Raw genomic sequence first — 57,671 nt, forward strand, 5'->3', positions numbered from 1 at the left:
ATGTGGCTACTAGCTTGAACAATTTAGCAGCACTCTACAAAAGCCAAGGTAGGTACAGCGATGCCGAACCACTATACAGTGATGCTTTGGCAATGTGCGATCGCACTTTAGGCCTTAATCACCCCACTACGGTGATGGTTCGAGAAAATCTAGCAATCCTGCAACGCCAGTCTACTCCCCGTGCTATCTGGAAACGTCGGTTCGGTCAGTTTGTGCAAACGTTAAAGGCAATACTGATCTTACCGTTTTCTCTGTTGTGGCGATTGGCTAAAAAATTAATTCGTAATTAAAAGAGCAAGTTCAGGCGATAGAAATTGCAATCTAGTAGTTTAGAGCGATCGTCGTACCACTTTCGTGCAAGCAAGCTACGCGCAGCGTCTCGTAGAGAAGACGTTGCCAAAGGTATCGCTATTCTCTCATCAACCAAGGTGCGATCGCTAAACTTTTTCTCAAAGACAATGCCGGGATCATCCCACTTTTTTGTATGTCATTGCGAGCGAAGCAAAGCAATCGCAAAATCTCTACCGAAGAGTGAGTCCATGCGATTGCTTGTCTACGAAACGCACTTGCGTTCGTCGTTCCTCTACGAGACGCACTCGCGTTCGCAATGACAGTTATTTTGTCAGCAAAACGGTTTGCTTCACTTCAACTGGTTCACCCGTCAAACTAAAAGGGCGAACTTCGGTAATTTTTACCTTCACTAATTGCCCTTGGAGTTCTTTGATGTTGCCGCTAAAGAAGGTCAAACGATTACCACCAGTGCGTCCCATCACCTGGGTTTGATCTTTAGGATTTTGGTCTTCTACTAAAACTTCTTCAATCCGTCCAAAGTAACGTTGCGATCGCTCCGCTACTTTCAAATTTCCTAAATGATTGAGCCGTTGGAGGCGATCGCTTTTTATTTCTTCACTAAGTTGATTGTCCCACAAAGCGGCTGGTGTCCCTGGACGCGGCGAATATGCTGCTGTATTCAACATATCAAAGCCAATATCTTCCACCAGTTTGAGGGTATTTTCAAATTGTGCTTCTGTCTCCCCAGGAAAACCAACAATGGCATCGGCACTAATGGAAGCATCTGGCATATACCGCCGAATGGTATCGATAATCCGGCGATATTTCTCATGGGTATAACCCCGTGCCATCGCCTTTAAAAGTTCATTATCCCCAGATTGAAAGGGAATGTGGAAGTGTTTACACACCTTGGGCAACTCAGCACAAGCCTGAATTAATCTCTCGGTAAAATAACGGGGGTGACTAGTCGCAAATCTTAACCTTTCAATCCCCGGCACATCATGGACGTAATAAAGCAAATCTGTAAAGTTGTTCAGATGCCTACCTTCTGCTGTCACTCCAGGTAAATCTCTGCCGTAAGCATCAATATTTTGACCGAGTAGAGTAATTTCTTTGTAACCTTGCCGTCCTAATTCTTCCATTTCAGCCCGGATAGCTGACGGTGTGCGAGATTGTTCGATACCGCGCACATTGGGAACTACGCAATAGGTACAGCGTTCGTTACAACCGTAAATCACATTTACCCAAGCAGTTACTTTACTATCTCGTCGCGGCTGGGTAATATCTTCAATAATGTGAACTGGCTCAGTTGCGACAACTTGGTTGCCTTCAAATACCGACTCCAATAAATCTTTGAGGCGGTTGGCGTGTTGTGGCCCCATTACCAAGTCTAATTCTGGCACTCGCCGTAACAGCGCTTCTCCTTCTTGCTGGGCAACACACCCAGCAACGATGAGAGTTAAATCAGGCTGCTCATGTTTGCGCTTTGCTTGTCTGCCAAGGTAGGAATATACCTTTTGTTCCGCATTATCCCGGATTGTGCAGGTGTTGTAGAGAATCACATCTGCATGATTCGGGTCTTCAGACCATTCAAAGCCCATATCTTCCAAAACGCCAGCCATGCGCTCTGAGTCAGCTTTATTCATCTGACAACCGAAAGTAGTGATGTGATATTGGCGTTTAGAAGTGGTCACGTCGCTTTGCTCCGAATTAAAAATTCAAAATTCAAAATTAATGATCCCCATCAATAAATTTTAGGGGTTTGTATCATGAGTCGTTTTCGGTCATGGGCGACTCTGTTTAATCAGCGTAATGTATTATAAGCTTTATAAGAAGAATTCAGAACTCAGGAGTCAGAATTCAGTATGAATTCTGTCTGTATGAGTGGGTGATAGCGCAGCGTAAAGCCAACTCTTGGAGAGGCTCTGCGAACATCATGGCAACGTTATGAGCGAGTCCACGATAACGAGTATTTTCGAGTCGCGTCTAAATATTGGTTAAAAGCGAGTGGAATGGTGGGCAAAAAATTAAAATATTCTCACCTCAAAACTCTATCCCTTTATGGGTAAACTATTCTGAATTCAGAATTCTGACTCCTGTTTTATTTCCATTCTATAAGTTTGACCCCAATCCCAGGGTATTTTACATTTTTAACGCCAGGTTTGCACAACATGACCCTTTAACTGTTGTCCTAACCAAGGTGTATTTTGTGAAAGTGTATAAAGATTTTTCCGTTCGACTTTCCAGGTTTGCTGGGGATTAAATAAAGTAAGTTCTGCTGGTTGATGAGGTAGAATCGCACTTACTTTCTGCCCTAAACACTCTGCTGGACTGGCACTCAATGCCCGCCATAATTCTAAAGCTGTAAATTCTTCAGTTTCAACGAGATATTGCCACAGCAAAGGTAATGCTAACTCCAAACCAATTGCCCCGGCTGGTGCTTCGGCAAAGGCTTGGACTTTTTCTTCGTAACTGTAGGGTGTGTGGTCAATAGCGATCGCATCAATCACACCTGTACGTACTCCGGCACGCAACGCCACCACATCACGAAGATTACCTAAAGGCGGGTCTAAATGCAAGCTGGTGTGATAACTCTTAACTGCTTTTGTATCTAGTAAAAGGTGCATCCAGGTGGTGCTGGCGGTAATTGGTAAACCAGCCGCCTTAGCTGAGGCGATTAATTCCACGCTGCGAGCAGTAGAAACGCGCATAATATGGACTGGTGTACCAATTGCTGCAACCAATTCAAGCATAGCTGCGATCGCAGTTGTTTCAGCGCTAGCGGGTATTGGGGGTAAACCGAAACGGAGAGCATCTGGGCCTTCTCTCATTACACCATTTGCTGTTAACTGGCGATCGCTAGGCCAAAACGCTACTGGTTTCCCCAACGGCTGGAGATACTCTAACACTCCTCGCACCAACGCCAAATTTTCTAACGGCTTACCATCTGTAAAACCAACAACTCCGGCTGCCGCTAAATCTGCCAATTCCGTCATTTGCTTCCCAGCAACATCCAGGGTGATAGCACCCCAGATATGAAGCAGGGGAGCAGGGGAGCAAGGGAGCAGGGGAGATAAATTTTTCTCTGCGCCTTGGCCCCTCTGCTCCTCTGCTTTTTTCTGCTGCAACTGTGCCACAAGTGCAGGGTTATCAATAGCTGGAGATGTATCGGGTAAAATGCTAACTCTGGTAAAGCCGCCAGCAGCAGCAGCTTGTAAAAAGGACGAAATAGTTTCCCGTTCTTCAAAACCAGGTTCACCTGAGTGGCTGTACAAATCCACCAACCCAGGGCCAAGAACTAATCCCTGACAATCTCTGATTTGAGTATCAGAACTAATATCAGAAATGTGCGAAGCTACTGCTTTGATATAACCATCAGTAATCAGTACATCAAAGAGTTCATCGATTTCAGAAACCGGATCAATCACCCGTACTTTTTGCAGCAGTTCTATCATAATTTTTTTTAGTTAGGAGTTAAAAATAAAGTTAGAAGTTAGAAGTTACAAGTTATGAGTTAAGATTTACCAGTTATTTGTTCCTTGCTCATCATTTTTAACTTTATTCATAACTCATAATTTTTCACTTTTAACTTAACTCCTCACTCATTACTCATTACTCATTACTCACAACGCCCCCGCAGCTGTTTTATCTAGTACGCCTCCACCCAAGTGAGTGGTGATGTTCATCGCTTGCAAGACTGGTAAACCATCGATTCCAGAAGGATAGTCAATAACGCTGACTGCACCATTACCCTGACGAAAATTCCAGAAATTTTCCAGCGATAAGCCCAGAATGTGACAAAGCAAAGTTTTGTTAGTAGCATCATGAGCTACTACTAATACAGTTTTGAATTCATTATTTAATGCGGCTTGTACAATTGATTGCCAAGCAGCAACACTGCGTTCCCACACCTGTTGCAAATTTTCTCCTTCGGGCATTTGCACTTCGGCTGGTACTAGCCGCCAACGTTGCAACTCTCCCGGAAACTCTTGCTCTATCTCTGTTTCTAATTTTCCTTCCCAAAGTCCATGACTGATTTCTCTTAAACCATCTTGCAACTCTAACTTTACATTCGGATGTTGTTTTAAAATAATCTCTGCTGTTTCTTTAGGGCGTAACATTGTGCTACTTACCGCAAAATCAATCGCTACCTCTTGGAGAAATTCGCCTGCTTTTTGCGACTGTTGTCTACCGTTGTCGTTGAGAGGGACATCAATTTGTCCTTGAAACCTAGTTTGGCGATTCCAGTCGGTTTCGCCGTGACGCACCAGCAACAATCGTACTCCTTGATGATCCGGTCGCAATGAGGGTAAAGATTCTCCGGTGTGTTGCGTCTGATTTAAGGATTCTAGCTGAACTGGTTCGCCCAATCTTCCAGCAAAATTTAATACTGTGATGCCACAGTTAGATTGCTGTATTGAGTGATAGCGACTGGGAGAAATTCCTAGTGCTGTGCTAATTAGGGCGCGATTAATTCCGTTATGTCCCACAATCAAAATAGTTTCGCCTTGATGGTGAGACAAAGTTTCTTGCCAAAACTGTTTTGCTTGTTCGTATAAAGCAAGAACGGGAAAATGTTCTCTTGTCCCTTGTGCATCATTAAGCAGCATCCGCAGTTCGTCTGGGCGTTGATGCCAAGTGCGGTAGTCTTCGGCAAAATTATGCTTGACTTCAGAAGTCAGCAGTGCTTCCCATAAAGGCAGGTCGATTTCTAACAGTAAATTAGAAACTTGGATTACAGCAGATTGTTCAGCGTGATTAGCTAACTCACTATGGATAATATCTGCCGTGTGCTTTGCTCGTTGCAAAGGACTGCTATAAATCGCATTGAATAAGATATTGCTGAGGGCTTTGCCTACTTTACTGGCATCTTTACGACCTTTTTCGGTTAATGTTGACGCATCAGTGCGTCCTTGGATACGCCGCTCGGTATTATAACCACTTTGACCGTGGCGCACAATGATGACACGAGTCATCTCAAAGCCCTCCTCTATCTTGACGATTAATTTTACTGCAAAATGATTGCATAATTATCGACTCAAGAAGGCGGATTGAAGAAGAGGCAGGGGGCAGGGGGAAAGAAACTTGTTTTGATTTGGATAATTTAATTGTTGGAAATCCCTAAAGCTATAACCTCGAATTCTTAAAGAAGTCGAGGTTATGAGACACTAAATATTAAGAAGATTTGCTGACTGAAAAACTTTTACAATTTCTGGCCTGCGTAAATCGATCGTACTTCGCCGTTACGCCGGATGACTGCTTCGCCGTTACTGACATCTACTAGTGTCCAACCGCTTGAGCCGATACTTTCACCCATATTGATGCGGCGAGTCACGCCATCAATTTTAAACAAAGCGGCAGATTTATTGCCCAACTCTAGCAATCCCTCTAAGGTATTACTCGGAGCCTCTGCGATCGCAGTTGCAGGATATACTTGTTCCTGGGTAATAGTTGGTTCTGACTCTGGGGCGAGTGCATCACGTAATGGAACTACTGGTAATGCAGGCAAAGGCTTAGGTGTCTGCCGCACGGTAATGGGTGCAGTTTTCCCCGCTACTGGCTTGAGTTCAGCTCGTACAGCCGCAGCTAACATATTGACGGTTACAGGCTTGGCAGCTTGCCGCACTGTATTCAGGGCAGTTTTCACAACATTAGGTTGAGCTCCCTGCAATACACTGGCAACTTGTGGTAGAAGTGTAGAAGTCCCAGGAATAGCTGGAAGGGCGTAGCGCATTGGCGACGGCGCTTGATAAACAGGAACGTAGATGCGCTCAACAACACTCCCAGAACGGTTGGAGGCTGATGATGTATTGTTAGCTAGAAGTGGAAGTGCTGGCAGATTACCTGTTGTTTGCTCGTTACCAAGGGCTATTTGGTTACTATTTGCCTGACTAGAGAATCCCCGACTGAAAGATTTTTGATTGGGTGTTGTTCCTTGCTTATCTATGACTGCTAATGATTGGAGCATATAGTCAACTAACTCTGCCTCAATTTCTGTTTTGACAGGTAACTGTGACTGCGATTGCGACACTAGAAGCGCTGATTCGGGCAATTTGGCATTTAAAAGATATACAACTCCAGACTGCACCAGGTAAATCATACCTGCGATCGCCACGCCTAAAGTTGTTCCCACCATCAGCAGTTTGCCCAAAGCCGGCCTAGTTTTCTGACGCTTTCTACTAACTACTTTCACAGCGCCGTTTTCAAATACAAAGGTACTCAATTGCTTATGCTTATCTTGAGCATCTGACTGATTCAGGCTGTTTGGTACAATATGCGGTATTGTAACTGTTTGCAGAGGCACATATCCTGGAGGTGACTGGCGTTGAGCTTGGGCAGAAACCCCAGCAACAGAGTGGTGCCTAACAGCTTGAGAAGGCAGATTACCACTAACATCCAGAATGTAGTCGATATCGGCAAAGAGTTCATCCATGAGGCCATCAGCATAGTTTTCTATCGACCAAGGCTCGTTGGCGATTAAGTCTTCTGATGGTTCTGGTACTATGAGACGGGTGCTGGCTTCTTGTAACATAGACGTTCTGGGTTGTTGCTAGGACGGGGAAACGCCGTCTCTACTGCCTGGAAATTGGGATTATTCTTAAAGAGAGAATAGGGAACCGACAACAGGAAATAGGTGGTCTCTTACTCCCGAACAGGGAACATGAAATAGAAAAAACCGTTCTTGTTCCCTTCTTTGATAAAACATCCAATCCCAGTTCTCTTAAGACGAGTTGATTAAACGTTGGTATTAAACTCAACTTTCATCTGGGGATTGTTGATGATGGCAGTACTAGGAGTTATGTCATCTATCATACCAATCTCCCTCCTTACTACTATACTCAGTATTTATGAAGTTGGTGTTAAGCTAACGCTCGAAAGTCTTGCTGGTTCTTGGTTTTACGCAATTCTAGATATAATAATAAAGCGTTTATATCTGCTGGGTTTACACCACCTATACGTGATGCTTGACCAAGAGTGAGTGGTTTTACGTGAGTCAGCTTTTCCCGTGCTTCTTTAGAAAGAGTATCAATTGTTGTGTAGTCCAAATCCGCAGGTAACTGGCGGTGCGCTTGCCTAGCAATTTGGTCAATCTGATGTTGTTGCCTAGCGAGATAGCCAGAATACTTGATGTCAATTTCTGCGCCTTCTTTCTCAGCGCGATTGAGGTTGGGGTTTCCCAATCCGAACCTGTCGAGGTCAACATAATGGAATCCCGGACGCCGCAGCAAGTCGTTCAGGGTAATTGAACCTTTAATTGCTTGTTGGGTATTAGATGCGATCGCTATTCCCATTTCATCATGTTCTTTCACTCGTGTAGCTTGTAACCTTTGTTTTTCTGTGGTGATATTACCCTGTTTTTCAATAAACATATCCCAACGGCGATCGTCAATTAAACCAATTTCCCGTCCCAAAGGTGTCAGACGTTGGTCGGCATTGTCAGAACGTAATATTAATCGGTACTCTGACCTACTGGTAAGCATCCGGTAAGGTTCCCGCAGGTCTTTTGTACACAAGTCATCAACTAGCGTCCCAATGTAACTTTGCTCGCGCGCAAACACAATCATTTCTTGAGAGCGAACAAATCGAGCTGCGTTAATTCCCGCCACCAGCCCTTGAGCTGCGGCTTCTTCATAACCTGTAGTACCATTAATCTGTCCAGCACAAAACAGTCCCGCAATCTTCTTAGTCATCAGTGTGGGGTAACACTGAGTTGCTGGTAAATAGTCATATTCCACAGCATAAGCTGGACGTAGCATCACACATTTTTCCAAACCAGGGAGAGTCTGCAACATTTGCAGTTGTAGATTTTCTGGCAACCCTGTAGAAAACCCTTGAATATAAAGTTCGGGTATATCCCTTCCTTCCGGTTCAATAAAGATTTGATGGCTTTCTTTATCAGCAAAGCGGACAATCTTATCTTCAATACTGGGACAATAACGCGGCCCTTTGGCTTCCACCCAACCGCCATAAACAGGCGATAGATGCAAATTTTCCCGAATTAGGCGATGGGTTTCGGCGGTGGTGCGGGTGATATAGCAAGGCATTTGTTCCCGTTCAACCCACACATCGGGGTCAAAACTGAACCAGCGCACATCTTCATCCCCTGGCTGAATGAGCATTTTACTATAATCTACCGATCGCTTATCGACCCGTGCCGGAGTTCCAGTTTTAAGTCTGCCGATTTCAAATCCCAGACGATTTAAGGTTTGTGTCAATCCTTCAGCCGCAAATTCCCCAGCGCGTCCGGCTGCCATTGATTTATTGCCAACCCAAATTTTGCCTCCCAGGAAAGTGCCAGTTGTCAAGATGACTGCTTTACATTGGAACCCCACACCAAAATAAGTTTCAACGCCAATGACTTCACCGTTAGCACCCAGCACCAAATCTGTTGCCATACTTTCGCGGATTGTCAAGTTTTCTTGGTTCTCAACAATATTTTTCATCACTGCTGCATATTCACGCTTATCCGTCTGGGCGCGTAATGCCCACACAGCAGGCCCCCGTGAAGAGTTGAGGATACGTTTTTGCAGATAGGTACGGTCTGCTACTTTACCAATTTCTCCGCCGAGTGCGTCTACCTCATGAGTCAACTGAGATTTGGCTGGACCACCCACCGCGGGGTTACAAGGTTGCCAAGCGATTTTATCCAAGTTGAGCGTCAATAGCAGGGTACGACAACCGAGGCGTGCAGAGGCGAGAGCTGCTTCGCAACCGGAGTGACCTGCACCGACGACTATGACATCAAAAGCGTCTTGAAATTCAACGGAATTGTGCATGGTCATACTTACAGGATCGGCAAGCTGAGGGTTCTTTTCAATTTTAACTGTTCCAGTGATTTCATGGATGTAACTTTCTGCTAAAAAAGTTATCAAAATTACTAGTACTCAAATCAAGGCAGTTTTAATTTTTAAACTTAAGTATTGGGTAAAAAATATAATCGTTTTTTAATTTTTGTGACAACCTTCCGGTTTGTTTATCACAGTTATTGTTCATGTAGTTGGATATCACACAAATTAACTTATTTTTTAATATTTATTTTCCATAAAAACAATATCCAGCATCAGTTACGTTGCTTTTTGTTTAAGAAAAACTAAATAAAAACATTTTCAATAAATCTATTAACTTTACCTTTGAATCAGCCAAAAAACGATTATTTAATAATGAAACTCACCATCAGCAAGAAAATAAATATTAATAGAGCTATCAGAAAAGCATCTTTCATCATGATAATTATCTTGATGATTTTTGTCTTGGTAGCTAGTAATGAGATTACCCGTCACAAAGTTGCTATAACTACCCAACCATTAAACAGATGCTTGAATACTAATTCATTACCTTGTACAGATATCTCTAAAAAAACAACATCAGAACCATTTATTCCTGATGCCAAATTAAATGCTCAACAGCGTTTTTTATCTGCGATCGCTAGAAAATTACCTACAATTCCTCAGCCTGGTACTTATGAATATACTTTACTACGAACTTATGGTGCAGTCTTTGTAAATCAAGATGTTGGGATTAAACTGCCGCAACAAGATATCTTCGATAATGAAAAAGAAACTCAAGATTTTCAAGCTACTTTAACAATGGGTCATGTTGATGCCACTAACGACTGTTACTTACAAAAATCGGCGGCTGATGCTTTAAATAAAGCACGAGTCCAGCAACAGATTCCACTAAAATCTGGTTATGGCTCTGGTGATTGTACCCGCACTTTCAACACGAATTTAAGATTTTGGCACAAATATGCTAACGAGCAAGTTTTAGCAAAAGTTAAACAGGGTAAAGAAACCAAAATTCTTGGTTTAGTTGCACCTCCCGGAACTTCTCAACATCTCTTGGGATTAGCAATTGATTTACGCGTAGGCAGTAAAGAACAAAGAAAAGCTCTGAATCAAAATGGTTGGTTTCAAACAGTAGAAAATGATACTCCACATTGGACTTATGTGGGTTTATCTGAAGAGAATTTATCCTTGTTTGGTTTTAATAAACAAGTTATTCGGGGCATTACTTATTGGATAACGCCACTATGATTTTAGATAGCATAAAACTTCTACTGTTGACCCTAATGCCCGTAATCATCTAACAACATAGTAATCTGTTACTCGGTAATTTACTTTATATAGAAATCCAGTTTGATTTTTGAAAAAATTAAGTATTTGTAGTGTGTTATGGCGGTTCCCATTCAGATGAGGTACAACATTACATCGCAAGGTGTAGGGAACATGCCCATTGGTGTCAACTTAACGTGAAACCGCACGTCCGCCAGGGATTGTAAATCCCTGTCTCATAGCTAAAGTCATCTGAAGATGACTAAAATATCGCCAAAAATCCCTAGTCTACTTCAGTAGACTTGCGCTATTAGTCAGGGAATTATATTCCCTGGCGGGCTGGCGGGTGAACAACACCCAATGAGTACGCTATTTTTCCCTTAAGTTGACACCTATGGGCATGTTCCCTACGGCTGTACCTTTACTAGGTCGGGAAACGCTATAGTGTTTCGCATAGCGCACCCTACTAGTGTGGCAAGCTTAAAATTGACTAGACTACAGCGATGTCTACGATGGGCTACGCCTATGCACTTACATTTTTACATAAAAACCCATGAGCCAAATTAATCCTGAAACAACTCCCTTACATACCTTAAACCCACTCAACCGATTTTCTGATAGAGCAGAGGATTATGTAAAATATCGACCAAGTTACCCCGCAGATGCAATTGATATTATCTTGGAAGGATTAGGTGAAAATTCACAACTTGTAGCAGCAGATATTGGTGCAGGTACAGGAATTGCTTCAAGACTGTTAGCTGAACGCAAAGTTAATGTCATCGCCATAGAACCAAACGCGGCGATGCGAGAAGCTGCCCAAGCGCATCCTTTGATAGAGTTTCGTGATGGAACAGCAGAATTTACCCAACTCCCTGATAATTCAGTTGATTTAGTTACTTGTTTTCAAGCTTTCCACTGGTTCAATCCCGAACCAACTTTATTGGAATTTCGCCGTATTTTAAAGCCATCAGCACGCTTGGCTGTGGTGTGGAATAATCGAGATAAAGAAGATGCCTTAACTACAGAATATAGCCGACTAGTCCGCGAAGCATCTAATAATCACCCAGCAGAATCTCGAATGGAGTCGGTAGAGCCACTGTTCGTAACTCCCCATTTTATTAACATCCAGGAATATACTTTTACTTATAGGCAACAATTAGATTTAACTGGACTAATTGGACGAGCCAATAGTGTTTCTTACCTCCCACATGAAGGCTGGGTATACGAACAGCTTATTAACAATTTTCAAGAATTATATCAGCACTTTCGTGATGAGAATGGTTTTGTTTATATGGTCTATCGCACTAGTGTATACCTTGGTGAAGCTATTTAAAAAAAATGGGAATTATAAGAAGTAGAGTGCATTATTACTCTTAATAAAAAAGAGTCAGAATTCAGAATACTCTACCCATGTACCTTTATAGGGAAGCAAGCTACGCGGTAGCGTCTCTAAGAGTTGTACGGTTTTAAACCAATATTCATTACCCAGTCGTACAGAATTCATACTGTTAGCGGATAGCTAAGGTTTAGCCCATTCTGACTCCTGAGTTCTGAATTCTTCTTATAAATATCAGGATTCAGATGGCACAACCAAAATATGAAGGTTATTGCGAATGCAATCCTACCAAATTAGTCAGAGAAAAGTTTGGAGATGTCAATGTTTATGCCCAGAATGCTAAATCCCTTTTAACAAAAGCTACTGGTTTTATTGGGAATTATGATTTTACTCTCAATCCTTATAGGGGATGTCAATACGGTTGTAGTTATTGCTATGCTGCTGCATTTACTCCTAATGCTCAAATGCGCCAAGATTGGGGTAAATGGGTAATTTTCAAGGAAAATGCTGCTGAGATATTAGCGAAAGAATTAAAAAAATGGTACGAAAAAAATCCTCAAACTCCTCCTAGTATATACATGAGTAGCGTTACCGATCCTTATCAACCACTTGAGTCTAAACATCACCTGACTCGTCGGTTGTTGGAGGTAATGCTAGATATGGGGATTGACGGTTATCCAACTCCAACTCTAGTGATTCAAACTCGTAGCCCAATTATTACTAGAGATATCGATTATTTACAACGATTTAAGCGATTGCGAATTAATATGAGCATTCCGACTGGGAGTGAATTAGTAAGAAAAGATTTTGAACCGCGATCGCCAAGTATTAAAGCCAGACTAAATGCTATAACTAAAATTAAACAAAGTATTGATTATTTCAAAGGTTTTGTTCCTAAAGTTTCTATCACTATTACCCCTCTACTTCCTACTTTAGCAACTGATGAAGCTACTTTTATTGACAAGCTAGCTATCGCCGATAGGGTTGTAATTCAAGCTTTTCATGCTAGCCAGAGTCGTTCTCTCATCGCATCAACTCGCCAAGAAGCTGAAGAAATTAAGCAAAAATACGCTTGGTGGTATGAAGATGAGCAATTAAGCTATATGAAATTTAAGGAAAAGTTAGTTTCTCAGCTTCCAGGTGTAGAAATTATGGAAGGCAAAGAGGGATTTGGTTATGAATAATCTTATCGTAAATTGGTGGCGAAGTCAGCAGTTAAAATTATCTTTAAAGCGGGGGGATATCCGACGTGCAGTGCAACTATTGCAAGATATTCAAAAATCAGGTGCAAGATTTTCATCGTTAGAAAAACTATTTAGGGATAAACTTCGACTTGAACGCTATTCACAAGAATACAAACGACAAACAGAAACTTTAAGTAAACAACTAACAGAAGCATCCCAGCAAAAAGATGATTTTATATTAATCCCAGATAAGGAATTTGTTAAATATATCTATAAGGTTTTTAATTTAATAGAGCATGATGAATCTAAACTGCAATCTACTGGTATTGATGAACGTATATTTGATGATTTGGAATCAAATCTAGTTGAATATCTGAAGGAAGAATTTAGTAAAATTTCTGAAGAACAGTTATTTATTAAGCTAGAAGATGCTCTTGAAGATATTAATAACTTAAAAATTGGGCAAGATCCAGACTACCGTTTTAGTCTAACTCCTCATGTCTACTTCATGAAGTATTTTTTAGAGAATGTATATTGCATATATTTAGCTTGGTTTCTCATTTACCAAGATGCTTTACTGCCAAGTAAGATTAATATCCTTGATATTGCAGCAGGCCCAGGAACAGTTGCTTATGGTTTAGCTTTATTTCTCCAAAGTAGTAGCGGTTTTTTTCATATCCCACAAATGCACATATCCTACTACTCTTTAGAAAAACAAGATGCTTTCCAATTTCGCGGGCTTCAGTTTTGGCGACGATATATAGAATCGCGTTTAATGTCAGTAAATGCTTTTTTCCGCTTTGTTACTACTGATATTTTTACTTGGAAAAGCCAATCAAATAATCTACCCCAAGACTTTTTCGACTTTATCGTAATTTCCCATTGCTTCTTTATAGATAAAGCTAAGAGAGTTGAAGCTAATAATACTTATAAGCAAATATTTGCCACTAGCTTAAAAAAATCAGGTTATATTTTGCTGATTGTGCAAGATAAAAAAATATTCAAGATTTATGATATTCACCAAGTTGAAAACCAAGAACAAGAAAAAAATGTAGTGGATAAATTTCTGGCAGAACTTGCATTAGAGTTAGTCTGGTATAAATATCTAACTTCAACAGGTTCAAGAACACCTTTGCCCATTGCTGAATTTGGTAAATTTGCTCGAGAAAAATTACCAAAACAACTGTATATGAGTCCAATACTCCAAAAGTATTTTGCTCAGAAGCATCAGTTACACTATACATTAGATGATTATGTAATCTTGGCTAAAAAATTATATTGAAGAAGAATTCAGAATTCTGAATTCAGAATCAAGACGCTTGATAGCGACGCGCAAAGCGAATCCTTGAGCGTCGCTATCAGTCGGGGATTCAAACCCGTGACTTTCTTGTTGGCTACCACATCGTAGATTTGGTGGGAGCTTGTACTCTCTTTCTAATTAGCTTTGCCATTTCCTTGAAAATTTAACAACTGATCGTCATTGACCCAAATTGCTTGTTGAGGCACAGAGATGGAAATTCCCGCTTCGTCTAGGGCAACTTTTAGGCGGCGGCGAAGTTCTCGTGCTACATCCCATTGTTTAAGGGGCTGTGTTTTAATCCAGATACGGATAATCAAACCGCGATCGCCAAATTGATCTATTCCCAAAACTTGCGGCGGTTCCAAAATTTGACTCTGCCATTGCATTTCTTGATTCATTTTATCAGCAATCGTTGCAATCAATTTCAAAGCCTCTTCTGTATCGGCTTGGTAGGCGATGGGAACTGTTAAATCGGCTCGTGACCAACGACTAGAAAGATTGGCAACAACTTTGATTTCACCATTGGGAATCGTGATTAAGCGCCCTTCAGAATCCCGCACTTGGGTCATCCGCAGATTCAGAGTTTCTACTAGGCCTCCCACATCTCCCACAGTAATTACATCGCCTAAAGCGTACTGGTCTTCTAAAATAATCAGGAAACCATTAATCGCATCTTTAATTAAGTTTTGCGAGGCCAAAGACAATGCAACACCAACTAAACTTGCACCCGCTAGCAAGGGAACGATATCTATCCCCAAGGATACCAGCGCTAGCAAGAAGGCTACTCCTAGCCAGATAGCAGTAGTGATACCTTTAGTCACACCAGAAAACGTGGAAACTCGCAGTTGCAGCCGTGCAGAACTTTCTGGAGTTAAAAAAGCACCACTGCTGATCAAAGTGGAGGCAAAGCGGTCAATTAGGGCGTAGGTCAAACGGATCGCTACATAGGTTCCCAAAAATACGACACCTAATCGCAAAGGAAATTGGGCGGCTGTGAGAATTCCTACCTGAAAACCTCGTGTATAGGGAAATAAACCTAAAATAAAGAAGCTTCCACCTCCCCAAATTCCGGCTTGACTTAGCTGAAATAATCGTCTCTTGGCTTCTTGGAGATGTTGCTGTTGTCGTTGATTTAGTTGTGTTGTAATTACTTGATCTGCTGGTTTTGGGTAGTTGAAGAGTTCCCTTTGGGGTTGGGAGGTAATGAAGTGTTCTGAATCCTTTTGAGAACGCCGCTGCCAGCTATATACCCCCCAACTCATGACAATCATTGCCAGTCCGATGCCCGCAGCAATTTTACCTTGGTCGATTAAAGATTGAGTTTGCCTTTCTTGCTTTGCTTGTTGCAAGTCTTCTTGTAACGATTCGGCGACTTGATTTGCCGATGTTGATATATCTACCTGTCGGAGTCCAGCATCTTCAGAAGTAACGGTCATCAGATATTGACCGTTGACATAAATTACTGGTAATTCGTTGACTTTCCGAACTTCTACCTTGACTGGCGTTGTTGCTGGTGATTGAAAGTAATTTTGGCCAATTTTCTTCAACTTCTTTTGAATATCTTCTGAACGCTCAGGAAAGTTGGTTCTTGATGCCGCTATTTGAAATAACCGACGACCATCTAAATAAATCCAGCCCGAAACAACTCTGTTATCTGAATCATTACTCACACTGCTGGGAGCTTGCAGTTGCGGTAAAAAAGGAATCTGGGCTGCGGCTTTTGGCACAGATACAACGCCTATAGCTATTGAACTGGCGATGCCTACGGCGGGCAAAGCCAACGCCAAAAATTGAAAGCGCACTCAAACACCTCCTTGAGTAAAATCTACTAGTGACTATTTCTATAACTATCCTCTGCAATATCTTTGGGTAGATGTACCTATCTAAAGTTGAAGTTTTCTTTTTTGACAATGAAATTTTGATATTGTTTTGTTTTTACTCTACCTTTAGAGAGATGACAAAGTGCTGAAAATCAGCAGCTAAGACAGAGAAGAGTTTTAACTCTTACCAAAGATAAAACAAAAAGGAAGAACCTAGAGAGGAAGTTGACATTGCGCTGATCAAACGTCAAGCTAGTTTTGAAGACTATTAACTAGTAATTTGCTAATTGCCAGCAAAAATCAGCAGTAGTACAATAACCTAGTAGAGTGCGTAAATTTTTACGTAGCTTTTTTAATTTTTTGAGGTAACTTTTGATGACCGCAACTTCTCCCCGATTAAAGCACGAGGTTAAAGACCTCGGCCTAGCTGCCTTGGGTAGACAGCGCATTGAATGGGCTGGACGCGAAATGCCAGTTTTGAAGCAAATCCGCGATCGCTTTGCTATTGAGAAACCCTTCGCTGGTTTACGCCTTGTAGCTTGCGCCCACATTACAACCGAAACAGCACATTTGGCGATCGCTCTGAAAGCCGGTGGTGCAGACGCGCTTTTAATTGCTAGCAACCCCTTATCAACCCAAGATGACGTAGCCGCTAGCCTCGTCTTGGATCACGAAATTCCCGTCTTTGCTCAAAAAGGCGAAGATAACGCAACTTATAACCGCCACGTCCAAATAGCTTTAGATCACCGCCCCAATATTATTGTGGATGACGGTAGCGATGTGGTTGCAACTTTGGTACAAGAACGCCAACACCAAATTGCTGATTTGATTGGTAGCACCGAAGAAACTACCACTGGTATTGTGCGGTTACGCGCCATGTTTAGAGAAGGCGTTCTCACCTTCCCCGCAGTCAACGTCAACGATGCTGATACCAAGCACTTCTTTGATAATCGCTATGGTACTGGGCAATCAACCCTAGATGGCATTATCCGCGCCACAAATATTTTGTTGGCTGGTAAAAACATTGTCGTCGTCGGTTATGGCTGGTGTGGTAAAGGTACAGCCCTCCGCGCCCGTGGGATGGGTGCTAACGTCATCGTCACCGAAATCGACCCCATCAAGGCAATTGAAGCCGTAATGGATGGCTTCCGCGTTCTGCCAATGGCTAAAGCTGCACCTGAAGGTGATATTTTTATCACTGTGACTGGTAACAAGCACGTCGTTCGTGGTGAACACTTCGATGTCATGAAAGATGGTGCGATCGTTTGTAACTCCGGTCACTTTGACTTGGAACTTGATTTGAAATACTTGGCTGCACAAGCTAAGGAAATCAAAGAAGTTCGTCCTTTCACTGAAGAGTATAAGTTGAAAAATGGTAAATCAGTTGTCGTTCTCGGACAAGGACGCTTGATTAACCTAGCTGCGGCTGAAGGACACCCCAGTGCGGTGATGGATATGAGTTTTGCAAACCAAGCGTTGGCTTGTGAATTCTTGGTGAAGAATAAGGGTAAGTTGCAACCTGGTTTGCACTCAATTCCTGTTGAAGTCGACCAAGAAATTGCTCGGTTGAAGTTGCAGGCTATTGGTATCACGATTGATAGCCTCACAGCAGATCAAATTGAGTACATTAACTCTTGGACAAGTGGAACTTGATACATTGATTAGTTGATTTTTTGAGGGATAGGCTTTTGGGCTTATCCCTTTTTTTGTATTTTACGATGCTGAAAGCAGAACCCACAGGGTAGATGCAGAGCGGCAAAGTGAAATAGTTTAGGGACTGACAAATAATAAAAATATTCAATTAACTCTTGTGCAGTCCATAGGGCGGGCAAGATGCCCACCCCACAATATTGGATAATTTATTTCTTGGAGTTCCCTGAATAAAATAATTAAATTGTAATATCTACGGCAAAATTCCGTAAATTATTCTGTCGCCACTTGGCATCAGCTTTGCGATTTGTCCGCAACTCCAAAACTCGAATTCCTGTAGTTGGAAGCTGGTTTAATCTTTGCTGTAACTGTTGCCAAGAAGTAATCAATTCATGCTGCACATTATAAGTTGCACACAGCTGAGCAAAATCAATATCCTGGGGAGTGCCAAAAAACTCTTCAAATGGTGGGTCAAACTTGGCAACGGGTAACATTTCAAAAATGCCACCGCCATTATTGTTGATTAATACAATCGTCAGATTTCCGACAAACTTATTGCGGATTAAAAAACCATTGGTGTCATGCAACAGTGCCAAATCTCCCGTTAACATTACACTACTTTGCTGGCGATGGGCAATTCCTAAAGCTGTAGATAATGTGCCATCTATGCCATTTGCACCCCGGTTAAAGTGCGATCGCACTCCTAAATTATTCGGTTTCCAGAAATATTCTACATCCCGCACAGGCATACTATTGGCAATAAACAGAGGCGTTCCTGGCGGTAAAATCTGAGATATTAACCAAGCTGCTTTACTCTCAATCATTTCATCTATTTTCCCCATCGTTTGGTCAACAACTAACCTGACTTTAGTTTCTGCATCACACCATTGCTTTTCATAGTTTGAAGAGAAAGATAAATTTATCTCCTCTGCTTTTATATCTTCTACAGATATGCGTAAATGCGTCGTTCTCCCATGCAAAGGGTCGAGGTTTTGATCGCTGGGATCAATTACCCAGCGTCGCGGTTGGGTTGCATCGATCCAGGTACGCAGTTCTTTACTAGTAGGCATTTCACCTACTTGAATCACCATATCGGGTGCTAACTGCTTGGCTAATTGCTGATTTCGCAAAATCAAGTCATAAGTGGAAATCAAATAAGGGTTGAGTTCGGCATAATTTCTGACTGGGGAGAGTCCCTCAGCTAGCACAGGCCATTTGAGAGTTTGGGAAAGGCGCGCGATCGCTCTACAATATTCCTCTGGTTGCGACGGTTGGGCGACACCTGCGATGATGATACCGCGATCGCATTCTTTCCATTGTTGGGGAATGGGGAATGGGGAATGGGGAATGGGGGATGGGTTTGCTATTCCTGCAAAAAAGTCTTCTGGGTGAAACTGCGATTGAAAATAACTCAAGTCAGTTCCATCAGGAACAGGCGCTAAGGGATCGCGAAAGGGAATATTCAAATGTACCGGCCCCTTTATAGGAGTTTGCGCCCTTTCCCAGCTATGAATTACCGTTTGTCGCAGGTAAGCTAGCATTCCCAAATCGGCTGAGGGTAAAGCTAACTCTGTTTGCCAATTTGGGTAGTTGCCATATAATCTCAATTGATCTACAGTTTGCCCAGAGTGACAATCTCGCAATTCTGGCGGTCTATCGGTGGTTAATAGCAAGAGTGGTACGCGACTTTCTTTCGCTTCAATGACTGCTGAATAAAAGTTTGCCCCTGCTGTACCAGAAGTGCAAACAACTACCACAGGGCGACCGGTTGCTTTCGCTTGTCCCAAAGCGAAAAAGGCGGCGGAACGTTCATCGAGAATGGAAATCGCTTCAATCTCAGGTGCTTGTTGAGCAAAGGCGATCGCTAGAGGTGTAGAGCGCGATCCGGGGCAAATGATGGCACAAGTCAATCCCAACCGCTTTAGTGTCTCTGTTAAAATATAAGCCCAAAGTTGATTAACATTCCTATAAGCGATCGGCATTAAATCAAACATAGCGATAAAACAGGAGTCAGAATACAGAATTCAGAATTCAGAATACTCTACCCATAAAAGGATAGAGTTTTCAGGCGAGAATATTTTAATTTTTTTCGCCCACCAGGGGCGAAAGCGCGTAGCGGGACGTACCCCTACGGGGATCTTGTTACGCGGTAGCGTCTCTAAGAGTTGTACGGTTTTAACCAATATTCAGACGCGACTCGAAAATACTCACTACCGCTTCGCTATCGCGGACTCGCTTGCCGCCGGCGCTATCACCCACTCCTACAGAATTCATACTGTTAGCGGATAGCTAAGGTTTAGCCCATTCTGACCGGAGGCGGAGCGTCTCCGGCTCCGCTCCTGAGTTTTGAATTCTTCTTATAAAACAATCTTAAATTTTAGATTTTGTCTAGGTAAATTCAATTTAAAATCCATCAATACGGTGATGGAACCCAACACCGCCAAGCGAGTTTCTGGGAAAGAAAATCTCCAAGCAAACTTGCTCAACTTTCTACAAAATGCCCAATTTGCTCTCAAATTTTTATGGACTGCATTCATTTAACGGGAATTCGCGGCTATGGCTACACTGGGTATCTACCAGAAGAACAGGTACTAGGACAATGGTTTGAGGTGGATGTGAGGTTATGGTTGGATATCTCCACAGCGGCTAAGACTGACGCGATCGAAGACACTTTAGATTATCGCAGCGTCATTAGCTTGATACAACATCTGCTCAAAACCTCTAAATTTGCTTTGGTGGAGAAATTGGTAACAACGATCGCAGATTCTATCCTCCAAGAGTGCGATCGTGTAACAAAAGTCCAAGTCACTCTCAGCAAACCTGCTGCACCTATTCCAGACTTTGGTGGCAAAATTAGCATTGAATTGACTAAAAGTAAGTCCAATCCATAAAGCACAAAATGTGTTTTTTTCAATATCTGCTAGTAAAAGAAAGGGGTTTATATGGAGCGTAGAAGTATCTCACAAAGATAATTTTTCCTGCCATTGCCCCCGGCATTGACTCACGATCAAAAAACTATAAAGTTCCGCGACCTGCTGATGAGTATTTAACTTACACATTTTTAGATCGTAAGATTTTTGATTGAACAAGAATTCAGAAGTCAGAATTTAGGAGCATGGCAAGGCTTCAAAATCACTCTCGTCGGGGATTCAGAAGTGAATATAGCTCCTGACTCCTGAATTCTTTCTTGTTAAGAATTAAGCAGCAGCGATGAATAGTTCTAAGTAATACTATTTCAATCAACATTCAATATTTAAGACAGTTTTAGACGGTAATTTAAACCCAGACCGAGAAAAAACTATTTCTAGATAAAGTGATATTTAACTCTAAAATTTCAGATAGTGATTAATGTTTAATATCAATTGAGTGAATGTACATTATTATATGATATACAACACACTCTATAATTTTTTTAACCTATATGAAAGTAGTATGTCGTGATTTCATGAACTTTTATTCTTGATTAATTTTTACATAAATACTATACTTAGCATTTATGCTTATCCGAAGAAAAACTATTGTATACACTTTAAAATCAGTTATTGAATGCTTGTAATTACATGGTAATTTGAATAAATGTTAATAACATGATATTAGCTGCATAAATTAATCAAAATTAGCTTTGACAAGCACAGAAATTACCAGAGGTTAATAACATGACGCTATTTACTCGTTAATTTAGTATTGGTATTAAGCAAGAAGACAGGATACTTAGATATTCTTTATGATAAAATAATTACTTTTCGATCGAGTTGACACTGACAGCAGAAATCTGAACCTTAGCAAACAGGTTACTTAACATGCTCGCCCGCAAAATCCTAGTTGTTGAGGATGAAAAAATTCTCGCCTCAAATATTAGAAAAAGTTTACAAAAACTAGGTTATTCCGTTTCAGAAATAACTAAGTCTGGTAAAGAGGCAATAAAAAAAGTAGCAGAAACTCATCCACATTTAGTATTAATTGATATCTGCCTAGCTGGGGAAATTGACGGTGTACACGTAGCAGATATTATCCAGAATCACTTTCATGTACCTGTAGTATATCTAACAGAGTGTTTGGAATATAAAACATTACATAAAAATCCGCTAAGTGAGCCTTTTAGCTATATAGTCAAACCAGTTATTGAAAGAGATTTACATTTTGCGATTGAAATGGCTTTGTACAAACATCAAAGCAAAAAGATATTATACGAAGAGAAACAAAGACTGGTGACAATTATTAACAGTATGGGCTGTGCAGTGATTGTGACTTATGCAAATGGTTCTATTCAAATGATGAATCCCATCGCAGAACGAATCACTGGTTGGAAGCAAAGTGAAGCGTTTGGTAAAGATTTAGTAGAAATTGTTAACTTAGTTGACAAAGATATAGGAGAAAGAATTGAAAATTTAACCAGAGATGTAATGGAAGCAGGTGAAATTTTCAATTTACCAGAAAACTGTACATTGATTACAAAAGATGGTAGAGAAATAGCGATTGGGGATAATGTTTCACCCATCCGCGATCGAGATGGTAATATTACTGGCGCGGTTTTAATTTTTCAAGATATCACCAAACGCAAGCAGACGGAGGCGCAACTGATCCGTAATGCGTTTTATGATGGGCTAACAGCATTACCGAATCGTGTTTTATTCTTAGATAGGCTCAGACAAACTATTGAACGTAGTAAACGCAGAAGCGATTATTATTTTGCAGTTTTATTTTTGGATTTAGATGGCTTCAAAGAGATTAACGATCGCTTTGGGCATGGAATGGGGGATGATTTTTTAATAGCGATCGCTAGACGTTTAGAGTTGTGTTTACGTGGTGGCGATACTGTAGCACGATTTGGTGGTGATGAGTTTACTGTCCTTTTGGAGGATATTAAAGATATTACCGATGCTACCAATGTTGCCAAACGTATTCAAGACTCCTTACGATTGCCAGTTAACCTCAATGGATATCAATTATCTGCTACAGCTAGCATTGGTATTACTTGGAATTTTAGTAATCATGACGAGCCTGCAACTTTGCTACGGGATGCTGATATTGCTATGTACCGAGCTAAACGGCAGGGAAAAGCTACTTATGCCATATTTTAGTTAATAGTTCTTTCTGCTACCAATTCAAATAAATTAGTTATGGAAAAAACTGAAAAACAGAAAATGCTCGCAGGCGAATTATATTTGGCAGAAGATCCAGAATTGGCTGCCGAAAGTAAACGAGCTAGTCGTCTATTGCGAAGTTATAATTCCACGACTGAAGAACAGCAAGAGCAACGACAGCAAATTTTGCAAGAATTATTTGGCAGAATCGGTGAAAAAATAGCAATTGTGCCACCTTTTCACTGTGACTATGGCAGTAATATTTTCGCTGGTGACAAATTATATATGAACTATGGCTGTGTAATTTTAGACTGCAATAGAGTTTACATTGGTGAAAATGTCTTATTCGCTCCTTATGTGCAAATTTATACTGCTTATCATCCTACAGAGCCAGAAATTCGTCTTTCTGGTAGAGAATTAGCTGCTCCAATCAACATTGGTAATAATGTCTGGATTGGTGGCAGTGCAATTATTTGTCCAGGTGTAACTATTGGTGATAATACAACCATTGGTGCCGGCAGTGTAGTTGTCAAAGATATACCTGAGAATGTTGTCGCCGCCGGTAATCCCTGCCGCGTCATTCGGTATTTGTCCTAGAATTTTGTAAAACAGAATTCAGGAGTCAGGAGCCAGAATGAGCTAAACCTTAGCTATCCGCTAACAGAATTTAATTTTGTATAACTCACCGATAGCACAACATTAGCAAGTATTCTAGCGTCGCGTCTGAATAAATAGGTTTAAGTCTCCCACTAATTGATTCTGTATTCTGACTCCTGTTAGCGAATAGCTAAGGTTTAGCCCATTCTGAATGCTGTATTCTTCTTTAAAACTTATATTCTCTAGCAATCCAATAGAGCCAGTCTGCGATCGCTTCTTGAGTTTCACTGTCAGCGTCAATGGCTGCTATTTCAGATAATTTTGCAGAATATACATCATCATCTTTACCATTAATATAAGCCACTTCTACAAACATATCTTTTAAGCACTCATCATCTGGGGCCATTCCCACGACTTCGACTTGTTTCTCCTCGGCGGAAGCTGATTTACGTCCCTTCTTAGTCCATTTTGCCAGAAAGGGAAAATTTAGAGTCTCTTCGAGGTAATAGTACCAACCCATAGCCCTGTCTTCTTTGTCTTCAGCATCTACAATAATCTCTGTTTTAATGCGATGCTCTCGGTTTTCGTTGGCTTCAACACTAGGCATAAAATGACGCGTTGCGTATAATACATTTTGATAATATTAGCAAAGTCTTGACTAAGAATAATTTTTCTCAAACGTAGTTAAATTTATCTAAGTGTTGTGTCCCCTTGATTACTTAAACTCTAAGAACACCAAAGAGGCTAAAATGCTGCAAAAAATTGTAGCAAAAAATTGTAGGTTGGGGAGCCACTGCGTTCATTAGTGTCAACTTAAGACCTGGCGAATAGAATTCGCGGCTATACAAGCGTTCGCGTAGCGTCTCGCAGAGAAGTCCGCTTCCACGGACTAAAGTAAAATTAAGGGTTTGAAACCCAGGATCGGTAGCTTTTGTTTGTATAGACGCGGTTTCTAACCGTCCGTTTTCCGTTAAGTAGATACTGTTACTAATTACTGCTGGAGGTACTTAAATAATGCAGGAGTTAAAATCCGCTGAGGAAATGCCTGGTAGCTTTGGCTTACCCATCTTAGGCGAGACTTTAGAAATATTTCGGGATTTAGAACTGTATATATGGCGACGATTCCAGCAGCATGGTTCAGTTTTTAAGACGAGTGTCATGGGATACAAACGTGCTTATTTAATCGGCCCTAATGCTAATCGGCTGGTGCTGGTAGAACAAGCGGAAAATATGTCGTCGCGGATCGGGTGGTATTTCTTAGAATCAACATTTGGCAACAATATTTTATTACAAGATGGGGAAGAACATCGGTTAACTCGTCGTTTGATGTATCCAGCATTTCACGGAAAAGCGATCGCTACATACTTCGATACCATTCAAAATATTGTGCAAGACTTCCTCAAAGATTGGGGAGAGCGAGAAACGATTCCCTTAAATTCTAGTTTCCGCCAACTTACTCTGATAGTTGCGACTCGCCTGTTCTTGGGAAGTCAGAACAAGAGCGAAGTTGAGCAAACCAGTCAGTGGTTTACACAACTGATAGATAGCAGTCTGGCAATATTCAAATGGAATGTCCCTTTCACTTTATATGGTCGCGGTCAAAATGCTAGGGGTAAGTTAGTAGCTTTCTTGCGTCAAGTAATCGCCCAACGTATGGAGCAGGGTAACTTAGAAGAATCAAAAGATGTGTTGGGATTACTTTTAGCGGCTGTTGATGAAGACGGTAATAAATTGAGCGAAGCACAGGTAATCAACGAAGCATTACTACTGCTGTTTGCTGGACACGAAACTACAGCCTCCTTGCTGACTTGGGTAATCTTTGAATTAGGTAATCACCCAGAGTGGCGAGAGCGACTGCGCCAAGAACAATTAGCAGTTGTGGGAGATAATTCCCTTAACCTGTCCCATCTCAAACAACTTCCACAGTTAACCAACGTATTAAAAGAAGTAGAACGGCTCTATCCGCCAGTGTATGCCTATAACCGTGGAGTTCTCAAGGATATTGAGTATGGAGGCTATCGCATCCCTGCTGGTTGGTTTGTGACTATCTCACCCATGCTGACTCACCGCTTACCAGAACTGTACACCGATCCCGATCGCTTCGACCCCGATCGCTTCGCACCACCTCGCGAAGAAGATAAAAAACATCCTTTGGCACTAATGGGTTTTGGTTATGGTTCGCACAGTTGTTTAGGTATGGAATTTGCCCAAATGGAAATGAAAATTGTGCTTTCCACACTACTTCGTCATTATGACTGGACAGTAAAACCAGATTATTCTGCGATCGCTCCAGTTCGTCAGCCTTCTAAAGTTAAAGATACTCTACAAGCATATATTGAGCCTTTGAATAGCAAACTAAATTCCTGACATGATTATAAAGACAAAAACCAAATCTATAACTAAGCTAGAAGCTCAATGGTCAATTTAATATATTAAGAAGTGCTACGCTACAGTTAGCAAGATTGAGAAGCAATTATGACCGAAAACGACTCATGATACAACCCTCTAAATTTATTTATGGGGATCATTACTTTTGAATTTTGTTAGCGTAGCGTTAGCGAGTCCGCGAGCGTCATTTTGAATTCGGAGCGTTCGCCCTTGGCGTCTCGAAGAGAAGCGACGTGACTGCCCTAATTCTGAACCTCAGCCCCACCATAATTTGATAAAATTTTACAGTTAAAAAACAAAAAACTAATATTGACTTAATATTAAAAACACTGTTTGCAACAACCCGATAACAAAACCCAAAACACCACCTAAAGTTACAATTGCCTGCAATTCATTTTTTACAATTCCCTCAATCGCCGCTTCTAAATCAGCCGGCGAAGTTGATTTTACACGGTCAACTATCACTTCATCTATCGACAAAATTGGAATCACTTGGGTGACAATTGCTTCTAAATCTTTTTCCAAATACTTATCTAAAATTAGAGCCAATTCTTGACTCATCACTTCTAAAGAAGTACTGACAACTGGTGAAGTACTAAGACGATTCAGCAGCACTACAGCAATATTTTCCCAATCAACAGAATCAGTTAATCCTTGTAAAAAATCGCTACCACTATTTTGCAGATAATGACGGACACTTTCGCGGGTGGTCTTTCGGAGTTGGCGCACCGTCCCCATTGGCAAGTTTTGTAATGATAAATTTTGCAGTAATTTCCGAATGCGATCGCGCATTTGTAAATCTTGAATCAATTCCTGCAAGCGAGTATTGGTAGCCTCTTTTTCATCTAAGCAAAAAGTCCGTAGCCGTGTGAGAGTATTACGTAAGCCAAATAAATTTGCTACTACCCAATAAGTCCCACTGGTTTTTTCGCGGAACCCTTCATCGATAATTTGAATCGTGCGATCGGTTAAAAAATCAACTATGGCTTGGCGTAGCATATCCGGCGGTAAAACTACTTGCAATAACCAGTCAGCCAGCCGCGTAGCTTGTTCTTCGCTTAATTGAAATTCCAGCAATATCTGGTCAAAAATTTGATTGATTTGCGCTTCCAAAAAATCTTCCCGTCGCGCCAAAACCTTGAGTAACCGGGGCAAAGATTCCCCTAGTAAATCTCGCAAAATTCCCGCAACAATTTTGGCACTTTTCTGGTTTTTATCTGTTTTGATTTGTTCAATCGCCAGCTGCAATAACCAAAGAATTGCAGCTTGCACGCGTTCTGTTTGCAACAAACGCCGTGCCAGATTTTGTAATTCTTGTGGTGTCAACAGTGACCCCATGATTGTATTGGAAATGTTCTTAGCCAGACGTTCCTGGTTGCGGGGGATCAATCCAGGGGTGAAGGGTACTCTTCGTCCAGCAATATAAATTGCTCGGTAAGGACGGAACAACATTTTTATGGCTATATCATTTGTGAAATAGCCAATAATTCCACCCAGTACCGGGGGAGACACATAAAGCCAAAGATGAGACCAGTCCACAGGGTTTTGGATTTTGGATTTTGGATTTTGGATTCTAGATTATAAATTAGGGATTGAGTATTGGTAATTGGTATTTGGCGGTTATTAATTGTTAGTTGCTTTTCGACTAACCACTAAGGATTCTCCATTACCCATTACCTATTCCGCAGTCCCCAATCCAAAATTGCAAATCTAAAATCTAAAATTTGCTGACTACCAGCACTCCCATCATACCGTTCGCGATGGGGTAGTGTGTGGCAACAGCAAAACCAACCTGACGAGCTAACTCTATTTGCTCTTTGCCAATGGGAAAGCGGTCTAGGCTGGGACTGATGTAAGCATATTCTTCTTTTAAGCCCAAATAAGTTGCAACTGGCACCACGAAACCGTCCAAATACCACTGCTGAAAGGTACGTAGCTGAAGATTACTCGGTCGATGAAAGTCTAAAATTGCGGCTTTAGCTCCTGGCTTCAAAACCCGGTATAACTCTTGGAGACTGCGGGGAATATCTTTAACATTTCTTAAACCATAGCCCATTGTTGCGGCATCAAATTGGTTGTCGTCAAAGGGTAAATTGAGGACATCAGCTTCTATCCAGGCGATTGCAGGTTGGGGGTACTGCTTTTGAGAGCGTTCTTTAGCGTTTTCGAGTAGGTTTGGGGAAAAATCCACTCCGTACACCTTTCCTGTTGCTCCCACGCGCCGCGCCAAACGCAAGGCTAAATCACCACTACCGCAACACAAATCTAATGCAGTATCTCTCGGTTTAGCTGCACTCCATTTGACTGCCATTTCCTTCCAGATTCGATGCTGTCCCAGACTCAACCAATCGTTCAATTGGTCATAAACTGGAGCAATACGGTTAAAAATGGACTTAATTTCGTTACTCATTTAATATTGGGCATAGGGCATGGGGCATAGGGCGCTTGTGAGCGTACCTCTTGGGGGAAGTAAGCTACGCCTAGCCTCTGGTAGAGAAGTATTGGGCATTGACTAATGACTAATGACCACTAGTCAGAGCGATCGCCACTAGTTGTGCTGATAAATTAATTAGGGTTAATTCATCTTCTCGCAAAGTGCAGGGTTGTTTCCACTGTAGTGATAATACGCCCAAAAGTTCATTACGGTAGCTAATGGGAATCACTAAATGTGCTTGCACTCCTGTATTTTGGTAGTGAGTAGCATCAACTAGTTTAGTGTCTTTCAGTATATTTAAGGAAACTTGCATTTGCCCGGTGGCGATCGCTTCCTTTGTGAGTGGGTCTTGAGATAACCAATTTTCTATTGTACCTGTATCGCTGTAACTTCCTTGAGTCGTAACCAGAGTATTTCCATCTGTAAGTTGTAGAATACAGCCATCTGCCCCAAAAGTCTCACTCACAGCCCTAGCAATTGGAGCAAGAGTTTCCTCTAAGCTAGAAGCTGCTTGAGTTACCTGTACCAAAACACTCAGCAACGCCATTTGAGCATGAGCGCGGCGTAATTCTTCTGTGCGTTGCTTGAGCAAGTCGTAGGTTTCTGCTGCTCTTTGCACCACTGCCTTCAGTTCCCCTGGGTCCCAAGGCTTGGTAATATATTTGTAGACTTGCCCCGCATTAATCGCTTCTACCAAGTCTTCAATATCAGTAAATCCGGTGAGAATTATTCTTACTGTATCGGGAAACTGAGGTACTGTTTTGCTGAGAAACTCAGTTCCTTTCATTTCTGGCATTCGTTGATCGGAGATAATCACCGCTACCTCGCCTTCTGCGGCCAAAACTTGTAGGGCGTTTACTCCACTATCAGCTTTGAGAACGTTAAAGTCGCGTCGAAATGTACGATAAAGTAGATCGAGATTATCTGGCTCATCGTCAACGACTAAGATTTTCAGCTTTTTTGGTCGTTCGAGAGTCATAACTTGATAGTGGACTTTATCAATTTCAACACTGGGATTATCCATAAGATATTTCCTTTAAATATTTACTCTCTTGTTATATTCCATACCAAGTTTAGTTGAGAATAGCCGAAAATTGCCAAGGGTTTATACGGAGTTATTTTGCATATCTTAAAATGCTAAGAGTGAGCGTTACAGAGGAAATTAGCAAAGCTGTAGCCTCTGTGAGTAGCTTCACCCGTAGGCTAACTTGGAATTAAATGGGGTTGAAAGCAATAAAACAGGAGTCAGAATACAGAATTCAGAATTCAGAATTCAGAATACTTTACCCATAAAGGGATAGAGTTTTCAGGCGAAAATATTTTAATTTTTTTCGCCCACCTCTTACGTGGTTTTAACCAATATTCAGACGCGACGCTCGGTCGCCCTTGACGTCTTCCTTTGGGAGAAGACTCGCTATCGCGGACTCGCTTGCCGCCGGCGCTATCACCCACTCGTACAGAATTCATACTGTTAGCGGATAGCTAAGGTTTAGCCCATTCTGACCAGAGGCGGAGCGTCTCCGGCTCCGCTCCTGAGTTCTGAATTCTCCTTATAAAAATAATAGATAAATTCCAACCTCGTGCCCTCTGCCTCCAAGATAAGTTTCCATAGATGAACTCAAGGCAGTAGGTCTGGGTAGTTCATAGATTAGAATAAGACTTGCTCATGAGGTGTTAATTAACCTCTCAAGTTGAAGCTCGCACTCTGATTATGACTGATCTACCACCCAACGCTCAGAATCCCGAAGACAATGCTAATAACGATGTAGCACAAGAGTTACTGCGAAGGCTGAGGCAAAAACAAGGTAACTGGGTGGAATGGGGAACAGCGATCGCCTCGTTACTAAAAGCCGGTTACAATCCCCAAGACATTTTTGAGGCGACTGGATTTGAGCCAATTCAACAAAATCAGGTGGTTGTTGGTTCTCAAGTTTACAATTCTTTGGAAAAGTTTGGAGTATCGGAAGCAACGCGATCGCACTACACCACACGCGGCAGTGATGTTTTATACGAACTGCGTTTACTGACTCAAGAAGAACGCGCCGCCGCCGCCGAACTGATCTTCGTTCACAACGTTGATGCTGATGAAGCACGGGAAATAGCAAAAGCTTTGAAAGAGTTCTCCTATTACCGCACTTTACCAGAAGGCTTTTCTGCCCATCCTGGAGATGCCTTTGCTCACCAAGTTTGGAAACTGGCACGCCAAAATGCAGATTTACAACAGCGATCGCGCCTAATTGCCAAAGGGTTGCGTTTTGCTCACACGCCAGGTGCAAGGCAAAGAATCGAACAATTACTGACTGATTTTACTACTGTTCCCCGCCGTCCAGCACCAATTTTACCCTTTTACCGTCTAGAATTTGAAGAACAATTACCCCGAATATTGCCCGTGGTAGGCGAGTTGCCATTGTCAAAACAAGACTTGCAGGCAGTGCCCATATTGACAGAAATTGAACCATTTCGGATGGTCAAGTTTTCTGGAGAACAAGCTTGGGTACCCTTACCAGGTTGGCAAGTGCTTTTGGCGGCAGAAGATCCAGTAGTAATTTTAGCGAATAGCGATCGCTTCCCCATCCAAACCCAAAACCAAACAGGGCCAGTCGTAGTAGTAATAGATCGTGCCCAACGACAATGGGATGCCTCCAGCTACTTTGTTGTTGAAAATGCTGGTGAATTAGATTTTCAATGGTTTGAAACTGAGCCAGAAGTCTCTCTATTAGGACAAGTTATCATTATTGTGCGTCCTAAGAAAATTCTGGATGAAGAATTAACTAAAGATTCTTGGCAGATTGACGAATAAATTCAATTTTCAATACTGTTTGGTTAAGGAAAGAGACGCGATTTATCGCGTCTTTGCGATTTATAATTTTCATTAAAAAACCTTAACCTAACCGTATTGATTCAATTTTTAGACTCCCACACCTTCCGGGTGTGGGAGTCTTGAAAATTATATTAACTAGAACAAGAATCTTAATAAATCAATGTATAAAGGAAGCAAAATTCTTAAGAAATTAAGTATTTTTTTTGTTATTTTAGCTTTTCCGCTATCTTCATATTTTATCACCCCAATTATTGAATAAAAAACAATTTCCTATTGTTTCGATTTAGTTTGATCGCGAAACAAACACGATACATTTCTTGTTGATGTGAATAACTCAAGCATTGCCCAACATAGCTATCACTCGTTTGTAGCTGAACAAGGAGTTTTCCGAAAATGTCTCTAACTAAACGTTGCTTGGCCGAATTTATTGGTACATTCTGGCTTGTTTTAGGTGGTTGTGGTAGCGCTGTTCTAGCCGCAGCCTACACAGCGGATGCTGCAAAAATCAGTGAAAATACTTCTTTTCCATTGGGTATTGGATTAGTTGGTGTATCTTTGGCGTTTGGGCTGACTGTCCTCACCGGAGCTTATGCTTTTGGTCACATTTCTGGTGGTCATTTCAATCCAGCTGTTTCCTTTGGATTGTGGGCAGGTAAGCGCTTTCCGGCGTCTGACTTACTACCTTACATCGTCTCTCAAGTAATCGGTGCAGTTGTGGGTGCGGGCATTATCTACCTGATTGCTAGCGGCAAAACTGGATTTACCCTAACTGGCTCCAACCCATTGGCTACTAATGGCTACGGGAATCACTCTCCAGGTAGTTACACGCTATTTTCTTGCCTGATTACTGAAGTTGTAATGACTTTCATGTTTCTGCTGATTATTCTGGGTGTAACTGATAGCCGCGCTCCTAAGGGATTTGCACCCCTAGCAATTGGTTTTGGACTCACCTTAATTCACCTGATTAGCATTCCTGTAACCAATACCTCAGTTAATCCCGCCCGTAGTACGGGAGTTGCTCTATTTGCAGGTGTAGAACTTTTTTCGCAAGTCTGGCTGTTCTGGATAGCTCCGATCTTGGGAGCTATTTTAGCAGGATGGTTGTATGTAGCCATCTTTAGTGAATCAACCGTAGGTGAACGGCAAAACGTCAAAGAGCTAGTGTAAAAGTCATTTTCTGTACAATTTGCCCCGGTATTTCTAGCTTTTATCGGCAGTTCATCAATCTTCAGTTGAAGTTGCGTAGGTAGAATCCGCATTGGGTATGCCTTGAGATTCCTTAATAATCCTCCGACTTAGAGAGCAAATGAGCCTAGCAAAGTTTGTTTTGTCGGGGGATTATTAATTTTATTTCTAGAATAAATGCTTAAATATATATTTACTAACCAGGAAACCTGTCTGTCTTCAAAAAATAGTAACAACTTACAATACTGTTCGGTTAAGGCAAGACGCGATAAATGGCCGTCTCTACAATCATGAGTCGGCCATTTATTTCGGTACAGATAAAGCGATAATTTACTCAAATCATCACTGAATTGTTTCATGCTGCCAGTTATTGAAAAAATTGTATTACGTCAAATGGCTTCGGGCGATCGCCTTTTTCTCCAAGTTTACAAGTTCGTCGGCGCTAAACCTGGTAAAAAAGTTTACATCCAATCTAATCTGTACGGTGCAGAAATTGCTGGTAATGCCGTTATTCACCAACTAATTGAGTTTTTATTGACAATAAATGATACAGATTTAATTGGAGAAGTTTGCTTAGTTCCCGTTTGTAATCCAATGGGAACTAATGAACGCGCTCATCATTTTTCCCCTGGGCGTTACTGCGTTTACGAAGCTAAGGACTGGAATCGTATATTTTGGGACTACGAAAAAGAAGCTGATGATTTAGTAGCTTTTACTAAATCTCAACTTCATATCGATCTAGAAGTCGTTCGACAAAATTATCTAACTATAATTAAGCAACAATTCGCAAAAATTTTAGAAAAAATTAATTCTCCTCATTCTGTTCCTTACACTGAGCTTTTTAGCTATAAGCTACAAAATCTCAGTTTAGATGCAGACTACTTAATTGATTTACATAGTTCTACCAATTACGCTTTAGACTACCTTTATTACTTCCGAAATCGAGAAGATAGTGCCAAATATTTCTTGCTTGATTTCGGAATTTTACTTGATAAATATGATGGTGATGCTTTTGATGAAGCTTTTATCAAACCTTGGTTAGCATTGGAAGCTTGTTTTAAAAACTTTGGTAGAGAAATTAAGTTTGATGTGGAAGCTTGGACACTAGAATTGGGAACAGGAATGCAAATGAATTCCGATTCAGTTGCTAAAGGTGTGCGGGGTGTGAAAAATTATTTAGCGCAAAAAGGTGTACTGCAAATTCCTAATTCATGGAATGATGCGAAAAACCATGAGATGAATTTTGTATCCAGTGGCAACCGGAAAAAATATTATGCGATCGCAGGTGGGATGATTCAATCTAGAATTGAATTAGGTAGTAGAATTAAAGCTGGAGAAAAGCTGTATCAAATTCTCAGTTTTAATAAAGAAGAGAAATTACCTACTGTAATTGATGTTTGCGCTCAACAAGATGGATTAGTTTATGATGTCGCAACTAATCAAGCTGTGAATGAAGGTGAATTTGTATTGGGAGTTGTTAGTTAGTAAGCTAAGATTGAGTTTAGAAGATATACAAGATGGGTTAATATTACCTGGTCAATTAGAGATTCTGAATCCGCTTAAATCATATATGCCATGCAGTTTTGGAATTAAATCCAAAATCTAAAATCTAAAATTTTATATGTCCGACTCTAAATTTACTATTCCTGTTGTTCAAGAATTACTTGACTCAGAATTGTCTGAGCGATCGCCTGTTCCTTCTTTACAAGAGAAAATTCTCGCAATTCGCAACAGTCTCCGCCCTGGACAGCAGCAAATGGCTGATTGGCAATCTGGGCCTTTGGCGATTTCTGCCGTTCCGGGTGCAGGCAAATCTACGGGTATGGCGGCGGCGGCGGCGATCGCGATCGCTCGTCAATATGAGCGTTCATCCTTCCGTCGTCAGTTGGTAGTCGTTACCTTTACTCGCTCTGCTGCTGCCAATATTAAAGCCAAGATTCGCAAATTCTTACGAGATGATTTACGTTTACCCCAAACGGGCTTTTTTGTCTATACCTTGCATGGTTTAGCGTTGAACATTGCCAACCGTCATTCTGATTTGTCGGGTTTGCAGTTAGAAAATGTCACATTAATTACACCAACCCAAAGTCACCGCTTTATCAGAACTGCTGTAGAACAATGGATTGTAAATAATCCAGACCGATATTTGCGGTTATTAGAAGGTCATCAATTTGACGGAGAAGAGACAGAAAGATTGCGTCGTCAATCGGTGCTGCGAACAGAAGTATTACCAGAATTAGCAAATACGGTAATTCATGAAGCAAAAAGTTCGGGGATATCGCCAGAATTGTTGCGGGAGTGGAGTAAGCAAACCACAGACGAATATGGAATTTTGAGCGTAGCGGCGGGATTGTACGAACAATATCAAAACTTAATGCGATCGCGTGACTTCATTGATTACGACGATATGATTTTAGCCGCACTGCGCGTTTTAGAAAATGACAGTGCCCGTCGCGTCGAGCAAAATCAAGTATTCGCCGTCTTTGAAGATGAAGCCCAAGATTCTAGCCCTCTTCAGACGCAACTATTAGAAATTTTGGCAAGTAATGGGGGAGATAATTCTTCACTCCTAACAGACGCGATGAATCGCGTCTCTCCTAACTCAGCACTCAATTTAGTCCGAGTTGGCGATCCTAATCAGGCGATTAACTCTACCTTTACCCCAGCCGATCCGATTTATTTTCGGCAATTTTGCGAAGAGTGCGATCGCATAGAACGATTGGCAACGATGGATCAAGCCGGTCGCAGTACTAGAATTATCATTGAAGCTGCTAACTTTGCCCTCAAATGGATCAATAATCAGTGGTTAGCAACAACCAACAACAAACAACAAACTCCTAATAACCGACAAGTACCATTTCGCTTGCAGACAATTCGCCCTGTGGAAGCTGGCGATCCGCAAACTAACGCTAACCCCGTAGCAGTAGGGCGAGGACTGGAACTTTATACACCCGATGATATTCATCACACCGTTAAATTGTTATCTCAAAGGGTGATTGAGTTATTTGGTGAAGATCCAACAAAAAATAGTGCAGCAGTTTTAGTCCGAGAAAATCGTCAAGGAAGATGGTTAGCAGAAGCTTTAGCGCCTGTATGCAAAGAGCATAATATTACACTTTACGATGTGGGAGAACGCGATCGCCGTTCCCATGTTCCCCAAGAAATTTTGGCATTATTGCAATTTTGCGATCGCCCCCACTCCCCTGATTACCTCAAAGCCGCCTTAGAGGCATTAGTACAGCGCCAGTTAATTCCTACCCAAGACCTTAACGCTCTTGCTAGTCTACCAGAAGAGTTTTTGTATCCTGGCCCCCTAGCAGCACCCCAGCCAGAAACAGTACAAAAAGCTGCGCGTTTGTGTCGTAGTTTACTTCGCGCTCGTTTGGAATTGCCCCTGTACCAGCTAATTTCCTTTCTCGCCTTGACCTTAAATTACGATCAGGCAGAATTGGCAACTGCTGATAAACTCGCAGAACGGGTTAACCAGCAGATAGCTGGCAATAGTTCGATGGGGGGAATGCTTTCAGCTTTAAGTGAAATCGTTAGTTCCGAACGGTTTGAACCAGTGGAAACCGAAGATTCGGAAGAACGTTACACTCGTCGCGGCCAACTGACGATTATCACCATGCACAAAGCCAAAGGGTTAGATTGGGACTATGTATTTCTTCCCTTTCTCCACGAAAACTTGATTCCTGGGAGATTTTGGGTTCCTCCCCAAAGCCAATTTTTAGGTGACTTTACCTTATCAGAAGTAGCCCGTGCCCAAATTCGCGCTACTCTCCATGAAGAATCTGTCATACCGGATGTTAGTCAGGCGTGGGAGGTGGCAAAGAATTTGAAAACATCTGAAGAGTATCGTTTACTCTATGTTGCTATGACACGGGCAAAGCTGCTGTTGTGGATGTCTGCGGCGCAGAAAGCCCCCTTTACTTGGAGTAAACCGGACAATTTACAAGAACAAGCGCCTTGTCCGGTATTTCCAGCATTAAAACGCCAGTTTCCTGAATGTGTGATGAATTTAGCGGCAATGAGCAAATAAGCCTGATGAAAACTGAGTTGAGAGTACAACGTCAAATGAACTATTACAGCGATTTGACACCTAATAAGCATAACTGTTTAACCAGGCTTTTTACGATCGCCCCTCATAGCACCTGGGGAGAAATACAATTCCAATAAGTGTTACTTATAATTCTACCTTTGCTTTCAATATCTTGAATCTATCTTGAAATAAGTTACGTAAGCGGTCTATTTCTTTTATAGAAGTTGGAGATAAATTGTGTTCCCATCCTTTATCGTAATGCGATAACATCTTTTCCACAGATGGTTTTTCATTGTTAAATACGAAAAAATATTTTCCATTACTTGAAAAGTCTTGAACTAATCCTAAAAAAGAACGTCCAGAACCTAGAGCAACTTTAGAAGATTCATGACATTTACATTCTACTCCTATGACAATATTTGTAGATTTTACTACTATACTGTTTTTATTTTTTACATTCCTGCAACGTTTTCCTTCCGTCCTTAATAAAACTGCGATATCGCATTCTTGAGGTACTTTTGATGAACCTACTGCGTAAATTCCCAGATGCACTTCTAACTCTAAATCATCACCTTTTGTTGGAAAAATGAGTACAGCATGGGTATATTTTTTCTTCTGATAGTTAATATAACCGGGACTTCTTCTGAATAAAATATCTGAAGTTATGTTTCCCGATGTGTCTTCAAATTGTATAGGTCTATTTACATTTTCTCTTATAGCAGCATCTAAAAGAATGGTAAATATAAAAGCTTCAAACAAATCATTTGCTTTTGCTTTACTTTTGTAAGTATAATCTAATGTGCTTTTTAACCTCGTTAGCTGAAGTTCAATTTTTCCAAGTAAATCAGAATGCAGTCTCATCATCAATAGCCTCAGTTATTCTTTCAAGTAATCTTAACAGTTCATTAGCTGGCTCTAAATTGCTAAAAACATTATCATAATTAATATTAAAATCGCCTTCATCTATATCAGAGGCGAATGTGATACTAGGGTTTAAATTTGAAAAATTTTCATTGTTTTCAAAGAACTGGACTACTCTTTATTCTATAAGTACTTCATCCACTATTGATTGCTTTATAAGGCTTATCAATATTTTCAGTCGTTCTTTTTGCGTGTATTCTTTAGCAGCTAAATCATGAGTATCGTGCCTGACAATTGTGCCTATACTGATTTCTTCAGTAGCCAATTGAACTACCCAATTCATTTCTATTTCTCGTAAAATCCTTATTAATTGTTGGTAAAATGCTTGGCATTCCTCTTCATTCATAAATGTTGAATAATAGCTGCTTTACTTATAAATAGAGTGTCTTGTGGTAGTAGAGTAATGTACTTTACTTTCTATTACCACTCTAATAATATCAATTTTATTTAAAGTGTTGTTCCAATTAATTACGCATATCCCGCCTAATATAAGGCACATTCAGCGAATTAATCGCCCGATGCTGACCTTACCTTGCCACCACGCCAAATTATTAATCTGACCACGCCACTGTTAGCAGCTTTGCGATCGCTCCAAAAACCTGCCGCCAAATCCCGTTTTAGAGCTTCGTAGCGATCGCCGTTGGTTAAATCCTTTATTTAATTGCAGTTATAGCAATTTTCATAGTATATAATAATGGATCGTGTCGAATCAAAGCTAGACCATGCCTAAACTAAAGACTCGTAAAGCTGCGGCAAAGCGATTCCGTGCCACCGGTACCGGCAAAATCGTCCGTCGTAAAGCGTTCAAAAGCCACCTTTTAGAGCATAAAAGTTCTAACAAAAAGCGTGGACTGCGCCAAAGTGCCCTTGTACATGAACGCGATGAACTCAACGTGCGCTTGATGCTCCCATATTTGTAAGTATTTTAGGAAATAAGTTATGACTCGGGTAAAACGCGGTAATGTAGCTCGGAAGCGCCGCAATAAAATTCTCAAACTAGCTAAAGGTTTTCGTGGTTCCCATTCAACTCTGTTTAGAACCGCCAATCAACAAGTGATGAAGGCGCTACGGAGTGCCTACCGCGATCGCAAAAAGAAAAAGCGCGATTTTCGTCGCCTCTGGATTGCGCGCATTAACGCTGCTTCCAGGCAACACGGCTTGAGCTACAGCCAGTTGATCGGTAACTTGAAAAAAGCTGATATCCAACTAAATCGCAAGATGTTGGCGCAACTGGCAGTTCTCGATCCAGCTAGCTTCGGCAAAGTTGCGGAATTAGCAATTCAAGCTAAAGGATAAAGGTGGCAAGGGATGTATAACAGATGTAGCAGATGGCAAGTAATGACTCGGTTACATCTGGTATTATCCGCCACTATTTTTTTGATTTTTTGCTTTTCCATAGTGGGGACGGGATTAACTGCATCTGCTGCCGAAATGTCAGAAATTCAGCAGCGAGGCTATTTAAATGTTGCCGTTAAAGATAACTTGCGTCCCTTAGGATTCAAAGATAGTAACGGGAATTTGCAAGGCTTAGAAATTGACTTAGCAAAGCGTTTGGCAGTTGACTTGGTTGGTAAAGCTGAGGCTGTGAAATTTCAACCTGTAGCGAATCGCGATCGCCTGTCTGTAGTCTTAGACAAGAAAGTTGATTTTGCGATCGCTAGAGTCACAGCAACCGAATCTCGCAGCCGCATAGTTAGTTTCAGTGTTCCCTACTATTTAGATGGCACTTTATTAGTTACAAAAGATACCTCTGTGCAGCAGTTGAATGATTTGGCAAAACAAAAAATTGCCGTACTCAACAACTCCAGTACCATCGCCAAAGTGCGGTACTATCTGCCAAACGCCGAGTTAGTAGGAGTAAATTCTTATGAAAAAGCGCGAGAGGAAATAGAAAATAATGCCGTTGCTGCCTTTGCCGCAGATGCTAGCGTTTTGAGCGGTTGGGTGCAACAATATCCTCAATATCGGCTACTGCCAACCAAGTTATCAACAGAACCCTTGTCTATAGTAATGCCCAAGGGATTGCAATACGATGAGTTTAGACGAAACGTGAATCAAGCGATCGCTCGTTACTTAGAAAACGGTTGGCTCTTGCAACGCACTCAATATTGGGGTTTACCGTAAATTGGTCACTAGTCATTGGTCATTGGTCATTGGTCATTAGTGAATAACAAATGACAAATTACAAATTACAAATAACAAACTTTATAATATTCGTATTTGCAGCAATGGATAACAGTCTAGCCGTTGTTTATCTCTCAATTTTGGTGGTTATACTCACAATTGCAGCCGTGAGTGTGTTTCGCCAGATTTTCAAAACTCGCAAGGTTGAAGGCTCTTTTGCAAGATTGCGAAAGAAATTAGAGAAAGAGAAAGGTACAGCTCAAGAATATTATGAGTTAGGCAGTATTTATTCAGAAAAAAAATTGTACTCTCAAGCGATCGCGCTATTTCAAAAAGCTCTCAAAGCTGCTGAAGAAGAGGAAGAAGAAAATATCGCCCCTATTTACAACGGGCTGGGCTATGTTTATTTTATCCAAGAGCAATATGACCTAGCAATTCGTCAGTACAAAGAAGCTCTCAAATCTAAACCAGACTACGTTACAGGATTGAACAATCTCGGTCACGCCTACGAGAAGAAAAAGTTAACTACTCAGGCGTTGCAAAGCTACGAAGAAGCACTAAAGTTTGATCCAAATAACTCTATTGCGAAACGTCGTGCTGAATCTTTACGTCGTTTGGTTTCTGCGTAATTGCTGAAGCGTCAAATATTATATCTAGCCCTGGAATGCCTCCGGCACGCCAAGGGCGAACGCGGCTATACAGGTAAAACCCACCTCCGTGGTCTTTAGTCCGCGCAGGCGGACTTGGTTTGTGTAGCCGCGATTTCTAATCGCCAGGTATATTTGCAAGGGCGAAATGCTCTCGAATATATTGGGTTTCACAATTGAGGACACCGTTAACAAACTAATTTGGCTTTAGTCTCTTAATTTATCGGTTTTCAATCTTAGGCTTGGAAATAGATAACTATAAGTCTTTTGTAAAAATGTAAAAGATGATTAAGCGGCTAAAGCGTTTTTTGTGGCTATCTATTGCGATCATTTCCATTATTTCTATCTCAACCGGATTAATGGAAACATTGATGGCTCAACAGCCTTCGATTTCCCATCCTCTCACTTCACTAGCTGAGGTAGAAATTAGCACAGCTGTTTCGGTCATCCAAAAAGAAAAAAATTTGAGCGAAATGGCAGCTTTTCCTCTTATTGCTTTACAAGAACCAGATAAAGAAGAAGTTATAAATTTTACACCTGGTAAAGTGTTTGGGCGAAAAGCTTTTTTGGTAATTTATGAGCGATCGCTAAATAAAACTTATGAGGGTATCGTAGATATCACAAGTAAAACTTTAAGTTCTTGGAAAGAGATACCGTCAGTTCAACCTGCGATCGTTAATTCAGAATATGAACTAGCAACTCAGGTAGTTAAAGCCGATCCGCGATGGCAAAAAGCAATGCAAAAGCGGGGAATTACCGATTTTGAGCAAGTCAAAATTAGTTGGTGGGCACCAGGAATCCAAAATCAACAAGAAGAAGCAACAGGTAATCGTCTTTGTCGCGGCTTATCTTACTACAAAGGCAAAGCCTGGAACTATTATGGTAGTCCGATTGAAGGAGTCGTAGCAACAGTTAATTTGAACACGGGTAAAATTGCCAGTTTTATTGATAAAGGAAACATCCCTTTCTCTAAAGAAAATTGGAACTACGATATCAAGTCCTTAGGCAAATTACTTTCACCATTGAAAGCATTGAATATTGTACAACCTAATGGTCAAAGCTTCCAGATTAAAGACAATGAAATTAGCTGGCAAGGTTGGAAATTTCGCTATTCAATGCATCCTCGTAATGGATTAATGCTGTACCAAGTAGCGTACAACGATGGGGAAAATATTCGACCAGTTTTATACAGTGCTAGCCTCTCAGAAATGGTAGTACCTTACGGCGATCCTGAGCCTACTTGGGCATTTAGAAATGCCTTTGATGTTGGGGAATACAACTTAGGTTTACTAGCAAATACGATGGAATTGGGTAAGGAAATTCCCGAAAATGGCTTGTTGCTAAATGCTGTATTTGCTAATGAGCAGGGAGAACCTTATAAAATCCCAGGGGTTATCGGTATCTATGAGCGCGATCGCGGAATGCTCTGGAAACATTATGAGTATAATACTCGGCGTAATGATGTCCGTCGCAGTCGAGAATTAGTCATGACGATGACGGTAGCTGTTGACAACTATGATTACAGCCTTAATTGGATTTTTCACCAAGATGGGACTTTGGAAGTCCAAAATGAGTTAACGGGTATCGTGCTGGCGCAGGGAACGGCTGCTCAAAAGCAATCTGAGGATGATTCCTATGGTCGGTTAATTGCTAAGAATATCTTTGGAGTAAATCACCAGCACTTTTTCAACTATCGCCTAGATTTAGATGTCGATGGTCAGGCTAATTCGGTGATGGAAATGAATGTGAAAGCTTTGCCGATGGATGAGAAAAATCCTTTAGGAAATGCGATCGCACTTTCAGAAACCCCACTAGCTAAAGAAACCTCTGCTGTGCGCGATTTAAATATGAAAAGCAGTCGGGAATGGATGATTGTTAGTGCAAACAAAAAGAATACTCTCGGTGCTGCGCCTGGATATATGCTGATGCCTGGAGGAAATTCTATATTTTTCCCTATCGAAGGCTCAAAAATCCGGGAACGGGCAGAATTTGCGACTCACCACGTCTGGGTAACAAAATATAAACCCAGTGAACTTTATGCTGGAGGCGATTATCCCAACCAGACTAAACCAGGACAGGGTTTACCTAAATATATTGCAGACGATGAAGCCTTGATGGGTGAAGATATCGTACTGTGGTACACAATGGGCGTAACTCATATTCCGCGATCGGAAGATTGGCCTGTGATGCCTGTTCACCAAGTTGGCTTTAAGCTAGTCCCTAGAGGATTCTTTAGCCGGAATCCAGCGATAAATTTGCCTGAGTAAAATATTGTTGGCTCAAGTTTCCTTTCTTCAGGTTTTTTGTCATGTCTAAAGGCGGTAACTTGAATGCTGATAAACTTATATAGGTCAATACAGGCACTTGTTAAAAGTAGGATATCTAATGAGCTTTCCAGAAATTAATATTCCCGGTGATGGCAAGCTGCACGCTCGCTTAATTACTTCCTTGGGTGAAATTGTAGTTCGTTTGGAAGAAGAGCGAACCCCCAATACCGTCAAAAATTTTGTTGGTCTAGCAACCGGAACAATCGATTGGAAAGACCCTAAAACTGGTGAATCTGGTAAGGGAACTCCAGCTTACGATGGGGTGCGCTTTCACCGAGTCATCCCTGATTTTATGATTCAGTGTGGCGATCCTCTGAGTCGTTATCTAGATACAGCCAACCGATGGGGTACTGGTGGTCCAGGATATCAATTTCAGGATGAGTTTCATCCTGAATTGAGACACACTCGTGCAGGTATCCTGTCGATGGCTAATGCCGGACGCGGTACTAATGGTTCGCAGTGGTTCATTACAGAAGCACCAACGCCTCACCTTGACAACAAACACAGTGTTTTTGGTGAAGTTGTCCAAGGTCTAGATATAGTCAACAAGATCGCTAATGTGCCTACAACTAGAGATCGTCCGAATCAAGAAGTGGTGTTACAAAAAGTAGAAATTTTTAGGCAGTAATTAACACTTCGGTTTATAGTACACCTGTAGGGACATGGCACTGCCCATTAGTGTCTACTTTTGCCAAAAATAGCTTAACTGTTGGCTTCCTCGCCCGCCAGCGAATAAATTCCCTAGCTAATAGCTTAAGTCTACTGAAGTAGACTGGAGATTTTTGGCGATACTTAGTCATCTTCAGATGACTTTAGCTATGAGACGGGAATTTCAATTCCCGGCGGACAAGGGGTTTCGCGTTAAGTTGACACCAATGGGCACTGCCGTACCCCTACACGTCGTGATATAATCTTATACTGCATCTGAATGGGAACCGCTATAAGGACTTTAGTGCTGAGAAAATAGCACTAAAGTCTTTATTACGAACTTGCTTACCCATCAAGATTTTGCAGCCCCATCGCAATCTTACTGTGTTTTTCAATTTGCCCCATCACTTGTTTTGCCCGTTGAATAACTACGGCTGGTAAACCCGCTAATCTTCCCGCTTCAATTCCATAAGATTTATCAGCACCTCCTGGTTGGACTTGGTGCAAAAAGATAATTTGGTCGGGTAATTCTTTCACCGTCACCTGATAGTTAGCCACATTTGGTATGATGCTAGCTAGTTCATTTAACTCGTGGTAATGGGTGGCAAAAATTGTGCGCGACCGAATATCAACTGCTATATATTCCGCCACTGCCCAAGCTATGGAAAGACCATCAAATGTTGCTGTGCCGCGGCCAATTTCATCTAATAATACCAGTGACCTAGATGTAGCATGGTTGAGAATATTTGCCGTTTCATTCATCTCCACCATGAAGGTAGATTGACCAGTTGCTAAATCATCTACTGCACCGACACGGGTGAAAATGCGATCGCATATTCCCAATCTAGCAAACCTCGCTGGTACAAAACTACCAATCTGTGCCATTAACTGAATCAATCCCACCTGCCGCAAATAACAACTTTTGCCGCTAGCGTTTGGCCCAGTGAGGATGATCAAATCGGGATTGTCATTTGTCCTTTGTCCTTTGTCCTTTGTCATTTGTTCTTGGTCATCTACTAATGACAGATGACTAATGACTAATGACTCTTGACCCAATTGCGTCGAATTTGGCACAAAGAACCCCGCAGGTAAAGACTGTTCCACCACGGGATGACGACCATCAACAATATTTATCTCCCTTCCTGGCAATATTTCGGGACGACAGTAACCTTGATGCACCGCCAACTCAGCCAAACCACACAACACATCCGCCGCCGCCACTGCACGAGACAGATTGCGAATTACTTCCGCTTCTTGTGCTACCTCTTCCCGCAACGCCGTAAAAATCTCATATTCCAACTGATTTAAATCATCCCGCGCCGTCAAAATCCGGGCTTCCCGTTCCTTCAAATCTGGGGTGATATAACGTTCCTCATTGGTCAGGGTTTGCTTGCGGATATAATTAGCGGGTACTTGGTCGGCTTTGGTGCGAGAAATACTGATGTAATAACCAAAGGTTTTGTTAAATCCTACCTTCAGTGTCGAAATTCCTGTTTTAGCTCTTTCATCAACTTCCAAGTTAGCAATCCATTGCTGGTCTGCTTCTACTGTCGCCTTTCTCTCATCCAATAGGGGATTTACACTAGGGCGAATTAATCCGCCTTCTTTAATTAGTATGGGTGGCGACTCTACAAGATGTAAGTGTAACTTTTGTGCCAATTCTTCCAACACACTTGGGACTTTCTGTAAAGCTTTCAGGAAGGGGGAACGTGTTTCAACTACTAAGTTGGATAATTCCGGTAAACGTGAGAGGGAATCTGCCAAAGCTACTAAATCTCTAGCATTCGCTGTACCAGAACCCGCCCTTCCGGTGAGACGTTCTAAATCATAAATTTGGCGTAATAAGTGCCGTAAATCTTGACGCAGGGGCGTATTTTCCATCAATTCTTGGATGGTATCAAGACGTGCCCGAATGCCTTTAATATCAAGTAGCGGTTGCAACAACCACCGCCGCAAAGCCCGCCCACCCATCGCTGTACTCGTTTTATCTAACGCCCAAAGTAGGGAACCGTGAAAAGTGCCGTCCCGGACGGTTTGGGTAATTTCTAGGTTACGGCGGGTTTGATTGTCAACAATTAGATAGTCAGTGACAGTGTAGCTGCGGAGTCTTTGGAGAGTGACAGGGTTTTCTTTTTGAGTATCTTCCAGGTATTCCAAAAGACCACCAGCCGCACGAACGGCGAGGGGAAGATGATCGCAACCAAGTCCTTCGAGCGATCGCACCTTAAATTTCTGCAATAATCTAGGTCTAGCTTCACCTTGAGAAAAGGGTAATTGCGATCGCAAACTATAACAAAATGATGGTGGCAAACACTCCGGCAGATGTGGCGAAGTCTCTCCCGGACGCAACAAACTACCCAAATCGGGCGCATTTGTCGGAACCAGCACCTCTGAAGGTTGCAAGCGCATTAATTCTTGTGTCAAATGTTCTAAATCACTACCTTGTGTGGTAAGAAATTCACCTGTAGAGATGTCTGCATAAGCTAAACCCCAATGATTTGCGGCAATTACTACTGCTGCTAAGTAATTATTGCGACTGGATTTCAGCATTCCTTCTTCTAGCAAAGTACCAGGAGTCAGGATGCGCGTTACTTCCCGCCGTACCAATCTCCCAGCAGCTTCAGAAGCATCTTCCACTTGGTCGCAAATTACCACTGCATAGCCTTTTTCTACCAGCATCGTCGCGTAGCGTTCCCAAGCGTGATGCGGAACACCAGACATCGCCACCCGTCCCTGTTCTCCAGCTTGCTTACTAGTGAGAACTAATTCCAATTCTTGCGCTAGTTTGACAGCATCTTGGAAATAGCATTCAAAGAAATCTCCTACCCGATACAGCAATACCGCGTGAGGATATTTATCTTTTGTTTCGACATAGTGCAGGTACATTTGACTTAGCTTACTGCGGTCTACCTGTCGATGGTCGGAAATAAAAGTACTTGCGTCAGGTTTGGTAGATGGAGTTTCAGAGTGAGAAGCGGTCATAGATGCTATTGAGTTACGCGCGGAAATTCCACAATATCCGATGATGTTAGAAATGAGTGGCGATGCCTGCGACGGGCTATGCCTACACTCAAGGATATTTTACCTTTATCTGAACAATGGTGCTGAGGTATTTGCGTGACACAAGGCAACATCCAACTAAACAGTATGTTGACTTCTGTTTTCAAGGCCAAAAGCAATTATGGAGTGAAAATTCAGGAGTGCTGAGTGCAATTATTACTTTTTTTTACTCTAAGCCGAGTTACTCAGCACAGGCTAAACCTTAGCTATCCGCTAACAGCACTGTTTCGGTGATAGTGCATTCATACACAAAATAATTTGAACATAAAAATGCTAAAACGTAGATATAGCAATAGTTTATAGACCATTCATAAATTTTTTACGTCTATTTCGGTTCAATACCATGTTAAACTCTGCAATTGTTCAGTCCTTCATTATCACCCTAATTACTCTTGGCGCTTGGATAATGGGACTATCCATTCTCAGGACTCAAAAAATTCTCAAATTATTTAAGACAGAACCAGACAAACTGAGTTGGCAAATCATGTTTTTACTCATGGTTTTTTTTCTTGGTGGTTATTCGTTATGCATCTATTTAACAATTGCAAGGCTGATTGAATGGATACCATTGCTCACTGGCATGGTTTTCTTTTTCGGAGCATTATTCGTCTTTTTTAGCGTTACTATCTACTACCACACACTGCAACGATTGTTTCTAGTACAGGAAAAATACCGTACAGCAAAAGAAAATGCAGAATCAACTTTATTTAAATTACAAGAAACTCAGCAAGCTCAAATGCAATTAATTCAACGCGAAACTATGTTGGCGTTAGGAACAATGGTTGTTGGGGTTGCCCACGAAATTAATAATCCAGTGAGTTTTATTCATGGAAATTTAGAATATCTTCATCAGTATAGCCATGACTTACTAAATCTTCTAGCAACTTATGCTTCTGTATATCCAAATCCAGATATCAAAATAGTTAAGGCTCTTGCTAACAGTGACTTAAGCTTTATCCAAAGCGACTTGCCAAAGCTGCTAAACTCGATGCAGGTTGGCACAACTCGTATTGGAGAAATTGTAGAATTGCTCTCAAATTTCTCACGTTTGAATGAAGCTGACTATAAAAAAGCTGACATCCATCAGGGTATTGATAGTACACTAGTCATTTTGCAGCATCGGCTTAACGGTTCTTCTAGTAATCACAAACCTATTTCAGTGATTAAAAAGTATGGGAACATCCCTAAGATTTTTTGTAATCCTCGCTCTTTAAATCAAGTTTTCTTAAATTTAATTAATAATGCCATTGATGCCTTAATTAAAAAAGCAGATATTCTTGGTCAAACTACAGATAAAACACCAACTATTTTAATTCAGACATTTCATTCTGAGGAAAATCAAATCACTATCTCAATCGCTGATAATGGTTGTGGCATGAGTGAAGAGATTTGCCAGAGCATTTTCCAACCTTTTTTTACTACTAAGCCTGTTGGTCAAGGAACTGGTTTAGGTTTGTCTATTAGCCATCAAATTATCGTTGAGCAACATGGTGGTTCTATCAAATGCACTTCCATTGCAAATCAGGAAACTAAAATCGATATTAGACTTCCAATTAAACAAGCATAAAATAGCAATTGTAGTAATGCTTATTCTACAAAACAAAATATCCTATAGGGCATTTTTTGCATACTTTTTACTTCCTATTTATCCTCATAGTACATACGCAATCGTGGCGAAAAACGAAGCCTTTGAAATTACTTAGCTTCTCTACTATGGGCTGCGCCAATACTCATTAATTGCGTAAAATCGTAGTCTATACGTAAGTACTCAGAGACAATATAAATTAACGTGAATTCGATTGCTCATATAATATCAACCCAATTTGCTCAATCAAAAAACCTCTCCCTGGTTTTACCACGCAAAACCGTCCTTCTCCGAGTCGGAGAGGGACATACTTGAACTAAAGTTCAAGGCAGGGAGAGGTTCGTCAAACTCACGTTAAATTATCCGTATTGGCGGTTAGCGATGCATATTCTTTTCTTATTTTTACTAGTCAATTCTTGTCTAAATTCTCAACACGTAAGTTCTTTAACATTAGTAGAAATATTGTCCAGCATAGAAAAGCATGGGATACCCTAATAGCAAAAGTTTTGCGGCATAACTGTGAGTTTAAGCAGTAATTAGGGAAATATAAGTTTGATTAACTTTGCAATTATCGCAATGCTTGTTCGGGGCGTCACCATAAACGTTACTTCAAAATAAACAAAGGATTGAAAGTATGTTGGCTATACATAGCATGACAAATGCTAATAATCTGAACTTGCGATTAGAGTCTACTTTGCAAGAATTACCGCTTTGGTCTATTTACTTCGATGCAGATAGTCCAGCAAATGATTTGAATAGACTTTTTAAGCAAGAGCCTTTACTACCAGGAATTATCCTAGTGAAAAATCATAACTATGTGGGCATGATTTCCCGACAAAGATTTTTTGAACACATGAGCCGTCCCTATAGTTTCCCACTATTTTCTAAACGACCTGCGATAAATCTGATTAACTTTCTGCAACCAGATGTATGTGTAATTTCTGAGGAGACGCTCATTGTAGAAGCAAATAAAGTAGCTTTGCAGCGAGAGCCTCAATTTGTATATGAGCCGATTTTAATAGAAACTCAGTTAGGCAGCTATAAAATACTCGATTTCCATCAGTTACTTTTAGCTTATTCTCAAATTCATATTTTAACATTAGCTCAACTAGAGCAAGTAGAAGAACAATCTAGAATCGCCAAACAAGGTTTTCGTAACCTGAAGAATAATTATACTCGATTAATTCAGAATGAAAAAATGGCGGCTTTGGGGCAACTTGTTGCTGGGATTGCACACGAAATCAATAACCCTGTTAACTTTATTGCTGGCAACCTGGTTTACGCGCTCAACTACACTCAAGATTTACTAAAATTAATTAGCCTATACCAACATCATTATCCTACACCAGTAGCAGAAATTCAAGCTGCGATCGCAGAAATGGAACTAGAATTTTTAACTGCTGATTTTCTCAAGCTTCTTAATTCTATGAAATTTGGTACTGAGCGTATCCAAGAGATAGTTCTTTCCTTACGCAATTTCTCTCGCCTCGATGAATCTGAGAAAAAAATAGTTGATATTCATGAAGGTATTGATAGTACTCTAATAATATTACAAAGCCGTCTAATCAATCAGCAAATAGGTCAAACAATTACTATTTCTAAAGAATATGGAAACCTTCCTCTAGTAGAATGCTATCCTGGGTTAATAAATCAAGTATTTATGAATATTATAGCAAATGCAATTGATGCTATTTTAGAGAGTTTTGAATCAGATGATTCAACTCTAAAATCACCCTTAATTCGTATTCGTACTGAAGTCACAGATAATCAGCAAGTAGTTATTCGCATTGCCGATAATGGTACTGGAATTCCCAAAGATATACAAAAGCGATTATTTGACCCTTTTTTCACCACTAAACCCGTCGGTAAAGGCACTGGATTGGGGTTATCCATCAGCTATCAAATTATTGTAGAAAAACATTGTGGTCAACTGCAATGTATATCTAATGTAAAAGAAGGAACTGAGTTTATTATTACAATTCCTGTCCAACTTAATTCATGAAAAGTTAAGTAAGTAGACGTAAATATTTGTCGTTGATATAAGGTAGGATAGCGCAGCGGTAGCGAGTTTGCGTACCCTTACAGGGAAGCAAGCTACGCTTTTAGCATCTCGTAGAAAGCGTCGACAGAAGGTAGCTACAGCAGTCGGGATGAGTTTGGAAGAGTTGTTTTCTGAGATTGATGGAGGTGAGGCATTGCAACAAGTCAGTGTAGATAATGATTTAACCGTTTGGGAAAATATGGAACTGCATGGGAGACTACATCACATTAGTAACCCGCAGCGACAAAAATTGATTAATCAATGGCTAGAGTATGTTGAACTAGCAGAAAAACGTGATGATTTGGTAAAAACCCTGTCTGGAGGTATGAAACGACGGTTGCAGATTGCGAGAGCTTTATTGCATCAACCGCAAATTTTGTTTTTGGATGAACCAACGGTAGGACTAGACCCCCAAACTAGGCGACGCCTCTGGGAAATTATTCGGGATTTAAATAAACAAGGGATGACGATGCTACTGACGACCCATTATATGGATGAGGTCGAATTTTTGTGCGATGCCTTTGGCTCTACCAAGCCAGGACGCATCGGTATTATGGATAGCGGTAAACTGATTTCTTTGGGGACTTTACAACAGCTGCGTTCTACTCACGGTGAAGGTTTGGTGATGAAACAATTAGGTGTGTCTGATGTGGGAAGTGATGGCGCTCGTAGTTGGGAATATCTGTTTTTCCCATCCTTGGAAGCAGCAAATATCTACTTAAATGAACAGCCTGATAAAACCGGAATGATGGTGCGTCCCTCTAATCTGGAAGATATTTTTGTAGAATTAACGGGACGCCAGTTAGATTAACCTCATCCTCCTAACTGCCGCAGCATGGCTTCTACCCTTTCTACGCCACCTGAGTCATTGCGGCGCTTGTACAAGTCACGGGCTTTCTGAAGCAAGCTGTTCGCTTGTTTGGTTTGTCGTCGCTGTTTATACATTGAACCCATCAACTCATAAGTTTGGGCGTTGTTTTTATCCAAGTCGATGGCTTGTTGGTATGCCCAAGTAGCTGCATTATAGTCTCCCATACGCGATTGCGTCACAGCCAATCCTAAATAGGCGTTGACGTTGTTACGATTCAGCTGTATGGCACGACGGTAGCCTTCCTTTGCTCCTGGTGTGTCGCCCAAATTCGCTTTGATGTAGCCCACAGCGTAGTAAAAATCACTGTTGTTAGGGTTAATTGCGATCGCTTTACGATAAGCTGCTAATGCTGCCTGGTAATTTCCCTGTTGAGCGTATAAATACCCAATGCCTGAATGGATTTTAGCATTTTTGGGATCTAAACTAGCTGCTTGTTGATAAACAGCGATCGCACCACCATAATCACCGGCATCCACTAGCCTCCGTCCTTCTTCTAGCAGTTGCTTTAACTCTGGGTTTTTGGCTTGTGCCACTAATACCTGAGCCTGAGCTACTGAAGGTATGGTGAAGGTAAAACATCCTAGTAACACCACGCTAAACACGAATGATGTTGGCTTGTACACAGTAAATTTCCTGAAATTTTAGAGAACTTTTTTCTTGTACATTAAAACAAAAATATGGACTTTTGAAAACTGTATTTATTCGTATTGGTTAAGATGTTAATAGTTCATTCATCTTTCCTTTACAATCAGCACTGCGTAACAGAGTTTTCACGGAAGGATAAAGTGTAAGATATCAACTTTCACATTAAGTTAGCTTACATATAAACCAGTACAAACGCAAAATAACACCTTTTTGAGTCAGTAGTTATACGTGCTATTCGGAAAATCTCAACAGGTATCTGACTTAATCCTAGATATTGATGTGCCAAGGTTACAGGGTTTAAGATTCATTCCTGTTTTTTATTTCAATCCAATTTATAGTTCTTAATACTACCTTTTGAAAAGTCATCATCTAGGCATTCGCATCATTCTTTGGTCATTACACGGTAAGATAAATTTAATTCGTCAAATGTTCCTTGAAATCCTGGTTTATATTTATGACAGTACTAAAGCTGAAAGTGCAATCTAAAGTGGTGTAACAGGATGTTTATCAAACCTATATTCTGTCATCTAAGTTACAATTGCTCAATTATTTAGATAAATATCTGAAATAATAAATATTAAAATATATCCTAAGGAGAAGGTTAATTTATGATTATAACTACAACTGATGTGATTCAAGGAGCCGTGATTGATTCATATTTAGGTATTGTGACAGCAGAAGTAGTCTACGGCAGCAATTTCTTGCGGGATTTTTTGGCTGGAATTCGCGATATTATTGGTGGACGCACTGCTAGCTATGAGCGTCTATTTGAGCAGGGTCAACGCAAAGCACTAGAAGAGTTAGAGCAACGCGCCCAACGTTTAGGAGCAAATGCTGTAATCGGGATTGAAATTGATACTGGCACAATCAATCTCGATCAATCAGGAGTTCTTTTGCTGATTACTGCCACTGGTACAGCTGTGAAAATGCGTTAAAGTAATTCCTAATTCAGTTTTTTCTTAAGTCTACTTACATACACCAGTCAAACTGTTTTTCATAAAAGCTAATAATTTAATTATAATTAGAAAGTTTTTATATGATAATTTATTAATTATTCAGATATTAATAAATACTAAATCTTCTTAAAAATTCTTAAATAAAAAAGTCTATTTATTCTCACTAAAGATACACCTATTAACTCTTTCTATTGATAGAGATAAAAACAGATGATTTCGTTATTTAATTTTAAGCATAGATGAATATATCTGAGCAAAAACTTTGCTGAAACAGCACTGGAGAACATAATCTATGTCATACGTAAATCGGACAGGCAATGACGTTATTCCTACTGATACCGTGGTAGCAGGTAGAGTAGCTGAATATCACGATCGTGTTCGCTGGGGGCCGATTATTGCTGGTTTGTTGGTTTCTTTAGCTACACAATTAATTTTGAGTTCTATCATTGCTGCGGTTGCGGCAGGCACAGTTGCAGGTTCAGGCGCACCCAGAACAATAGCGCCTAACGCTGCGGGTAATGCAGGGCTTGGGTCAATTATCGCTTTACTAATTTCCCTATTTACTGGTGGTTGGGTTACAGCCCGTGCTTGTGGGCCGATGAACCGCAATACAGCTCTTCTTAACGGCGCAATTCTTTGGGCAACGACTTTGGCAGTTAGCTCATGGCTTTTAGCAAGTGGAGTATCTGGTGCTTTTGGTGTTGCTGCTTCTAACGCCGGAGAAGTCATAAACCAGGTACAACAGCAAGGTGGTATTAATGTACCACAACCAAACATAAGTGCCCAACAAGCTCGTGAAACGGCAGCTAATATACGTTCGGGATTGTGGGGGTTTGTCTTTGGTTCTTTGTTGGGTTTAATAGCCGCAATGATTGGAGCCGTAACTGGCGCTCGTAGTCATCGGACTAACAATTACAATACTTAAATAATTGTTTGAAAAATCAAATGTTATTTATTTTAAATAAAAGCACCTTTTCTCAAGGTGCTTTTTGTTATAGCTATATTGTTTGCCAAAAAATCAGCAAAGGTGAGATTGCCATAACAGCCAGATTGAGATATGGTATGAATCAAAAAATTCTTTTAATCCAAAATCCAAAATCTAAAATTGCTACTCAACTAAGATACTTTTGGTTGTTGCCACAGCACGAGTTTCAATTCAGAACAGTTACAAGCCCCATTACTAATTTGGTGTTCGTGGCCAGCTAGCCAATCATAAATTTGTGCAGCTTTTGCTAATGCCACTTTTTCTGAACGATAAAGCCGAGGAGTAGGGCAGTAAGCTTGGCCATTGATATGTATAGCTGCAATTTGCCAATAGTCGCTGTCTTCACCCTCTGGTATAACGTCTAAAAATCCGTTATTGTAAGACTCGATTATTCCTATATTCATCTACAACCATCAAACTTTCTAACGTTGGCCACAACAAAGCCGATACCAGCCAATTCTTCCGAGTCAAAGCTGGAATCACCAGGGAATGCAGTAGTAATCCCTACTAATGATTTTGGGTTCGTAGTCAATGAAAATCTGAATTATTGGTCACTTTTTAGCTTGATTGCGTTATTGTCAGCAATAATGGCAAGAGGAATGTGCTATTTAAATCTTGAGGCATCAATTTATCATGTCCCGTCTGCTAACATCTATCACACAACGACTTTTGCAGAGTGTCACTTTTGCAATACTACTAACTTTAATTAGTAGTTTCATATTTACTGGGGCTACTTGGGCTGCTTCTTCTGCTTTGGGAGTTGATAATGGTCATCTGAGTTCTTGTCCGGCTTCAGACAACTGTGTTGTCAGTCAAAACGCAGATAAAAAACACGCCATTGACCCGATTCCTTATCATGTAGACCGCAATGCAGCTAAAGAAACTTTACTGAAAGTAATCAGTGTTGTTCCTCGTACAGAAGTTATAGAACAGACAGATAATTACATTCACGCTCTTTCTAAAAGCCGCATCTTCAAGTTTGTTGATGATGTAGAGTTTTATTTACCTCCCAATGAGTCTGTAATTCATCTGCGTTCGGCATATCGAGTGGGAGAGTCGGATCTCGGTGTCAACCGCAGGCGTGTAGAACAAATTCGTTTGGCTCTACGCGATTTAAATATTTGATTAATGTTAATGTGAGTTCACCTCATTGAACATGATCTAATTTCCCTTGGAAAATTCAGATAAACCAAAAACACTTGTAGAGACGACGATTTATCGCGTCTCAAAAACTCTGAACCATATTGCCTAAAAAAATAGAACCCCGACTTTTGATGATTAGTCGGGGTTCTATTTTTTTAGTTTATATCTAGTTCACCATTTCAGATATGAAGCTTCAAGTCCCTGCTCACGCCGAATTTTGCCATCTTCTTCAAACCAAGCAATTAATTGTTGGGCTGTCAAATCTTCAATTGCAACACCGTATTCTTGGGCAATATGCTTTAAAAGCTTCAATGATGAAATTGTCAATCTTGTTAAAAACTTTTCTGGGGAAGACAACAAAGCTGCGTCTACTTTTGCTGACTCTTCCAGGGTTAAAAATTGCGCTGATGGTTGCTGTGGTATTACGTCCATAAAAGCTATTTTAAACTTAGTTGGGCATAGGGTATTAAAAAAAGGACTAATGACTAATGACTAATGACGAATTTGTACTAAATAGCCACAACGGTGTTCGCCATCAATAATCCAGTGGGTGCGTTCTACGGTACAATCAGGTAAGACGGCTGCAAACATTTCTAATTCGTGGCCACAGATACTCGGAAAAGATTCGGCAACGTTAGAAATAGCGCAGTTATGCTCCATTAAGATAAAGCGATCGCACTCAAAGCTGTCATTCACATCAACCGGGTGACACTCTGCCATGAACCCTTCCGCTTTTCTCAACTCTACTAAGTTGGCTACCCGTTCTCGCAGCGAACCGTTACCGACGCGATCGCGGTATTCTAGAGCTTTGCGCTGCCACTGTTTCTCTAAAATCGATTTAAATTGGTCGTCTCCTACCGTTTCGGCTAAGGTGTCTAGCAACGAAACCGCAAAATTGCCGCTTGCATCACCAAAGCGATCGCTCATTGTTCGGTGCAAGCGATGGCGTCCTTGACGACTCAATTCATAAAGATGTTGCGGACGCCCCATCCCCGCCGCCTGCACTGATGTCGAATACAAAACTAGCTCCTCCGTCTCCAAATCTTTGAGATGGCGACGAATAGCTTGGGGGGTAACGTCTAAAACTTCAGCTAGCTCCAAAGCCGTTGCTTTTTCGTGTTTGTGCAGATATTCTAGGATATCTTGCTTGGTTGAGGACTGGTGGGTAGTCGCCATCTTCATGTGGTGCGAGACGTTCAGCGAACGCCCCAAAAATTAATTTCTTTCAAAATTTGACTTTGACAACATTGTTGTTGTTAATTTAGCGTAAAATGAAGATAGATTAAACAACATAGCTGTTGTTTTACTCTCCACCACTATTCTAGCAGCCGTGTAACCATTCCGTAACGGGAAATGAGAATCGGTTAGCCGCAGCCCGTCTCCCATCCTAAAAGAGTTCCGAACACGAGAGATTATTACTGATGAGTGCCACTGTCAAAACCTTAGTCAACCAACCCTACAAGTACGGCTTTGTCACAGACATTGAGTCCGACACCATACCGCGTGGACTAGACGAGGACGTTATCCGCTTGATCTCCTCTAAGAAGAACGAGCCGCAGTTCATGCTGGACTTTCGCCTCAGAGCTTATCGCCAGTGGCAAAAAATGACGGAGCCAACTTGGCCGAATGTCAAGTATCCGCCAATCAATTATCAGGATATCATTTATTACTCAGCGCCGAAACGCAAGAAAGAAAAACTAAACAGCTTGGATGAAGTCGATCCAACCCTTTTAGAAACCTTTGAGAAGTTAGGCATTTCCCTATCTGAACAGAAACGATTGGCAAACGTCGCTGTCGATGCGATTTTCGATAGCGTTTCTGTCGCTACTACATTTAAAGAAAAGCTAGCTGAAGATGGCGTTATTTTCTGTTCGTTTTCGGAAGCATTGCAAGAACACCCAGAATTAATCAAAAAATACCTGGGTAGCGTTGTTCCTATCGCTGACAACTATTTTGCCGCCTTGAACGCTGCCGTATTTAGCGATGGCTCTTTTGTCTATATTCCTAAAGGCGTAAAATGCCCAATGGAACTATCTACCTACTTCCGCATCAACTCTGGTGACACGGGACAATTTGAACGGACTTTGATTGTCGCCGAAGAAGGTAGTTATGTTTCTTACCTCGAAGGTTGCACCGCACCGATGTATGACAGCAACCAGTTGCACGCCGCAGTTGTGGAACTTGTCGCCCTTGATAATGCCGAAATTAAATACTCCACTGTGCAAAACTGGTACGCTGGTGATGCTAACGGTAAAGGCGGTATTTACAACTTTGTCACCAAGCGCGGTTTGTGTCAGGGCGTAAATTCCAAGATTTCCTGGACTCAAGTAGAAACAGGTTCGGCAATTACTTGGAAATATCCTAGCTGTGTTTTGGTGGGTGATAACTCTGTGGGTGAGTTCTACTCGGTGGCGCTGACAAATCATAAGCAGCAAGCTGATACGGGTAGTAAGATGATTCACGTAGGTAAGAATACCCGCAGTACAATTATTTCTAAAGGAATCTCCGCAGGTAATTCTAGTAATAGCTATCGGGGTTTGGTGAAAGTTAACCCGACGGCGAAAGGGGCGAGAAATTATTCTCAGTGTGACTCAATGCTGATTGGGGATAATGCCCATGCGAATACTTTCCCTTATATTCAGGTGCAAAATAACGGTGCGAAGGTGGAGCATGAAGCTTCTACTTCTAAGATTGGGGAAGATCAGTTATTTTACTTTGCTCAACGGGGTATTTCTTCAGAAGATGCGATTTCGATGATGATTAGCGGCTTCTGTAAGGATGTTTTTAATCAGCTACCGATGGAGTTTGCTGTGGAAGCTGATAAGTTGTTGAGTTTGAAGTTGGAAGGCAGTGTTGGATAAATGGAAGCAAGGATAAACACAGGGACATCGGCGTTCTGTGTTTATCTTTTGGAAGAGTAACGAACCGCAGAGGCGCAGAGAGCGCAGAGAAGGGAGAGAAGATGATTATTGAAAATAGTGAAGTTGTGCTGTCAGTAAGGAATCTGACGGCTAATGTTGATGGGACACCGATTCTGAAAGGTGTGAATCTGGAGGTGCGATCGGGTGAAATTCATGCGATCATGGGGCCGAATGGTTCTGGTAAGAGTACCTTTTCTAAAGTGTTGGCTGGGCATCCGGCGTATGAGGTGACTGGCGGTGAGGTGATTTTCCAAGGGCAAAATCTGTTGGAATTGGAACCGGAGGAACGCGCTAGAAGTGGTGTGTTTTTGGCGTTTCAGTATCCGTTAGAAATTCCGGGTGTGAGCAATTTGGATTTCTTGCGGGTGGCGTACAATTCCCGGCGGAAGGCGCAAGGTTTAGAGGAAATAGACGCTTTTGATTTTGATGATTTGATTGAGGAAAAGCTGGATGTGGTGAAGATGAATCCCAGTTTTCTCAGTCGGAGTTTGAATGAAGGGTTTTCTGGTGGCGAGAAGAAGCGGAATGAAATTCTGCAAATGGCGTTGCTGGAACCAAAGTTAGGAATTTTGGATGAAACTGATTCAGGTTTGGATATTGACGCGCTCCGAATTGT

The 57,671-nt window shown here is 41.2% G+C and carries 46 protein-coding genes (1 of these 46 running past the window's edge); 28 read left to right on the forward strand and 18 right to left on the reverse strand.

The genetic code is table 11. The annotated features are described in order from the left end of the window. Positions 1–290, forward strand: a 290-nt coding sequence (locus tag V7L31_RS29780) for a tetratricopeptide repeat protein (RefSeq protein ID WP_334699563.1), incomplete at its 5' end; no start/stop codon positions are given. A gap of 324 nt (positions 291–614) precedes the next feature. Here the strand turns inward: V7L31_RS29780 and miaB are convergent. The 5 genes from miaB to mnmG form a co-directional block, all read right to left on the reverse strand. Continuing rightward, entirely contained in the window at positions 615–1,985 is a 1,371-nt protein-coding gene (gene miaB / locus V7L31_RS29785) for a tRNA (N6-isopentenyl adenosine(37)-C2)-methylthiotransferase MiaB (protein ID WP_334699564.1), read from the reverse strand. A gap of 456 nt (positions 1,986–2,441) precedes the next feature. Beyond that, the gene (locus tag V7L31_RS29790) at positions 2,442–3,746 is read right to left on the reverse strand and encodes a dihydroorotase (RefSeq protein ID WP_442944518.1); all 1,305 of its coding nucleotides are present in this window, start codon (positions 3,744–3,746) and stop codon (positions 2,442–2,444) included. A 168-nt stretch (positions 3,747–3,914) separates the two neighbouring features. Next, positions 3,915–5,267, reverse strand: a complete 1,353-nt coding sequence (locus tag V7L31_RS29795; RefSeq protein WP_334699565.1) for a histidine phosphatase family protein — start codon at positions 5,265–5,267, stop codon at positions 3,915–3,917. Between the two features lie 227 nt (positions 5,268–5,494). Next, positions 5,495–6,823, reverse strand: coding sequence for a hypothetical protein (locus V7L31_RS29800; RefSeq protein WP_334699566.1), 1,329 nt, complete (start codon positions 6,821–6,823; stop codon positions 5,495–5,497). A 328-nt stretch (positions 6,824–7,151) separates the two neighbouring features. Beyond that, positions 7,152–9,074, reverse strand: a complete 1,923-nt coding sequence (mnmG, locus tag V7L31_RS29805) for a tRNA uridine-5-carboxymethylaminomethyl(34) synthesis enzyme MnmG (protein ID WP_334699635.1) — start codon at positions 9,072–9,074, stop codon at positions 7,152–7,154. 378 nt (positions 9,075–9,452) lie between these two features. On the opposite strand from mnmG, the gene V7L31_RS29810 reads away from it, so the two are divergent. The 4 genes from V7L31_RS29810 (at position 9,453) to V7L31_RS29825 (ending at position 14,145) form a co-directional block, all read left to right on the forward strand. Further along, positions 9,453–10,325 (forward strand): D-alanyl-D-alanine carboxypeptidase family protein, encoded by an 873-nt coding sequence (locus V7L31_RS29810; protein ID WP_334699567.1) that lies wholly within the window; start codon positions 9,453–9,455, stop codon positions 10,323–10,325. 571 nt (positions 10,326–10,896) lie between these two features. Next, positions 10,897–11,676, forward strand: coding sequence for a class I SAM-dependent methyltransferase (locus V7L31_RS29815; RefSeq protein WP_334699568.1), 780 nt, complete (start codon positions 10,897–10,899; stop codon positions 11,674–11,676). Between the two features lie 248 nt (positions 11,677–11,924). Continuing rightward, positions 11,925–12,863, forward strand: coding sequence for an SPL family radical SAM protein (locus tag V7L31_RS29820; RefSeq protein WP_334699569.1), 939 nt, complete (start codon positions 11,925–11,927; stop codon positions 12,861–12,863). Beyond that, the gene (locus V7L31_RS29825) at positions 12,856–14,145 is read left to right on the forward strand and encodes a photosystem II assembly protein (RefSeq protein WP_334699570.1); all 1,290 of its coding nucleotides are present in this window, start codon (positions 12,856–12,858) and stop codon (positions 14,143–14,145) included. Before V7L31_RS29820 ends, V7L31_RS29825 begins: the two co-directional genes overlap by 8 nt. Positions 14,146–14,297: 152 nt before the next feature. On the opposite strand, the gene V7L31_RS29830 is transcribed toward V7L31_RS29825, so the two are convergent. Beyond that, positions 14,298–15,965, reverse strand: a complete 1,668-nt coding sequence (locus V7L31_RS29830) for a mechanosensitive ion channel family protein (protein WP_334699571.1) — start codon at positions 15,963–15,965, stop codon at positions 14,298–14,300. 393 nt (positions 15,966–16,358) lie between these two features. Here V7L31_RS29830 and ahcY point away from each other — a divergent pair, with 393 nt between their 5' ends. Then, positions 16,359–17,636, forward strand: coding sequence for an adenosylhomocysteinase (gene ahcY / locus V7L31_RS29835; protein WP_334699572.1), 1,278 nt, complete (start codon positions 16,359–16,361; stop codon positions 17,634–17,636). Between the two features lie 236 nt (positions 17,637–17,872). Here the strand turns inward: ahcY and menD are convergent, their stop codons facing one another. Further along, the gene (menD, locus tag V7L31_RS29840; RefSeq protein WP_334699573.1) at positions 17,873–19,627 is read right to left on the reverse strand and encodes a 2-succinyl-5-enolpyruvyl-6-hydroxy-3-cyclohexene-1-carboxylic-acid synthase; all 1,755 of its coding nucleotides are present in this window, start codon (positions 19,625–19,627) and stop codon (positions 17,873–17,875) included. 528 nt (positions 19,628–20,155) lie between these two features. On the opposite strand from menD, the gene folB reads away from it, so the two are divergent. From folB to V7L31_RS29855, 3 genes are all read left to right on the forward strand, one after another. Continuing rightward, positions 20,156–20,524 carry a dihydroneopterin aldolase gene (gene folB, locus V7L31_RS29845; protein WP_334699574.1) on the forward strand — a complete coding sequence of 123 codons (369 nt, stop codon included), beginning with the start codon at positions 20,156–20,158 and terminating at the stop codon, positions 20,522–20,524. A gap of 909 nt (positions 20,525–21,433) precedes the next feature. Then, the gene (locus tag V7L31_RS29850) at positions 21,434–22,714 is read left to right on the forward strand and encodes a GGDEF domain-containing response regulator (RefSeq protein ID WP_334699575.1); all 1,281 of its coding nucleotides are present in this window, start codon (positions 21,434–21,436) and stop codon (positions 22,712–22,714) included. A 39-nt stretch (positions 22,715–22,753) separates the two neighbouring features. Then, positions 22,754–23,314 carry a sugar O-acetyltransferase gene (locus V7L31_RS29855; RefSeq protein ID WP_334699576.1) on the forward strand — a complete coding sequence of 187 codons (561 nt, stop codon included), beginning with the start codon at positions 22,754–22,756 and terminating at the stop codon, positions 23,312–23,314. A 226-nt stretch (positions 23,315–23,540) separates the two neighbouring features. Here the strand turns inward: V7L31_RS29855 and V7L31_RS29860 are convergent, their stop codons facing one another. Continuing rightward, the gene (locus V7L31_RS29860; protein WP_334699577.1) at positions 23,541–23,921 is read right to left on the reverse strand and encodes a calcium-binding protein; all 381 of its coding nucleotides are present in this window, start codon (positions 23,919–23,921) and stop codon (positions 23,541–23,543) included. 407 nt (positions 23,922–24,328) lie between these two features. Here V7L31_RS29860 and V7L31_RS29865 point away from each other — a divergent pair, with 407 nt between their 5' ends. Then, positions 24,329–25,681 (forward strand): cytochrome P450, encoded by a 1,353-nt coding sequence (locus tag V7L31_RS29865; protein ID WP_334699578.1) that lies wholly within the window; start codon positions 24,329–24,331, stop codon positions 25,679–25,681. Positions 25,682–26,005: 324 nt separating this feature from the next. On the opposite strand, the gene V7L31_RS29870 is transcribed toward V7L31_RS29865, so the two are convergent. The 3 genes from V7L31_RS29870 to V7L31_RS29880 form a co-directional block, all read right to left on the reverse strand. Then, on the reverse strand, positions 26,006–27,241 hold the full coding sequence (locus tag V7L31_RS29870) for a DUF445 domain-containing protein (protein WP_334699579.1): 1,236 nt from the start codon (positions 27,239–27,241) through the stop codon (positions 26,006–26,008). Between the two features lie 178 nt (positions 27,242–27,419). After that, positions 27,420–28,112: a bifunctional demethylmenaquinone methyltransferase/2-methoxy-6-polyprenyl-1,4-benzoquinol methylase UbiE gene (ubiE, locus tag V7L31_RS29875; protein WP_334699580.1), complete on the reverse strand. Its 693-nt coding sequence runs from the start codon at positions 28,110–28,112 to the stop codon at positions 27,420–27,422. 109 nt (positions 28,113–28,221) lie between these two features. Next, entirely contained in the window at positions 28,222–29,160 is a 939-nt protein-coding gene (locus V7L31_RS29880; RefSeq protein ID WP_334699581.1) for a response regulator, read from the reverse strand. A gap of 687 nt (positions 29,161–29,847) precedes the next feature. On the opposite strand from V7L31_RS29880, the gene V7L31_RS29885 reads away from it, so the two are divergent. From V7L31_RS29885 to V7L31_RS29900, 4 genes are all read left to right on the forward strand, one after another. Then, positions 29,848–30,936 (forward strand): RuBisCO accumulation factor 1, encoded by a 1,089-nt coding sequence (locus tag V7L31_RS29885; RefSeq protein ID WP_334699582.1) that lies wholly within the window; start codon positions 29,848–29,850, stop codon positions 30,934–30,936. A 414-nt stretch (positions 30,937–31,350) separates the two neighbouring features. Continuing rightward, a complete protein-coding gene (gene aqpZ, locus V7L31_RS29890; protein ID WP_334699583.1) occupies positions 31,351–32,124 on the forward strand; it encodes an aquaporin Z in 774 nt (257 codons plus the stop codon). A 375-nt stretch (positions 32,125–32,499) separates the two neighbouring features. Continuing rightward, positions 32,500–33,627, forward strand: coding sequence for a succinylglutamate desuccinylase/aspartoacylase family protein (locus V7L31_RS29895; protein ID WP_334699584.1), 1,128 nt, complete (start codon positions 32,500–32,502; stop codon positions 33,625–33,627). A gap of 136 nt (positions 33,628–33,763) precedes the next feature. Continuing rightward, positions 33,764–36,181, forward strand: coding sequence for an ATP-dependent helicase (locus V7L31_RS29900; RefSeq protein WP_334699585.1), 2,418 nt, complete (start codon positions 33,764–33,766; stop codon positions 36,179–36,181). Between the two features lie 144 nt (positions 36,182–36,325). On the opposite strand, the gene V7L31_RS29905 is transcribed toward V7L31_RS29900, so the two are convergent. Together V7L31_RS29905 and V7L31_RS29910 are read right to left on the reverse strand one after the other, a co-directional pair. Beyond that, entirely contained in the window at positions 36,326–37,045 is a 720-nt protein-coding gene (locus tag V7L31_RS29905; RefSeq protein WP_334699586.1) for a hypothetical protein, read from the reverse strand. A gap of 175 nt (positions 37,046–37,220) precedes the next feature. Continuing rightward, positions 37,221–37,448, reverse strand: coding sequence for a hypothetical protein (locus V7L31_RS29910; protein ID WP_334699587.1), 228 nt, complete (start codon positions 37,446–37,448; stop codon positions 37,221–37,223). A gap of 376 nt (positions 37,449–37,824) precedes the next feature. Between V7L31_RS29910 and rpmI the strand changes: the two genes are divergently transcribed. From rpmI to V7L31_RS29940, 6 genes are all read left to right on the forward strand, one after another. Beyond that, positions 37,825–38,022, forward strand: coding sequence for a 50S ribosomal protein L35 (gene rpmI, locus V7L31_RS29915; protein ID WP_334699588.1), 198 nt, complete (start codon positions 37,825–37,827; stop codon positions 38,020–38,022). A gap of 19 nt (positions 38,023–38,041) precedes the next feature. Further along, the gene (rplT, locus tag V7L31_RS29920) at positions 38,042–38,398 is read left to right on the forward strand and encodes a 50S ribosomal protein L20 (RefSeq protein WP_104908268.1); all 357 of its coding nucleotides are present in this window, start codon (positions 38,042–38,044) and stop codon (positions 38,396–38,398) included. Positions 38,399–38,410: 12 nt separating this feature from the next. Then, positions 38,411–39,226, forward strand: a complete 816-nt coding sequence (locus tag V7L31_RS29925) for a transporter substrate-binding domain-containing protein (protein WP_334699589.1) — start codon at positions 38,411–38,413, stop codon at positions 39,224–39,226. A 104-nt stretch (positions 39,227–39,330) separates the two neighbouring features. Continuing rightward, positions 39,331–39,855, forward strand: coding sequence for a tetratricopeptide repeat protein (locus tag V7L31_RS29930; protein ID WP_334699590.1), 525 nt, complete (start codon positions 39,331–39,333; stop codon positions 39,853–39,855). Positions 39,856–40,157: 302 nt separating this feature from the next. After that, a complete protein-coding gene (locus V7L31_RS29935) occupies positions 40,158–42,140 on the forward strand; it encodes a primary-amine oxidase (protein ID WP_334699591.1) in 1,983 nt (660 codons plus the stop codon). A 118-nt stretch (positions 42,141–42,258) separates the two neighbouring features. Further along, a complete protein-coding gene (locus V7L31_RS29940; protein WP_334699592.1) occupies positions 42,259–42,828 on the forward strand; it encodes a peptidylprolyl isomerase in 570 nt (189 codons plus the stop codon). Positions 42,829–43,193: 365 nt separating this feature from the next. Here V7L31_RS29940 and mutS read toward each other — a convergent pair whose 3' ends face one another. Beyond that, a complete protein-coding gene (mutS, locus tag V7L31_RS29945) occupies positions 43,194–45,830 on the reverse strand; it encodes a DNA mismatch repair protein MutS (protein ID WP_334699593.1) in 2,637 nt (878 codons plus the stop codon). 421 nt (positions 45,831–46,251) lie between these two features. Here mutS and V7L31_RS29950 point away from each other — a divergent pair, with 421 nt between their 5' ends. From V7L31_RS29950 to V7L31_RS29960, 3 genes are all read left to right on the forward strand, one after another. Beyond that, the gene (locus tag V7L31_RS29950; protein WP_334699594.1) at positions 46,252–47,475 is read left to right on the forward strand and encodes a sensor histidine kinase; all 1,224 of its coding nucleotides are present in this window, start codon (positions 46,252–46,254) and stop codon (positions 47,473–47,475) included. 652 nt (positions 47,476–48,127) lie between these two features. Then, on the forward strand, positions 48,128–49,495 hold the full coding sequence (locus V7L31_RS29955; protein ID WP_334699595.1) for an ATP-binding protein: 1,368 nt from the start codon (positions 48,128–48,130) through the stop codon (positions 49,493–49,495). A 67-nt stretch (positions 49,496–49,562) separates the two neighbouring features. Next, the gene (locus V7L31_RS29960; RefSeq protein ID WP_334699596.1) at positions 49,563–50,345 is read left to right on the forward strand and encodes an ABC transporter ATP-binding protein; all 783 of its coding nucleotides are present in this window, start codon (positions 49,563–49,565) and stop codon (positions 50,343–50,345) included. A gap of 2 nt (positions 50,346–50,347) precedes the next feature. Here V7L31_RS29960 and V7L31_RS29965 read toward each other — a convergent pair whose 3' ends face one another. Further along, positions 50,348–51,028, reverse strand: a complete 681-nt coding sequence (locus V7L31_RS29965) for a tetratricopeptide repeat protein (protein WP_334699597.1) — start codon at positions 51,026–51,028, stop codon at positions 50,348–50,350. A 630-nt stretch (positions 51,029–51,658) separates the two neighbouring features. On the opposite strand from V7L31_RS29965, the gene V7L31_RS29970 reads away from it, so the two are divergent. Continuing rightward, on the forward strand, positions 51,659–51,985 hold the full coding sequence (locus V7L31_RS29970; RefSeq protein WP_334699598.1) for a YbjQ family protein: 327 nt from the start codon (positions 51,659–51,661) through the stop codon (positions 51,983–51,985). Positions 51,986–52,298: 313 nt separating this feature from the next. Further along, positions 52,299–52,931: a hypothetical protein gene (locus tag V7L31_RS29975; RefSeq protein WP_334699599.1), complete on the forward strand. Its 633-nt coding sequence runs from the start codon at positions 52,299–52,301 to the stop codon at positions 52,929–52,931. 191 nt (positions 52,932–53,122) lie between these two features. Here V7L31_RS29975 and V7L31_RS29980 read toward each other — a convergent pair whose 3' ends face one another. After that, positions 53,123–53,395, reverse strand: a complete 273-nt coding sequence (locus V7L31_RS29980; protein WP_334699600.1) for a hypothetical protein — start codon at positions 53,393–53,395, stop codon at positions 53,123–53,125. A 229-nt stretch (positions 53,396–53,624) separates the two neighbouring features. Between V7L31_RS29980 and V7L31_RS29985 the strand changes: the two genes are divergently transcribed. Then, the gene (locus tag V7L31_RS29985) at positions 53,625–54,116 is read left to right on the forward strand and encodes a DUF1499 domain-containing protein (RefSeq protein ID WP_334699601.1); all 492 of its coding nucleotides are present in this window, start codon (positions 53,625–53,627) and stop codon (positions 54,114–54,116) included. A 189-nt stretch (positions 54,117–54,305) separates the two neighbouring features. On the opposite strand, the gene V7L31_RS29990 is transcribed toward V7L31_RS29985, so the two are convergent. Both V7L31_RS29990 and sufR read right to left on the reverse strand, forming a co-directional pair. Then, complete coding sequence (locus tag V7L31_RS29990; protein WP_334699602.1) at positions 54,306–54,566, reverse strand: hypothetical protein; 261 nt, start codon at positions 54,564–54,566, stop codon at positions 54,306–54,308. A 60-nt stretch (positions 54,567–54,626) separates the two neighbouring features. Further along, positions 54,627–55,310: an iron-sulfur cluster biosynthesis transcriptional regulator SufR gene (sufR, locus tag V7L31_RS29995; protein WP_334699603.1), complete on the reverse strand. Its 684-nt coding sequence runs from the start codon at positions 55,308–55,310 to the stop codon at positions 54,627–54,629. Positions 55,311–55,555: 245 nt separating this feature from the next. Here sufR and sufB point away from each other — a divergent pair, with 245 nt between their 5' ends. Both sufB and sufC read left to right on the forward strand, forming a co-directional pair. After that, positions 55,556–56,995, forward strand: coding sequence for a Fe-S cluster assembly protein SufB (gene sufB, locus V7L31_RS30000; RefSeq protein WP_334699604.1), 1,440 nt, complete (start codon positions 55,556–55,558; stop codon positions 56,993–56,995). Between the two features lie 101 nt (positions 56,996–57,096). Beyond that, positions 57,097–57,671, forward strand: partial view of a Fe-S cluster assembly ATPase SufC gene (gene sufC / locus V7L31_RS30005; protein WP_179068081.1) — the 5' portion only. The gene runs 214 nt beyond the window's last position; only the first 575 of its 789 coding nucleotides appear in the window; the start codon lies at positions 57,097–57,099; its stop codon lies beyond the right edge, outside the window.

The organism is Nostoc sp., from assembly GCF_036916655.1.
Lineage (GTDB): Bacteria > Cyanobacteriota > Cyanobacteriia > Cyanobacteriales > Nostocaceae > Nostoc.

Excerpts from the sequence above, each read along its gene's own strand:
- V7L31_RS29790 (WP_442944518.1), bottom strand. The coding sequence starts at position 3,746 with ATGATAGAACTGCTGCAAAAAGTACGGGTGATTGATCCGGTTTCTGAA.
- V7L31_RS29795 (WP_334699565.1), bottom strand. The coding sequence starts at position 5,267 with ATGACTCGTGTCATCATTGTGCGCCACGGTCAAAGTGGTTATAATACC.
- V7L31_RS29800 (WP_334699566.1), bottom strand. The coding sequence starts at position 6,823 with ATGTTACAAGAAGCCAGCACCCGTCTCATAGTACCAGAACCATCAGAA.
- mnmG (WP_334699635.1), bottom strand. The coding sequence starts at position 9,074 with ATGACCATGCACAATTCCGTTGAATTTCAAGACGCTTTTGATGTCATA.
- V7L31_RS29810 (WP_334699567.1), top strand. The coding sequence starts at position 9,453 with ATGAAACTCACCATCAGCAAGAAAATAAATATTAATAGAGCTATCAGA.
- V7L31_RS29815 (WP_334699568.1), top strand. The coding sequence starts at position 10,897 with ATGAGCCAAATTAATCCTGAAACAACTCCCTTACATACCTTAAACCCA.
- V7L31_RS29820 (WP_334699569.1), top strand. The coding sequence starts at position 11,925 with ATGGCACAACCAAAATATGAAGGTTATTGCGAATGCAATCCTACCAAA.
- V7L31_RS29825 (WP_334699570.1), top strand. The coding sequence starts at position 12,856 with ATGAATAATCTTATCGTAAATTGGTGGCGAAGTCAGCAGTTAAAATTA.
- ahcY (WP_334699572.1), top strand. The coding sequence starts at position 16,359 with ATGACCGCAACTTCTCCCCGATTAAAGCACGAGGTTAAAGACCTCGGC.
- menD (WP_334699573.1), bottom strand. The coding sequence starts at position 19,627 with ATGTTTGATTTAATGCCGATCGCTTATAGGAATGTTAATCAACTTTGG.
- folB (WP_334699574.1), top strand. The coding sequence starts at position 20,156 with ATGGACTGCATTCATTTAACGGGAATTCGCGGCTATGGCTACACTGGG.
- V7L31_RS29850 (WP_334699575.1), top strand. The coding sequence starts at position 21,434 with ATGCTCGCCCGCAAAATCCTAGTTGTTGAGGATGAAAAAATTCTCGCC.
- V7L31_RS29855 (WP_334699576.1), top strand. The coding sequence starts at position 22,754 with ATGGAAAAAACTGAAAAACAGAAAATGCTCGCAGGCGAATTATATTTG.
- V7L31_RS29860 (WP_334699577.1), bottom strand. The coding sequence starts at position 23,921 with ATGCCTAGTGTTGAAGCCAACGAAAACCGAGAGCATCGCATTAAAACA.
- V7L31_RS29865 (WP_334699578.1), top strand. The coding sequence starts at position 24,329 with ATGCAGGAGTTAAAATCCGCTGAGGAAATGCCTGGTAGCTTTGGCTTA.
- ubiE (WP_334699580.1), bottom strand. The coding sequence starts at position 28,112 with ATGAGTAACGAAATTAAGTCCATTTTTAACCGTATTGCTCCAGTTTAT.
- V7L31_RS29880 (WP_334699581.1), bottom strand. The coding sequence starts at position 29,160 with ATGGATAATCCCAGTGTTGAAATTGATAAAGTCCACTATCAAGTTATG.
- V7L31_RS29885 (WP_334699582.1), top strand. The coding sequence starts at position 29,848 with ATGACTGATCTACCACCCAACGCTCAGAATCCCGAAGACAATGCTAAT.
- aqpZ (WP_334699583.1), top strand. The coding sequence starts at position 31,351 with ATGTCTCTAACTAAACGTTGCTTGGCCGAATTTATTGGTACATTCTGG.
- V7L31_RS29895 (WP_334699584.1), top strand. The coding sequence starts at position 32,500 with ATGCTGCCAGTTATTGAAAAAATTGTATTACGTCAAATGGCTTCGGGC.
- V7L31_RS29900 (WP_334699585.1), top strand. The coding sequence starts at position 33,764 with ATGTCCGACTCTAAATTTACTATTCCTGTTGTTCAAGAATTACTTGAC.
- V7L31_RS29905 (WP_334699586.1), bottom strand. The coding sequence starts at position 37,045 with ATGATGAGACTGCATTCTGATTTACTTGGAAAAATTGAACTTCAGCTA.
- V7L31_RS29910 (WP_334699587.1), bottom strand. The coding sequence starts at position 37,448 with ATGAATGAAGAGGAATGCCAAGCATTTTACCAACAATTAATAAGGATT.
- rpmI (WP_334699588.1), top strand. The coding sequence starts at position 37,825 with ATGCCTAAACTAAAGACTCGTAAAGCTGCGGCAAAGCGATTCCGTGCC.
- rplT (WP_104908268.1), top strand. The coding sequence starts at position 38,042 with ATGACTCGGGTAAAACGCGGTAATGTAGCTCGGAAGCGCCGCAATAAA.
- V7L31_RS29925 (WP_334699589.1), top strand. The coding sequence starts at position 38,411 with ATGTATAACAGATGTAGCAGATGGCAAGTAATGACTCGGTTACATCTG.
- V7L31_RS29930 (WP_334699590.1), top strand. The coding sequence starts at position 39,331 with ATGGATAACAGTCTAGCCGTTGTTTATCTCTCAATTTTGGTGGTTATA.
- V7L31_RS29935 (WP_334699591.1), top strand. The coding sequence starts at position 40,158 with ATGATTAAGCGGCTAAAGCGTTTTTTGTGGCTATCTATTGCGATCATT.
- V7L31_RS29940 (WP_334699592.1), top strand. The coding sequence starts at position 42,259 with ATGAGCTTTCCAGAAATTAATATTCCCGGTGATGGCAAGCTGCACGCT.
- mutS (WP_334699593.1), bottom strand. The coding sequence starts at position 45,830 with ATGACCGCTTCTCACTCTGAAACTCCATCTACCAAACCTGACGCAAGT.
- V7L31_RS29950 (WP_334699594.1), top strand. The coding sequence starts at position 46,252 with ATGTTAAACTCTGCAATTGTTCAGTCCTTCATTATCACCCTAATTACT.
- V7L31_RS29955 (WP_334699595.1), top strand. The coding sequence starts at position 48,128 with ATGTTGGCTATACATAGCATGACAAATGCTAATAATCTGAACTTGCGA.
- V7L31_RS29970 (WP_334699598.1), top strand. The coding sequence starts at position 51,659 with ATGATTATAACTACAACTGATGTGATTCAAGGAGCCGTGATTGATTCA.
- V7L31_RS29975 (WP_334699599.1), top strand. The coding sequence starts at position 52,299 with ATGTCATACGTAAATCGGACAGGCAATGACGTTATTCCTACTGATACC.
- V7L31_RS29980 (WP_334699600.1), bottom strand. The coding sequence starts at position 53,395 with ATGAATATAGGAATAATCGAGTCTTACAATAACGGATTTTTAGACGTT.
- V7L31_RS29985 (WP_334699601.1), top strand. The coding sequence starts at position 53,625 with ATGTCCCGTCTGCTAACATCTATCACACAACGACTTTTGCAGAGTGTC.
- V7L31_RS29990 (WP_334699602.1), bottom strand. The coding sequence starts at position 54,566 with ATGGACGTAATACCACAGCAACCATCAGCGCAATTTTTAACCCTGGAA.
- sufR (WP_334699603.1), bottom strand. The coding sequence starts at position 55,310 with ATGGCGACTACCCACCAGTCCTCAACCAAGCAAGATATCCTAGAATAT.
- sufB (WP_334699604.1), top strand. The coding sequence starts at position 55,556 with ATGAGTGCCACTGTCAAAACCTTAGTCAACCAACCCTACAAGTACGGC.